The 56,743-nt window shown below is 72.3% G+C and carries 48 protein-coding genes and 5 pseudogenes (2 of these 53 only partly in view); 28 read left to right on the top strand and 25 right to left on the bottom strand.

Features of this window, described 5'->3' with window-relative positions; all coding sequences use genetic code 11:
• Positions 1-394, top strand: the end of a protein-coding gene (locus E4N62_RS24645) for an acyl-CoA synthetase (RefSeq protein WP_230217796.1). 1,106 nt of this gene lie to the left of the window's left edge; only the last 394 of its 1,500 coding nucleotides appear in the window; the start codon falls outside the window, past its left edge; its stop codon occupies positions 392-394.
• A gap of 24 nt (positions 395-418) precedes the next feature.
• On the opposite strand, the gene E4N62_RS24640 is transcribed toward E4N62_RS24645, so the two are convergent.
• Positions 419-2,038 carry an acyl-CoA synthetase gene (locus E4N62_RS24640; protein ID WP_230217793.1) on the bottom strand — a complete coding sequence of 540 codons (1,620 nt, stop codon included), beginning with the start codon at positions 2,036-2,038 and terminating at the stop codon, positions 419-421.
• A 168-nt stretch (positions 2,039-2,206) separates the two neighbouring features.
• On the opposite strand from E4N62_RS24640, the gene E4N62_RS24635 reads away from it, so the two are divergent.
• The 5 genes from E4N62_RS24635 to E4N62_RS24615 all read left to right on the top strand — a co-directional run bounded on the left by E4N62_RS24635 (position 2,207) and on the right by E4N62_RS24615 (position 6,618).
• On the top strand, positions 2,207-3,007 hold the full coding sequence (locus E4N62_RS24635; RefSeq protein WP_230217791.1) for a crotonase/enoyl-CoA hydratase family protein: 801 nt from the start codon (positions 2,207-2,209) through the stop codon (positions 3,005-3,007).
• A gap of 111 nt (positions 3,008-3,118) precedes the next feature.
• A complete protein-coding gene (locus E4N62_RS24630; protein ID WP_230217789.1) occupies positions 3,119-4,060 on the top strand; it encodes a Zn-ribbon domain-containing OB-fold protein in 942 nt (313 codons plus the stop codon).
• Complete coding sequence (locus E4N62_RS24625; protein WP_230217786.1) at positions 4,057-5,127, top strand: thiolase domain-containing protein; 1,071 nt, start codon at positions 4,057-4,059, stop codon at positions 5,125-5,127. The genes E4N62_RS24630 and E4N62_RS24625 overlap by 4 nt, the downstream gene beginning before the upstream one ends.
• Complete coding sequence (locus tag E4N62_RS24620; RefSeq protein WP_230217784.1) at positions 5,124-6,290, top strand: thiolase domain-containing protein; 1,167 nt, start codon at positions 5,124-5,126, stop codon at positions 6,288-6,290. The genes E4N62_RS24625 and E4N62_RS24620 overlap by 4 nt, the downstream gene beginning before the upstream one ends.
• Before the next feature lie 82 nt (positions 6,291-6,372).
• Entirely contained in the window at positions 6,373-6,618 is a 246-nt protein-coding gene (locus E4N62_RS24615) for a DUF397 domain-containing protein (RefSeq protein WP_033526253.1), read from the top strand.
• Positions 6,619-6,671: 53 nt separating this feature from the next.
• Here E4N62_RS24615 and E4N62_RS24610 read toward each other — a convergent pair whose 3' ends face one another.
• A complete protein-coding gene (locus E4N62_RS24610) occupies positions 6,672-7,592 on the bottom strand; it encodes a transglutaminase-like domain-containing protein (protein ID WP_230217782.1) in 921 nt (306 codons plus the stop codon).
• A 211-nt stretch (positions 7,593-7,803) separates the two neighbouring features.
• Between E4N62_RS24610 and E4N62_RS24605 the strand changes: the two genes are divergently transcribed.
• Both E4N62_RS24605 and E4N62_RS24600 read left to right on the top strand, forming a co-directional pair.
• Complete coding sequence (locus E4N62_RS24605) at positions 7,804-8,406, top strand: ABATE domain-containing protein (RefSeq protein ID WP_230217780.1); 603 nt, start codon at positions 7,804-7,806, stop codon at positions 8,404-8,406.
• Positions 8,407-8,475: 69 nt separating this feature from the next.
• Positions 8,476-8,973 (top strand): hypothetical protein, encoded by a 498-nt coding sequence (locus E4N62_RS24600; protein ID WP_215452222.1) that lies wholly within the window; start codon positions 8,476-8,478, stop codon positions 8,971-8,973.
• A 112-nt stretch (positions 8,974-9,085) separates the two neighbouring features.
• Here the strand turns inward: E4N62_RS24600 and E4N62_RS24595 are convergent, their stop codons facing one another.
• Both E4N62_RS24595 and E4N62_RS24590 read right to left on the bottom strand, forming a co-directional pair.
• Complete coding sequence (locus E4N62_RS24595; protein ID WP_230217778.1) at positions 9,086-11,056, bottom strand: N-acetylmuramoyl-L-alanine amidase; 1,971 nt, start codon at positions 11,054-11,056, stop codon at positions 9,086-9,088.
• 235 nt (positions 11,057-11,291) lie between these two features.
• Positions 11,292-12,431, bottom strand: coding sequence for an aminoglycoside phosphotransferase family protein (locus tag E4N62_RS24590; RefSeq protein WP_230217776.1), 1,140 nt, complete (start codon positions 12,429-12,431; stop codon positions 11,292-11,294).
• 235 nt (positions 12,432-12,666) lie between these two features.
• On the opposite strand from E4N62_RS24590, the gene E4N62_RS24585 reads away from it, so the two are divergent.
• A complete protein-coding gene (locus tag E4N62_RS24585) occupies positions 12,667-14,178 on the top strand; it encodes a hypothetical protein (protein WP_230217774.1) in 1,512 nt (503 codons plus the stop codon).
• Positions 14,179-14,234: 56 nt separating this feature from the next.
• Here E4N62_RS24585 and E4N62_RS24580 read toward each other — a convergent pair.
• Positions 14,235-15,661 (bottom strand): annotated as a pseudogene (locus tag E4N62_RS24580) (PP2C family protein-serine/threonine phosphatase).
• A gap of 376 nt (positions 15,662-16,037) precedes the next feature.
• Between E4N62_RS24580 and E4N62_RS24575 the strand changes: the two are divergent.
• Positions 16,038-16,451: an SsgA family sporulation/cell division regulator gene (locus tag E4N62_RS24575; RefSeq protein WP_230217772.1), complete on the top strand. Its 414-nt coding sequence runs from the start codon at positions 16,038-16,040 to the stop codon at positions 16,449-16,451.
• A 39-nt stretch (positions 16,452-16,490) separates the two neighbouring features.
• Here the strand turns inward: E4N62_RS24575 and E4N62_RS24570 are convergent, their stop codons facing one another.
• From E4N62_RS24570 to E4N62_RS24560, 3 genes and pseudogenes are all read right to left on the bottom strand, one after another.
• Positions 16,491-17,597 (bottom strand): chemotaxis protein, encoded by a 1,107-nt coding sequence (locus E4N62_RS24570; RefSeq protein WP_230217769.1) that lies wholly within the window; start codon positions 17,595-17,597, stop codon positions 16,491-16,493.
• A gap of 70 nt (positions 17,598-17,667) precedes the next feature.
• Complete coding sequence (locus tag E4N62_RS24565; protein ID WP_230217767.1) at positions 17,668-18,198, bottom strand: DUF4232 domain-containing protein; 531 nt, start codon at positions 18,196-18,198, stop codon at positions 17,668-17,670.
• Between the two features lie 124 nt (positions 18,199-18,322).
• Positions 18,323-19,985, bottom strand: a pseudogene (locus E4N62_RS24560) (alpha/beta hydrolase).
• Positions 19,986-20,320: 335 nt separating this feature from the next.
• On the opposite strand from E4N62_RS24560, the gene E4N62_RS24555 reads away from it, so the two are divergent.
• Complete coding sequence (locus tag E4N62_RS24555; protein WP_230217765.1) at positions 20,321-21,169, top strand: GNAT family N-acetyltransferase; 849 nt, start codon at positions 20,321-20,323, stop codon at positions 21,167-21,169.
• On the opposite strand, the gene E4N62_RS24550 is transcribed toward E4N62_RS24555, so the two are convergent.
• Entirely contained in the window at positions 21,147-22,322 is a 1,176-nt protein-coding gene (locus tag E4N62_RS24550; protein WP_230217763.1) for an acyltransferase family protein, read from the bottom strand. The genes E4N62_RS24555 and E4N62_RS24550 overlap by 23 nt on opposite strands.
• 230 nt (positions 22,323-22,552) lie before the next feature.
• Here E4N62_RS24550 and E4N62_RS24545 point away from each other — a divergent pair, with 230 nt between their 5' ends.
• Positions 22,553-23,347 carry a GNAT family N-acetyltransferase gene (locus E4N62_RS24545; protein ID WP_230217761.1) on the top strand — a complete coding sequence of 265 codons (795 nt, stop codon included), beginning with the start codon at positions 22,553-22,555 and terminating at the stop codon, positions 23,345-23,347.
• Positions 23,348-23,354: 7 nt separating this feature from the next.
• On the opposite strand, the gene E4N62_RS24540 is transcribed toward E4N62_RS24545, so the two are convergent.
• The 4 genes from E4N62_RS24540 to E4N62_RS24525 form a co-directional block, all read right to left on the bottom strand.
• Complete coding sequence (locus E4N62_RS24540) at positions 23,355-24,233, bottom strand: GNAT family N-acetyltransferase (RefSeq protein WP_230217759.1); 879 nt, start codon at positions 24,231-24,233, stop codon at positions 23,355-23,357.
• Positions 24,234-24,352: 119 nt separating this feature from the next.
• Positions 24,353-24,616, bottom strand: a complete 264-nt coding sequence (locus tag E4N62_RS24535) for a GlsB/YeaQ/YmgE family stress response membrane protein (protein ID WP_230217757.1) — start codon at positions 24,614-24,616, stop codon at positions 24,353-24,355.
• 87 nt (positions 24,617-24,703) lie between these two features.
• A complete protein-coding gene (locus E4N62_RS24530; protein WP_230217755.1) occupies positions 24,704-25,243 on the bottom strand; it encodes a hypothetical protein in 540 nt (179 codons plus the stop codon).
• Entirely contained in the window at positions 25,244-26,473 is a 1,230-nt protein-coding gene (locus E4N62_RS24525) for an aminoglycoside phosphotransferase family protein (protein WP_230217753.1), read from the bottom strand.
• Between the two features lie 88 nt (positions 26,474-26,561).
• Here E4N62_RS24525 and E4N62_RS24520 point away from each other — a divergent pair, with 88 nt between their 5' ends.
• Positions 26,562-27,332, top strand: coding sequence for a metalloregulator ArsR/SmtB family transcription factor (locus E4N62_RS24520; RefSeq protein ID WP_230217852.1), 771 nt, complete (start codon positions 26,562-26,564; stop codon positions 27,330-27,332).
• A 112-nt stretch (positions 27,333-27,444) separates the two neighbouring features.
• Here E4N62_RS24520 and E4N62_RS24515 read toward each other — a convergent pair whose 3' ends face one another.
• Positions 27,445-27,894, bottom strand: coding sequence for an SPW repeat protein (locus E4N62_RS24515; RefSeq protein ID WP_230217751.1), 450 nt, complete (start codon positions 27,892-27,894; stop codon positions 27,445-27,447).
• Positions 27,895-28,221: 327 nt separating this feature from the next.
• On the opposite strand from E4N62_RS24515, the gene E4N62_RS24510 reads away from it, so the two are divergent.
• Complete coding sequence (locus E4N62_RS24510) at positions 28,222-29,385, top strand: cobalamin B12-binding domain-containing protein (RefSeq protein WP_230217749.1); 1,164 nt, start codon at positions 28,222-28,224, stop codon at positions 29,383-29,385.
• Here the strand turns inward: E4N62_RS24510 and E4N62_RS24505 are convergent.
• Entirely contained in the window at positions 29,319-30,680 is a 1,362-nt protein-coding gene (locus E4N62_RS24505; protein WP_230217747.1) for a deoxyribodipyrimidine photo-lyase, read from the bottom strand. The genes E4N62_RS24510 and E4N62_RS24505 overlap by 67 nt on opposite strands.
• A gap of 306 nt (positions 30,681-30,986) precedes the next feature.
• On the opposite strand from E4N62_RS24505, the gene E4N62_RS24500 reads away from it, so the two are divergent.
• Positions 30,987-31,490: a MarR family winged helix-turn-helix transcriptional regulator gene (locus E4N62_RS24500; protein WP_230217850.1), complete on the top strand. Its 504-nt coding sequence runs from the start codon at positions 30,987-30,989 to the stop codon at positions 31,488-31,490.
• A gap of 158 nt (positions 31,491-31,648) precedes the next feature.
• Entirely contained in the window at positions 31,649-33,826 is a 2,178-nt protein-coding gene (locus tag E4N62_RS24495) for an MMPL family transporter (protein ID WP_230217745.1), read from the top strand.
• A gap of 196 nt (positions 33,827-34,022) precedes the next feature.
• Here the strand turns inward: E4N62_RS24495 and E4N62_RS24485 are convergent, their stop codons facing one another.
• Positions 34,023-35,066: an acyl-CoA dehydrogenase family protein gene (locus E4N62_RS24485; RefSeq protein WP_230217743.1), complete on the bottom strand. Its 1,044-nt coding sequence runs from the start codon at positions 35,064-35,066 to the stop codon at positions 34,023-34,025.
• A gap of 417 nt (positions 35,067-35,483) precedes the next feature.
• Here E4N62_RS24485 and E4N62_RS24480 point away from each other — a divergent pair, with 417 nt between their 5' ends.
• From E4N62_RS24480 to E4N62_RS24465, 4 genes are all read left to right on the top strand, one after another.
• On the top strand, positions 35,484-36,371 hold the full coding sequence (locus tag E4N62_RS24480; RefSeq protein WP_230217741.1) for a glycoside hydrolase family 19 protein: 888 nt from the start codon (positions 35,484-35,486) through the stop codon (positions 36,369-36,371).
• A 149-nt stretch (positions 36,372-36,520) separates the two neighbouring features.
• Complete coding sequence (locus E4N62_RS24475; RefSeq protein ID WP_230217739.1) at positions 36,521-37,801, top strand: hypothetical protein; 1,281 nt, start codon at positions 36,521-36,523, stop codon at positions 37,799-37,801.
• 158 nt (positions 37,802-37,959) lie between these two features.
• Positions 37,960-38,355: a VOC family protein gene (locus E4N62_RS24470; protein ID WP_230217737.1), complete on the top strand. Its 396-nt coding sequence runs from the start codon at positions 37,960-37,962 to the stop codon at positions 38,353-38,355.
• Between the two features lie 56 nt (positions 38,356-38,411).
• Positions 38,412-39,488, top strand: a complete 1,077-nt coding sequence (locus E4N62_RS24465; protein ID WP_230217735.1) for an adenosine deaminase — start codon at positions 38,412-38,414, stop codon at positions 39,486-39,488.
• Here the strand turns inward: E4N62_RS24465 and E4N62_RS24460 are convergent.
• From E4N62_RS24460 to E4N62_RS24450, 3 genes are all read right to left on the bottom strand, one after another.
• The gene (locus E4N62_RS24460; RefSeq protein WP_230217733.1) at positions 39,464-39,985 is read right to left on the bottom strand and encodes a DinB family protein; all 522 of its coding nucleotides are present in this window, start codon (positions 39,983-39,985) and stop codon (positions 39,464-39,466) included. The two genes, E4N62_RS24465 and E4N62_RS24460, sit on opposite strands and share 25 nt — an antisense overlap.
• Before the next feature lie 85 nt (positions 39,986-40,070).
• Positions 40,071-40,325 carry a hypothetical protein gene (locus tag E4N62_RS24455; RefSeq protein ID WP_374117053.1) on the bottom strand — a complete coding sequence of 85 codons (255 nt, stop codon included), beginning with the start codon at positions 40,323-40,325 and terminating at the stop codon, positions 40,071-40,073.
• Between the two features lie 56 nt (positions 40,326-40,381).
• Entirely contained in the window at positions 40,382-41,002 is a 621-nt protein-coding gene (locus tag E4N62_RS24450; protein WP_230217731.1) for a hypothetical protein, read from the bottom strand.
• A gap of 39 nt (positions 41,003-41,041) precedes the next feature.
• Between E4N62_RS24450 and E4N62_RS49610 the strand changes: the two are divergent.
• A pseudogene (locus E4N62_RS49610) lies at positions 41,042-41,401 on the top strand (helix-turn-helix domain-containing protein); the annotation flags it as partial.
• A gap of 109 nt (positions 41,402-41,510) precedes the next feature.
• Entirely contained in the window at positions 41,511-42,770 is a 1,260-nt protein-coding gene (locus E4N62_RS24445) for a transcriptional regulator (RefSeq protein WP_374117052.1), read from the top strand.
• On the opposite strand, the gene E4N62_RS24440 is transcribed toward E4N62_RS24445, so the two are convergent.
• Positions 42,760-43,665, bottom strand: coding sequence for a LysR substrate-binding domain-containing protein (locus E4N62_RS24440; RefSeq protein WP_230217729.1), 906 nt, complete (start codon positions 43,663-43,665; stop codon positions 42,760-42,762). The two genes, E4N62_RS24445 and E4N62_RS24440, sit on opposite strands and share 11 nt — an antisense overlap.
• Before the next feature lie 127 nt (positions 43,666-43,792).
• Between E4N62_RS24440 and mgrA the strand changes: the two genes are divergently transcribed.
• Positions 43,793-44,791, top strand: coding sequence for an L-glyceraldehyde 3-phosphate reductase (mgrA, locus tag E4N62_RS24435; RefSeq protein ID WP_268269785.1), 999 nt, complete (start codon positions 43,793-43,795; stop codon positions 44,789-44,791).
• A gap of 57 nt (positions 44,792-44,848) precedes the next feature.
• Here the strand turns inward: mgrA and E4N62_RS24430 are convergent, their stop codons facing one another.
• A complete protein-coding gene (locus E4N62_RS24430) occupies positions 44,849-45,127 on the bottom strand; it encodes a DUF1905 domain-containing protein (RefSeq protein WP_230217727.1) in 279 nt (92 codons plus the stop codon).
• A 418-nt stretch (positions 45,128-45,545) separates the two neighbouring features.
• Here E4N62_RS24430 and E4N62_RS24425 point away from each other — a divergent pair, with 418 nt between their 5' ends.
• The 4 genes and pseudogenes from E4N62_RS24425 (at position 45,546) to E4N62_RS24410 (ending at position 50,128) form a co-directional block, all read left to right on the top strand.
• Positions 45,546-45,956: a hypothetical protein gene (locus E4N62_RS24425; RefSeq protein ID WP_217179003.1), complete on the top strand. Its 411-nt coding sequence runs from the start codon at positions 45,546-45,548 to the stop codon at positions 45,954-45,956.
• A gap of 80 nt (positions 45,957-46,036) precedes the next feature.
• Positions 46,037-48,359: pseudogene (locus E4N62_RS24420) on the top strand (FHA domain-containing protein).
• Between the two features lie 5 nt (positions 48,360-48,364).
• Positions 48,365-49,117 carry a hypothetical protein gene (locus tag E4N62_RS49605; RefSeq protein WP_374117051.1) on the top strand — a complete coding sequence of 251 codons (753 nt, stop codon included), beginning with the start codon at positions 48,365-48,367 and terminating at the stop codon, positions 49,115-49,117.
• Between the two features lie 6 nt (positions 49,118-49,123).
• Positions 49,124-50,128, top strand: coding sequence for a serine/threonine-protein kinase (locus tag E4N62_RS24410; protein WP_230217725.1), 1,005 nt, complete (start codon positions 49,124-49,126; stop codon positions 50,126-50,128).
• Here E4N62_RS24410 and E4N62_RS24405 read toward each other — a convergent pair.
• Positions 50,100-50,564, bottom strand: a complete 465-nt coding sequence (locus tag E4N62_RS24405; RefSeq protein WP_230217723.1) for an RpiB/LacA/LacB family sugar-phosphate isomerase — start codon at positions 50,562-50,564, stop codon at positions 50,100-50,102. The genes E4N62_RS24410 and E4N62_RS24405 overlap by 29 nt on opposite strands.
• Before the next feature lie 669 nt (positions 50,565-51,233).
• Between E4N62_RS24405 and E4N62_RS24400 the strand changes: the two genes are divergently transcribed.
• Positions 51,234-53,681: a SpoIIE family protein phosphatase gene (locus E4N62_RS24400; RefSeq protein WP_230217846.1), complete on the top strand. Its 2,448-nt coding sequence runs from the start codon at positions 51,234-51,236 to the stop codon at positions 53,679-53,681.
• Between the two features lie 49 nt (positions 53,682-53,730).
• Here the strand turns inward: E4N62_RS24400 and E4N62_RS24395 are convergent.
• The 3 genes and pseudogenes from E4N62_RS24395 to E4N62_RS24385 form a co-directional block, all read right to left on the bottom strand.
• A pseudogene (locus E4N62_RS24395) lies at positions 53,731-54,028 on the bottom strand (two-component sensor histidine kinase); the annotation flags it as partial.
• A 180-nt stretch (positions 54,029-54,208) separates the two neighbouring features.
• Entirely contained in the window at positions 54,209-54,889 is a 681-nt protein-coding gene (locus tag E4N62_RS24390; protein ID WP_230217720.1) for a hypothetical protein, read from the bottom strand.
• Between the two features lie 290 nt (positions 54,890-55,179).
• Positions 55,180-56,743: the 3' portion of an amidohydrolase gene (locus tag E4N62_RS24385; RefSeq protein WP_230217718.1), read on the bottom strand. The gene runs 29 nt beyond the window's last position; 1,564 of the gene's 1,593 nt are visible here — the last part of the coding sequence; its start codon lies beyond the right edge, outside the window — the gene reads right to left on this strand; its stop codon occupies positions 55,180-55,182.

Here is a 56,743-nt window from a genome sequence, read left to right as displayed (position 1 = left end):
CGCCGAGGCGTTCCGTGACGGCTGGTTCCACTCCGGGGACCTCGCGGTGCGCGACGCCCACGGGTTCTTCACGGTCGTCGACCGGGTGAAGGACGTCATCAACTCCGGTGGCGTCCTGATCGCCTCCCGCCAGGTCGAGGACGCGCTCTACACCCACGACCGGGTGGCCGAGGTCGCGGTGATCGGCCTGCCCGACGACCACTGGATCGAGGCCGTCGCGGCGGTCGTCGTCCCCCGGGGCGAGGCGACCGAGGAGGAACTGATCTCCCACGCCCGCGAGAAGCTCCCCCACTTCAAGGCACCGAAGCGGGTCTTCTTCGTGGACGAACTACCGCGCAACGCCAGCGGAAAGATCCTCAAGCGCGAGCTCCGCGACCGTTTCACGCGCCCCTGACCGGACGCGACCCCGGTGGCCGGCTCACGCGTCCGCCGCCACCGCCACCGAGCGCGCCCAGCGGTAGTCCGCCTTGCCGCTGGGGGAGCGCTGGATGGCGTCGGTGAGGACCAGCTGGCGGGGGATCTTGTAGCCGGCGAGGCGGGTGCGGCAGTGGGTCTGGATGTCCTCCAGCGACGGCCGGGCGGCCCCCTCGCGCAGCTGCACCACGGCGGCCACGTGGTTGCCCCACCGGACGTCCGGCACCCCGGCGACCAGCGCGTCGTAGACGTCGGGATGGGCCTTGAGCGCCTGCTCGACCTCCTCCGGATACACCTTCTCGCCACCGGTGTTGATGCACTGCGACCCCCGGCCGAGGACCGTGACGACGCCCTCCTCGTCGACGGTCGCCATGTCGCCGAGAAGCACCCAGCGCTCGCCGTCCCGCTCGAAGAAGGTCTCTGCGGTCTTCCGAGGGTCGTTGTAGTAGCCGAGGGGGACATGGCCCCGCTGCGCCACCCGGCCGGGCACACCGACCGGGACCGGCTCGTACGTCGCCGGGTCCACGACCTGCGTACGGGAGTGCACGCGGATGCGGAAACCGTCGCCCGCGCCCGCGTCCTGCGTGGCCGTTCCGTTGAAACCTGACTCCGACGAGCCGAAGTTGTTCAGCAGCATCGCGTTCGGCACCAGGGCCTGGAACTGCCGCCGGACCGTCTCGGACATGATCGCCCCAGAGGTCGACACACTGAACAGCGACGAGCAGTCGGTGCCCTTCAGGGGCCCGCCGAGCGCGTCGATCAGCGGCCGCAGCATCGCGTCGCCGACCAGGGACACACTGGTGACCTTCTCCCGCTCGATGGTGCGCAGGACCTCCTCGGGCACGAACTTGCGGTGGATCACGACCCGTTGGCCGAAGTTGAACCCGATGAACGCGGTGAGAGTGGACGTCCCGTGCATCAGCGGGGCCGTGGGGAAGAACGTGATCCCCTCGCCCCCGGCAGCCACCCGCTCGGCCAGCTCCTCCGGGGACTTCACCGGCTCCCCGGTCGGCGCGCCGCCGCCCAACCCCGAGAAGAACAGGTCCTCCTGACGCCACATCACCCCCTTGGGCATGCCCGTGGTGCCGCCGGTGTAGATGATGAACTGGTCGTCGCCCGAGCGCGCCGGAAAGCCCCGGCCGTCCGACGCGGCGGCCTCCGCCTCGACGAAGGCGACGGCGTCGAGGGCGGGCGCGTCCGGCGCGGGGGTCCCCACCCGCACCAGGTGCCGCAGCTTCTCCGTCCGCGGCAGCGCAGCCGCCACCCGCCCCGTGAACTCCGCCTCGAAGACCAGCCCGGCCAGGTCCGCGTCGCGGTAGAGGTAGACCAACTCCTCTGCCACATAGCGGTAGTTGACATTGACCGGCACGATCCTCGCCTTGAGGCAGCCGAGCGCGGTCTGCAGGTACTCGACGCCGTTGTAGAGATGCAGGCCGACATGCTCGCCGGGCCGTATCCCGCCGTCGAGCAGATGGTGGCCGATCCGGTTCGCCGCCGCGTCCAGTTCGGCGTAGGTCAGCCGGCGTTCCGCGCGCGTACCGGGGATGTCGAGGTACGCGAGCGCCGCCCGGTCGGGAACCACGTCGACGACCGACTCGAACAGGTCGGCAAGGTTGTACTCCACCGCACTCCTCCTGACCCCGCTGCCCCTCGGTTGCCGGTCATCAGAGCAAAGGGCGGCACAACTGTGAAGAGTCCACGCACAGAAATCTGACTGTCTGTCAGAAAACCCTTGAAGTGCCGACCCGGCTCCTGCAACCTGTTCTCGTTTCCTGTGGACGGAGGACACCGGATGGGCGGCACCGAACACCTCACCGTGCGACGCGAAGGCGCCACACTGGTGCTCACGCTCAACAGGCCCGAGGCCAAGAACGCGCTCTCGCTGCCGATGCTGGTCGGCCTGTACGACGGCTGGGTCCAGGCCGACGAGGACGAGGAGGTCCGCTCGATCGTCCTCACGGGAGCCGGCGGTGCCTTCTGCGCCGGGATGGACCTGAAGGCCCTCGCGGGCAAGGGCATGGAGGGCCGGCAGTACCGGGACCGGCTCAAGGCCGACCCCGACCTGCACTGGAAGGCGATGCTGCGTCACCACCGGCCGCGCAAACCGGTCATCGCCGCGGTCGAGGGGCACTGTGTCGCCGGCGGCACGGAGATCCTCCAGGGCACGGACATCCGCGTCGCGGGGGAGTCGGCGACGTTCGGCCTCTTCGAGGTCCGGCGCGGGCTCTTCCCGATCGGCGGTTCCACGGTCCGCCTCCAGCGGCAGATCCCGCGTACGCACGCGTTGGAGATGCTGCTCACCGGCCGGCCCTACAGCGCGCACGAGGCCGCCGGGATCGGTCTCGTCGGGCACGTCGTGGCCGACGGCACAGCCCTGCCCAAGGCCCTGGAGATCGCCGAACAGATCAACGCGTGCGGGCCGCTGGCCGTGGAGGCGGTGAAGGCGTCCGTGTACGAGACGGCCGAGATGACCGAGGCGGAGGGGCTGGCCGCCGAGTTGAAGCGGGGGTGGCCGGTCTTCGACACGGCCGACGCGAAGGAGGGGGCTCGTGCCTTCGCCGAGAAGAGGCCCCCCGTTTACAGGCGGGCGTAGACGTACTGCTCAGGTCGTGTGTCGGCCGCGGGTCCGTCGTGGCTGGTCGCGCAGTTCCCCGCGCCCTCGGGGGCGCTCCTGCCGCCCCCCTTTCGAAGGAGGCAAGCCCCGATGTCCGCGATCCTCAAGGCCCCCCTCACCGTCGAGTTTCCGTTCACCCGGTCCGTCGGCCCCGTGCAGAGCGCCTTTCTCACCGGGCTGCGGGAGCGGGTTGTCCTCGGTGTACGCACGGGTGACGGCAAGGTGCTGGTGCCGCCCGTCGAGTACGACCCCGTCACCGCCGAGGAGATCCGGGACCTCGTCGAGGTCGCCCCCACCGGAACCGTCACCACCTGGGCCTGGAACCACGAGCCCCGTCGCGGCCAGCCCCTCGACACCCCCTTCGCCTGGGTGCTGGTGAAACTCGACGGCGCCGACACGGCCCTGCTGCACGCCCTCGACGCGCCCGGCCCCGACACCGTCCGCACCGGTATGCGGGTCCGGGTGCGGTGGGCCGAGGAGCGGTCCGGTGCCATCACGGACATCGCCTGCTTCGAACCGTACGACGGCGGACCGGTGGAACCGGCGGGCCGCAGCGGAGAGTTCCAGGAGGCGATCACCGGCATCGTCGCCGCCGCCCGCCTCGACTACACGTACTCGCCGGGACGCGCCCAGACCGGCTACATCGAGGCCCTCGGCGACCGGCGCATCGTCGGCGAACGATGCCCGTCCTGCCGCAAGGTGTACGTCCCGCCCCGCGGCGCCTGCCCGACCTGCGGGGTCGCCACACGGGAGCGCGTCGAGGTCGGTCCGGGCGGCACGGTCACCACTTTCTGCATCGTCAACATCAAGGCGAAGAACCTGGACATCGAAGTCCCTTACGTCTACGCCCACATCGCCCTCGACGGTGCCGGGCTCGCCCTGCACGGCCGGATCGCCGGCATCCCCTACGACCAGGTGCGCATGGGGCTGCGCGTGGAGCCGGTGTGGACGCAAGGGGCCCGCTACCCCGACCACTACCGGCCCACCGGCGAACCCGACGCGGACTACGACATGTACAAGGAGCTGCTGTGACGCGCGAAGAAGCCCCGGGAGCCCGTGACATCGCCGTCGTGGCCTTCGCCCAGACCGACCACCGGCGCACCAGCGACGAGGTCTCCGAGGTGGAGATGCTCATGCCGGTGCTCCACCAGGTCCTGGAGCGGACCGGGTTGAAGACCGCCGACATCGGCTTCACCTGCTCCGGCTCCAGCGACTACCTCGCCGGCCGCGCCTTCTCCTTCACCCTCGCCCTCGACGGCGTGGGCGCCTGGCCGCCGATCTCCGAGTCGCACGTCGAGATGGACGGGGCGTGGGCGCTCTACGAGGCCTGGGTGAAACTCCGCACGGGGGACGCCGACACCGCGCTCGTCTACTCCTACGGCAAGTCCTCGCCGGGCTCCGTACGGGACGTCCTCACCCGGCAGCTCGACCCGTACTACCTGGCCCCGCTGTGGCCCGACTCCGTCGCCCTGGCCGCCCTCCAGGCCCAGGCCCTCATCGACGCGGGCGCCACGGACGAACCGGCCCTGGCGGCGGTCGGGGTGCGCAGCCGCGCGGACGCGAACGCCAACTCCCATGCCCAGCTGCGGGGTTCGGTGCCCCAGTGCGACTACCTCGTACGGCCGCTGCGCACCGGGGACTGCCCGCCCATCGGCGACGGGGCCGCCGCCGTCATCCTCGCCGCGGGGGAGCGGGCCAGGGAACTGTGCGAGCGGCCCGCCTGGATCCGGGGCATCGACCACCGCATCGAGGCACACGGCCTCGGCGTGCGCGACCTGACCGACTCACCGTCCGCCCGGCTCGCCGCCGAGCGGGCCGGGGCCTACGAACGGCCCGTCGACACCGCCGAGTTGCACGCGCCGTTCAGCTCCCAGGAGATCGTCCTGCGCAGGGCCCTCGGGCTCGACGAGACCGTGCGCGTCAACCCGTCGGGCGGGGCCCTGGCCGCCAACCCGATCATGGCCGCCGGGCTCATCCGGATCGGCGAGGCCGCCGCCCGCATCCACCGGGGCGAGTCCGACCGGGCGCTCGCGCACGCCACCTCCGGCCCGTGTCTCCAACAGAACCTGGTCGCCGTACTCGAAGGGGGTCCCCGATGAGCAAGGAGCCCGTGGCCGTCGTAGGGGTCGGCCAGACCAAGCACGTGGCGGCGCGCCGGGACGTGTCGATCGCCGGACTCGTCCGCGAGGCCGCCCGACGGGCCCTGGACGACGCCGAGTTGGGCTGGGCCGACATCGAGGCCGTCGTCATCGGCAAGGCGCCCGACTTCTTCGAGGGCGTCATGATGCCCGAGCTGTACCTCGCGGACGCGCTCGGCGCGGTGGGCAAGCCCATGATGCGGGTGCACACGGCCGGCTCGGTCGGCGGCTCGACCGCACTGGTCGCCGCCAGCCTGGTCGCGGCCCGAGTCCACGGCACGGTGCTCACCCTCGCCTTCGAGAAACAGTCCGAATCCAACGCCATGTGGGGGCTGTCCCTGCCGATCCCGTTCCAGCAGCCGCTGCTCGCGGGCGCGGGCGGTTTCTTCGCCCCGCACGTGCGCGCGTACATGCGCCGCAGCGGTGCCCCCGAGACCGTCGGTTCCCTGGTCGCGTACAAGAACCGCCGCAACGCGCTGAAGAACCCGTACGCCCATCTCCACGAGCACGACATCACGTTGGAGAAGGTGCAGGCCTCGCCCATGCTGTGGGACCCGATCCGCTACTCGGAGACCTGCCCGTCCTCCGACGGGGCCGTGGCGATGGTCCTCACCGACCGGGCGGGCGCGGCGCGCGCGCCCCGGCCCGCCGCGTGGATGCACGGCGGCGCGATGCGCAGCGAACCCACCCTGTTCGCGGGCAAGGACAGCGTGTCGCCGCGCGCGGGGCGGGACTGTGCGGCGGACGTGTACCGGCAGGCGGGTATCGCCGATCCGCGCCGCGAGATCGACGCGGTGGAGATGTATGTGCCGTTCTCCTGGTACGAGCCGATGTGGCTGGAGAACCTGGGTTTCGCCGCCGAGGGGGAGGGCTGGAAGCTCACGGAGTCCGGGGTCACCGAGCTGGACGGGGACCTTCCGGTCGACATGTCCGGCGGTGTCCTCTCCACCAACCCCATCGGTGCCTCCGGCATGATCCGGTTCGCCGAGGCCGCGCTCCAGGTGCGGGGTCTCGCCGGAGAACACCAGGTCGACGGCGCCCGGCGGGTCCTGGGGCACGCCTACGGCGGTGGTTCGCAGTTCTTCTCGATGTGGCTCGTGGGCGCCGAGCCGCCCGCCTCCTGAACCTTCCGCTCGCACGGCCTGTGCGCGGTGGGGGCCGATCGCTAGTCTGACGGGCGGACGACGAACCGGGAGGAGCACGGACGTGGCCGAGACCACCATGCAGCAGCGATCCCTCGATGGCTGGCACAAGCCGGCGGAACTGGACCTGAGCAACGCGGACTGGCGGTCGAGCAGCCAGGGGCGGGGAGATGTCCAGATCGCCTTTGTCGAGGGTTTCATCGCCATGCGCAACAGCGGCAGCCCCGAGAGCCCCTCGCTGATCTTCACCCCCGCGGAATGGGGCGCCTTCGTGTCGGGGGCCCGTGAGGGCGAGTTCGACCTGACCTGAGCGGCCGTACGTGCCGTGGAGTGGGCGGTCAGGCCGCCCACCCCACGGCGGGGTCAGCGCAGGGTGACCTCGCGCGGGCCGTTGTAGGGCGCCAGCGACAGCACGGTCCGCGGTGTCCGCAGCCCCTCGCGTTCCGCGAACAGCTCGCGCGCCGTGGCGAAGCGCACCTCGTCGCCCACCACCGCGGCGACCTCGTCGTACAGTTCGCGGACCGGGGCGACGAGCTCTTGCCCGGCCTCCGTCTCGGTGCCCCAGATGTCCCACAGCAGCGTCTCGACCTTGTTCAGCGCCGCGAGATCGAGCCGGACGTTCCCGGCCACGAACCACTCCCCGTTCAGCGGCCCGTCCTCCGGCGGGTGCAGGCCGAACGTCCGGGCGTCCGCCTCACCCGCCCGGACGGCCCGCCACGCCTTGCCCGCCACCAGGAAGCGGTCGCGCGGTACGTCCATCGGGTCGAAGTCGATCCCCCACTCGTCGGCGACCAGCGGCTCGGCCAGCTGTGCGTCGGCCAGCAGCCAGCCCCGCGCCGGGTCCCAGTACTCGGTGACCACATGGTCGCAGTGGAATCCGTTCTCCCCGAAGTACGTGGCGAAGCCCGAGCGCAGCCGGGCCGGCACGCCGAAGTGCCGCAGGAGCGAGCAGTGCAGCAGCGAGAAGTCGCGGCACACACCGACGAACCGGTCCCCGGGCTCACGGCGGTGCGACAGGGGCGCGTCGTTCCGTTCGACGATGAGCCGCAGGATGTCGTCGAGGTAGCGCGTCTCGGCGTCGTCGTGCAGCCGCTCCCGCGCCACGGTGTGGCCGAACGTCCCGCCCTCGCCCCGATGGATCATCAGATCCCGTGCCACGCGGGCGAGTCGGGCCGGATCCCGCGGGAGGTCGGCGTACAGCGAGGCGAGGTCGCCGGGGTCGGTGAACGCGCTCTGCTCGGTGTAGAAGGCGGCGACGTCCGGTGCGAGCCGTACGGGTGGCATGAGCGAACCCCCAGAATGAATCGGCCACGTGTTCGATTTACGGGCCGCTCCGCCCCACCGTGCCAAAATTCACCCGCAATTGTCCATAATTCACGCAGAAACACGGGGGAATGCGGGTGCCCGGAATTCTCCGCATGCTCCGCACGCGCGTCACTCGACGAGAATTAATGGATGTGAATTAATGGATGCGGGCTCCCCTATCATTAGCCGCATGGAGTACTCGATCAGCGGGGACGCGCGGCTCGCCCTGGACCTCGCCCTCACCGTCCGCCACGACGGCAGCGGCGGGGTCGCCGACGACCTGACCGATGTCATGGGACTCGCCACCTGGATCCGCGCCCACACGGACGACCTCCCGGCCGCCTTCGGCCGGGACCTCGACGAGGCCATGCTCACCTCCGTACGCGACCTCCGCGCCGCCGTCCGCGCCCTCTTCGCCCGCGCCGTCGCCCCCGGCGAGCCCAGCCCAGCCGACGCCACGCGTCTGCTGCCCGTCCCCGAGGCCCTGGCGCGTCTCAACGAGGCCGCAGCCCTCACCCCGACCGTCCCGGTCCTCACCTGGGGCCCCGGTGCCGACCCCGTCGTGCACCACCGGCCCGCCACCGGCGAGGACCCGCTCACCGCCGCCCTGGCCCGCGCCGCGCTCGCCTTCCTCGCGAGCCCCGAACGACAGCGGCTGCGCGCCTGTCACGCACCGCGCTGCGTGCGCTACTTCCTCAAGGAGCACCCCCGCCAGGAGTGGTGCAAACCCGCCTGCGGCAACCGGGCCCGGGTGGCCCGCCACCACGACCGCCACAGGAAGACCTCGGCCTGACCAGCCGGGACCGTCCTCCCCGGCGCTCCCTCGGCTCCACCGTGGGACGACACGCCGTACCATTGCGGCATGTCCTTCCTCCGCCGCCGCAGCGCCACTCCCGCCGGGCCCGATTTCGACGTACTGGCCATGGATCCGGGCGACTGGCCGGGCAATCTCGGTGCCGGTCTGCTGCCCGCCCCCGACGGCAGCTGCCAGGGCGTCTTCCTGCGCTACGACCTCTACGGCGGCCGCGGCCCCGCGATGATCATCGGCAACCTCCCGGAGGGCTCCCCGGCGCGCGAGGTCGCCGACGGCGAGATCCCCTTCGAGGTCGCCCAGCTGCTGGTCGCCCTGGAGAACGAGGAGGACATCACCGTCGTCGGTTCCGAGGACATCCCGGTCATGCAGGGCGACAACCTGCTGATCGTCCGCCGCCTCAAGCTCTCCGAGTCCCGGATCTCCTGCGTCCAGTTCGACCGCAGCGACAACGTCCTGGTGACCATCGCCGCCTGGGACCGCCCCATCACCGACGACCTGTACGCGCTGCTCAAGCCGCTCCCGGCGGAGCTGTTCCAGCAGGGCTGAGAGCGCGCACGACGTACGACGCCCGACCGGGGCGCGACCCGGTGAGGACGAGGACGAGAAAGGGCCGGGTACGCACCCGGCCCTTCTTCGTGCCCTACGGGCGTCCCCCCGCTCACCCGGCCGGCAGTACCCGCACATCCGCCGCCTTGACGAACGCCACCCGGTGGCCGAACTGGATCTCGTAGTAGAGGTCCTTGCCGACCACGACCCGGTGTCCGCTCGTGTCGAAGGTGACGGCGTAGTAGTACTCGCCGGGCACTAGGCCCCCGGTGACGTACTTCTGCCCCTTGAGGAGCTTGTACGGCCACGGGGACACCGCCTGCGCGGGCACCCCCGCCGGGTAGGCGGACGCCTCCGGGTAGGCGCGGCCGTACACCGGGATGTCCGCCAGGCCGTCCCGGGGCGTCACGACCAGCCCGGTGGCGCCGACCGCCGTCGGCTTGCCCGGCGGGTTCTGGAACCATGCCTTCTGCCCCAGGAACCAGATCGCCGTCCAGTCGCCCTGCCGTTCCGCCACCGCGTACTGCTGCCCGGTGGAGACCCGGGACCCGAGGTCGTTCACGTTGGTCGTCGAACCGCTGCCGTCCGGCCGCAGCCCGATGTCCTTGATCAGGGGTGAGGTCACGTCGGGGCGGCTGTAGAGGCGTACGGCGCTGGAGCCGTGCACCGCGCACGTCGCGCCGCCGGACCCGCAGCCGGTGAACACGGGCCGGTTGGCGGCGTAGTCCGGGAGGATCGTGACCATCGTGCTGTCGGCGCCGGACGTCGCTCCGAGCGGCTTGCCCAGCAGCTCGAAGTAGTGCCGCCAGTCCCAGTACGGACCCGGGTCGGTGTGCATCCCCGGGATCGTCGCCGTCGTCGGACCGGGCACGGTGTCATGGCCCAGGATGTGCTGCCGGTCCAACGGGATGCCGTACCTGTCGGCCAGGTACCTCACCAGCCGCGCCGACGACCGGTACATCGCCTCCGTGTACCAGGCGTCCGGCGAGGCGAGGAACCCCTCGTGCTCCAGACCGATCGAGCCCGCGTTGACGTACCAGTTGCCGGCGTGCCAGGCCACGTCCTTGTGCTTGATGTGCTGCGCGATGTGCCCGTCCGTGGAGCGCAGCGAGTACTGCCACGACACGTACGTCGGATCCTGGACCAGTTCGAGGGTGGTGTCCCAGTAGCCCTCGGTGTCGTGGACGACGATGTACCGGATGGGCTGCGCGTTCGGCCGGTCGGCCAGGTCGTGGTTGCCGTAGTCGTTGTCGCCGAACTCCTGGTACGGCGCCGGGATCCACTCACAGGCCACCGTGGTCGGGCACTCCGCCCCGGCGACCGCCGCGCGCAGTCCGGACCGGGGCAGCTGCCCGCTGTCGGCCGCGAGGTCCGGGTCGGCCGCCAGGGCCACCCGCTGACCGGCGTCCGTGACGCGCTCCGCGCCGGCACGGATGACCGCGAACACCTCGTTCGCGTACGCCGCCGCAGTGGCCCGGTCGTCGGCACCCGAGAAGCGCGCCACCGCCCCGTACCAGTCCGCGGGATCGGCGCTCGGTTCCGCGCCGAGCTGCCGCTGGGCGGCGGCGAGCAGCGCTGCACCGCCCGCCACGTTCGCCCCGGCGTCCGTGCGCAGCTCCCGCGCGGGCAGGCCGGTCAGCTCGGCCGCCCTCGTCAACGTCCGCAGTCGGGCCGGGAGTTCGGCGGGCTCCGGCAGTTTCGCCTCCGGCACGATCAGCGGGCGCGACTCGTCGCCGCGCGCGTCCTCCGTGCCCTCGCTGTGGTGCGGGGCCTCGGCCAGGGCCGTGCGCGCGTCGGTGAGATGCATGGGCCCGTAGCCGCCGGTCACGCTGGGCGCGCCGCCGTGCTCGTCCCAACGGGACTGGAGGTACGAGACGCCGAGCAGGACGCTGCGCGGTACGCCGTACCTCTCGGCCGCGGCGGTGAACGCGCCCTGCAGACCGCCGGAGGCCGAGGAACCGCTCTCCGGTGGGGCCGCGCCCAGCAGGGGCAGCAGCAGGACGGCGGGAGCCGCGGCGAGCCCCGCTCGGCGGACACGTCTGGGACGGGGGGTGGGCCTGCGGTCGGTGAGGGATCCTCGCAAGGCGGCCTCCTCTAGCGGTGGGGCGTTGGCGGAGTGGCAGACCAAAGGCTCCTCCCGCGGGCGAGGCCCGCGTGCGGAGGAGCGCTTCCGTGCTATCGGTCGGCCGACGATCCGTCAATCATGCCCTCAGAAGGCCGCTTCCCCGGTGATTGCCGGGCGCCCGACCACCCCCGGGTCATGACGAAGGCCCGCGGTGCGGCCCTTGCGCAGGCATACCGCGGACCTTCGTATCCCCTCAGCGAGTGCCGACCGCCGCCCGTACGGCCTTGCGGGCCAGCTGGCAGTCGTCGTGCAGCCGCCTGAGCAGCAGCCGCTGTTCCTCGCCGGACGGCGCAGCAGCCGGGTGGGCCTGACCCGGTGCCGCCGGGGTCGAGTCGTGCATCGAACGCTGCACGGCTGTCTCGTAGGTACGGATCTCACGGGTCAGTACGAGCATCAGGTTCACCAGGAACGCGTCCCGGGAGGCCGGGCCCGCCGACTGCGCCAGCTGGCTGATCTGCCGCCGTGCCACCGGTGCGTCCCCGAGCACCGCCCACAGCGTCGCCAGGTCGTACCCCGGCAGGTACCAGCCCGCGTGCTCCCAGTCCACCAGCACTGGACCGGCCGGTGAGAGCAGGATGTTCGACAGGAGGGCATCGCCGTGACAGAACTGCCCCATGCCCTGACGGCCGGACGCGTGCGCGATGCCGTGCAGCAGCTTCTGCAGATCGCCCATGTCCCGGTCGGTGAGCAGGCCCAGCTCATGGAAACGGGAGATCCGCTCCGCGTAGTCCAGCGGGGTGTCGAACATCCCCACCGGCGGCCGCCACGCGTTCAGCCGGCAGATCGCGCCGAGCGACGCCCGGATGTCGGCGCGCGGCGGCGCCTCCACCGGGTGCCGCTGCAGGGCCGCCACCCGGCCCGGCATCCGCTCGATGACCAGGGTGCAGTTGTCCGGGTCCGCCGCGATCAGCCTCGGCGCCCGCACCGGGGGGCGGTGCCGGACGAACGAGCGGTATGCGGCTATCTCGTGCCGGAGTCGGTCCTCCCAGATGGAGGAATGATCCAGTAAACACTTGGCGACGGCCGTACTTCGCCCGGTGGTACCGACGAGCAGCACCGAGCGGCCGCTGCGGCGCAGCACCTGGACCGGAGTGAACTCCGGACAGATGCGGTGCACCGAGGCGATCGCCGTGCGCAGCTGCGCGCCCTGAGGGCCGGACAAGTCGAGTCTCCCGCTGAGCGGTTGGGGGCCGAGCCCCGGCACGCGCCGCGCCCGGCCGCCGAGCACCGGGGCCGCCGTACGCGTGGGGTCGAGGTAGGGGCCGCCGCTGCCCGGCTGACGGGGGTGCAGCGACCGGGGAGGAGCGGACACGGAGGACGATGCTGCGTACATGGGGGAGGACAGATCCCTTCGTGTGCCGGCAGGTCACGTGCCACCCGCCCCGGCCGTACCGGGGGCACCCTGGGGAGTGCCCGTCGGGGCGACCGGGTCGGGGTGGCGCATTCCTACCTGACACCGGATGGGCCCTGGCACACCATGTAGCGCACCCTGGCGAAGCCTGGCGAATAGTCCCCGAGCAACTGACAGCGGGCTACATTCAACTCAGCCGAGAACCTGGGGGCTTGACGTGAGCGGACAACCCAACACCCGACTCGCAGACCTGTTCGGCCTGGCCGGCTGGTCGAAGGGAGAGCTCGCGAGGCTGGTCAACCGGCAGGCGGCGGCCATGGGCCACCCCCAGCTGGCGACCGACACCTCACGGGTTCGGCGGTGGATCGACATGGGAGAGATCCCGCGCGATCCCGTGCCACGGGTGCTGGCGGCGCTGTTCACCGAGCGTCTCGGCCGTGTCGTGACCATCGAGGACCTCGGTCTGGTCCGGCACGGGCGTACGGGGAAACGGCAGGGCGGCGGGAATGTGGAACATCCCGACGGCGTGCCGTGGGCGCCCGAACGGACTGCCGCGGTCCTCACCGAATTCACGGGAATGGACCTCATGCTCAACCGACGCGGCTTGGTGGGTGCGGGCGTCGCGCTCACCGCGGGATCCGCACTCAGCAGCGCCATGCACGACTGGCTGCACACCGATCCGGCCCTCGCGGCCGACGCCCCCGACCTCGACAACCCCCTGCACGCCGACCCCGCTGGGTTCGACCGTTACGAGGCCGCCCCCATCGGGTCGCAGGAGATCGAGGAACTGGAGCGCTCGGTCGAGGTGTTCCGGGCCTGGGACGCGGCCCGCGGCGGCGGGCTGCAACGCAAGGCTGTCGTGGGACAGCTCAACGAGGTGGGAGGCATGCTCTCCTACCGTCACCCCGAACACCTCCAGCGGCGCCTGTGGGGCGTCGCCGCCAACCTCGCCGTCCTCGCCGGCTGGATGTCGCACGACATCGGCCTCGAACCCACCGCCCAGAAGTACTTCATCATCGCTGCCCACGCCGCGAGGGAGGGCGGTGACCGGCCCCGCGCCGGCGAGGCCCTCTCCCGGGCGGCCCGACAACTGGTGCACCTCGGGAAACCCGACGAGGCACTGGACCTCATGAAACTCGCCCAGTCCGGGTCCGGTGACCAGGTCCTGCCCCGCACCAAGGCCATGCTCCACACCGTCGAGGCCTGGGCGCAGGCATCGCTGGGGAAGGGCCAGGCCATGCGCCGCACCCTGGGCCAGGCCGAGGACCTGTTCGTCTCCGACCGTGGGGACGTGCCGCCGCCGAGCTGGATGCAGATGTTCAACGAGGCCGATCTGTACGGCATGCAGGCCCTGGCCTACCGCACCCTCGCGGAGCACGAACCGGCAGCGGCGCAGCACGCCCGGCACTACGCGGAGAAGGCGTTGGACCTCAGGACGAACGCCCAGGGGAGGTCGCAGATCTTCGACTACCTGTCGATGGCCTCGGCCTGCTTCATCGGCGACGACCCGGAGCAGGCGAGCGGGTACGCGCGTCTGGCGCTGGCGTCGATGGGGTCCAACTCCTCGCACCGCACCTGGGACCGGCTGCGTGAGATGTACCGGCTCACCGGTCAGTACGCCGGCTATCCGAAGATCCAGGATCTGCGGGAGGAGATCCAGCTCTCCCTGCCCAAGCCCCAGCCGAGGGCCTCACTGCCGAAGAACAGGGGCGACATCGCCCCGGCGTGAGGCATCACCTCCCGGTGCGAGGGTGAGGGACGGCGTGCGGGTGAGTGGCCCGTTCCTCAGGAGCTGACCCGGGCGACGAGCACGCACGCGTCGTCCGTACGCTCCCTCTCGCCGAACTCCTCCACCACCGTCCGGACACATTCCTGGGCCGTACGTGCCTCGCCGAACCGGGGGGCCAGGTCCAACAGCCGCTGGACGGCTGCCTCTCCGTCCCGCCGGGGGACCAGTCCATCGGTGTGCAGGAGCAGCAGATCGCCCTGTTCGAGCGTGACTTCGGCCTGCCCGTAGACGGCTCCGGAGGTCGCTCCGAGCAGGACTCCGTCCGGCGGGGGCAGCACGTGCCCCGTCCCGTCGCGGAACAGCAGCGGGGCGGGGTGCCCGGCCTGCGCCCAGACGAGGGTGCGGGTCGCCGGCCGGTAGCGGCAGCAGACCGCGCTGCCGAGCGCCGGCTGCACGGTGGCGTCCAGTAACTGGTTGAGGCAGGCCATCAGCCGGCCCGGCTCGGTTCCCGACATCGCCATGCCGCGGAGCGCGCCGATCAGCATCGCCATGCCCGAGGTCACGGTGACACCGTGACCGGTGAGGTCGCCGACGCTCAACAGGCTGTCGCCGCCCGGCAGTTCGAGGGCGTCGTACCAGTCGCCGCCGATCAGCGCGCTCGTCGAGCAGGGCAGGTAGTGGGCGGCCAGGTCCAGTCTCTCGGGGCCCCGCTGCGGGAGCCGCAGGGGGCCGCGCCACGGCGGCAGCACGGCCTCCTGCAGCTCGACCGCGAGCCGGTGCTCGGTCTGCGCGATGTGCCGCTCGCGGTGCAGCGAGTCACGGGTCTCGCTCACCGCCCGCTGGCTGCGCCGCAGTTCGCTGACGTCCCGCAGGACGGCCCACATGGAGGCCGTACCGCCGTCGTCGTCGAGCACGGGCTCGCCCATCATGTGCACGGTGCGCACCCCGCCGTCGGGGAGCACGATCCGGAACTCCCCGTCGATGCGTTTGGCGTCGATGAGGCAGTCCGTGACCATCGCCGTCAGCCGGGGACGGTCCTCGTCGTGGACCAGCGACGGCAGTTCGTCCAGGGTGAGCGGCGGGGCGGTCGGGTCGCGGCCGAGGATCTGGAACAGCTCACCGGACCAGCTCGCCTCGTCCGTCAGGAGGTTCCACTCGGCGCTGCCGACGCGGCTGAGCAGCGACTTACGCCGGGGCCGGGGCGGCGCGACCGGGAGGCCTACCGTGGCCGCGGGGGCGGGCGGCGGGCCGGGCCGTCCCGCAGCTGCGCCAAGTGGTCGTCGAGATCGCTCAGTTGATGCAGGGCCAGCTCGTAGAGCGCCCGCTGCCAGCGGATCTCGGGATCGGCTTCGTCGGCGGCCGCGTCGCGTCGTACGGCGTCCACGTCGCCCCGCAGCCGCCGCGTCTGCGAGATGAGCGCGTCGACCGTGCCGCGTCGGGGCGGCTGGGCGGCGGGACGATCCGCAGAGAGAGGGGACGGCATCACGTACTCCGATGGGGGACGGTACGACCAACGCTGACGTAAGGGCCGATTACGACTGTTGCACAGGCCCGGACGCGCTGTAAGGGATTTGGCAAGACACGATACGGTGGTGCTTCCGGCATATGCCACCGTCCTCGCGGTCGGGGGTGCCCACTGCGGTTCGATGAGCGTCCCGAGGGCCCAAGTCGTAGGAATCGTACGTGACTTGACGGGTCGTCGACCGCACTCACCTGTCTTTCATTCCCCTGTTCGAGGGGCATATGTGCGAGTGCTTCCCCGGGCCCGCGAGTGACATGGGTCACAGGGATGAATCCAGGGCGTCGCGTCCTGCGAAACCTCTCGGCAGGAAGAGCTTCATCCGAAACGGAGACCGTTCATGACCGTCACGCTGGAACAGCCCGCCCGCGCGCTTCTCGTCACCGAGGAGGACCGGGAGATCCCGGTGCCCGCGAGCCTGCGCTATTCCTCCGACGATCCGCTGGCCGTGCACCTCGACTTCCCGGCCGACATCGCGCTGAACGGCTCCATGGTGACCTGGACGTTCTCCCGCGGACTGCTGGAGGAGGGCGTACGCGCCCCCGCGGGCGCCGGCGATGTGCACATCCGTCCCAACGGCAGGTTCCGCACGGTGGTGGAGCTGCACTCCCCGTACGGCATGGCGCTGCTCCGGTTCGAGAAGGCGGCACTGCAGCGCTTCCTGCTGCGCAGTTACACCGTCGTCGCGGCCGGAAGCGAGGAGGTGGGCCCCGCGCTCGACCGGGGACTGACGTCCCTCCTGCGGGGTGTCTGACATCCCTCCCGGTGGCGCTGCGGTGGACGGGGGCGTGGCTCAGTAGCGCAGGACGCCCGCGATGCCCCGGGCGTCGCCGAGCATGCCGTCGGGGACGAAGCGGACCTCGGCGCCGGTGTCCAGACAGCGCTCGACGATCTCGTCCACGATGTCCTCGCGGACGTCGAGGTCGCCGCTCTCGGCCGGCACGAGATGCCCGTCGGCGCTGCCGCCGTCCGCGCGCACGGCCGCCCGGAAGTTCTCCTCGACGGCCAGGAGCTGGATCCGGCCCTGCCGGGAGTTCTGACGGACCTCGTCGACGCCGGCGGCGAACGTCTTGTGACCGCGCGCCGCTTCGAGCCGCCGCGCCACGGTGTCGACGCTCCTGCGGTCCTCGGCGGCGACCACGGGGCCCACCGCCTGCCACACGGCCTCCGGGGTGCCGTGCGCGAGACCGCCGTGGGGGACGTGGGTGGCGTCCCTGGTGACCGTGCCGATCTCGTCGAGCAGGGACAGCGCCGCCGTCTCGCCGGTGACGTAGAGGGGGCGCTGCCGGGTGCGCAGCACCCGGGCGAGCGCGGTGTCGGCGTCGCGGAGGAAGTGCCGGGTGTCCTCGTCGCGGTAGGCGGACGGCTGGTCGCCGATCCGTTCCTGCCGCTCGGCGTCGAAGTTGTCGCGGTCCCTGGTCATCGGGAACCCGCCGACGTGCGCCTCGGTGACACGGTCGCCGCCGCCGTTCCACAGGGTGACCCGGTCGGCGGAGACCGCGAGCACCCAGAACGGCCGCTCGGCGGCCTGCGCCGCCACCAGGTTGCGGGTGAGGAAGGTGTCCGAGAGCACCACACGCTCCGGCACCGGGCGGGTGAGCGACCAGACCTGGTGCTCACCGGGGGCGGCGAAGATCACCAGACCGTCCTCGGCGTGCGTCAGGTCCACCTCGGCCAGCGCCCGGTCCAGCTGCTCGACGACGTCGTGGCGCCGCTCCCGGGTGACGGCCGGATCGTGCTCCAGTCTCTTCTTGGCCTCGGCCACGACATTGCGCAGCCGGACCGGGTCCTGGGCGTTCTCGGGCTCTCGGCGGTGCGTCGGCGTCAGTACCGAGACCGCCGGGTAGGGCCGCGGACGGCGCAGTTCGATGAGGGTCGCGGGGCTGAGGGCATGCTCCATCCCTTCACGATAGGACTGATTCGCGTATCGGGCATTTGGGGTGGCGGAGCCCCCGGTCGGACCTCGCGGGTCAGCCCACTTCCTTCTTCAGCGCCTTGTCGGCGGCGGCCTTGGACGGCTTCCACCAGGTCGTCACCGGCTCCCAGACCTTCACCTTCTTGGTGGCGCCCAGCTGCTTCAGGGTGAACGTGCGGCCGTAGAGGTTGGGGTTGGCCGACACGGTGATCGTGCCGACGCGACGCGCCTCGGGGTCCTTGAGGTCGGCGATCGTGCGGACCGCGGCGTACACCGTCTTCCCCGCGCCGACCTTGTACGGGCCGCTCTCGCCGGACGGCACCGGCTGGGCCGCCCCGTCGAGGTCGCCGAAGGTGACGACGGGAAGGCGGTCGATCGTGCAGGTGCGGGTGCCGGTGTTCTTGACGCTGATGTGCACGATCCGCGTGTCCTTCGCCTGCTTGGCCCTCAGCTTGAGGACCTTCGACTTGCAGACCGGGGTCTTGGCGGCGGGCTGGGCGGCGAGCCCCTGAGGGGCGGCGGTGAGCAGGAGCGCGGCGCCGGCGGTGGCCACGGTGGAGACGGTGAGCAAGGAGCGGGTACGCATCGGTGGATTCCCCCAGGTTCAGTCACATACGGGTACGGCACGCGCAAACGTGACGTCTGCCCAGTGTGACGAGCGAGATGCGCCGGGGGTTGTACCGATTGCGCCCGTGTTGCGCGCCCGATGCTCAGTCGTCGACTCCGCAGGAACTTCCGTCGTCGGGCAGCGTCCCGAACAGCAGGAAGTCGTCGACCTTCGCGTGTACGCACTTCGAGGACCCGTAGCCGGTGTGCCCCTTGCCCTTGTTGTCCAGGACGACCGCCGAGGGGCCGAGCCGCTTCGCCGTCTCCACGGTCCAGCGGTACGGAGTGGCCGGATCGCCCCGGGTGCCCACGAGCAGCATCTTCGGGGTGTCGACGTCCCGCACCTCCTCGCGGATGAAGTCGCTGCCCGCGGGGCGGCCGTAGCACATCAGCACCTGGGTGAGCCGGTACCGGCCGAACACGGGGGAGGCGTCCTCGTAGGCGGCGCGCAGGTCCCGCAGCTTGTCGGTGATCTTCCTGGCGGAGGGCCGGTCGGGGTCGTCGGCGCAGTTGATCGCCATGAGCGCGGCGGGGAGGTTGTCCAGCGGGATCTCCTCGATGTCGACCAGCCCGTCGTGCGGGGTCGCGGGGTGGACGGAGTGGGATCGGGGGTTCGTGCGGGCGGCCCGGCGCCGCGACGCGGTACAGGGCGGTCGGCGGGGCCACGCGGTACGGGGTGGTCGGCGGGGCGAAGCCACCGCCGGTGAGCGCCATGACGCCGCGCGTGTCGCCGTCGTGGACGAGCATGTTCAGCGCCTGGGTGAGCATGGGCCACAGCTGTTCGCCGTAGAGGGCGTGGCCGATGGCGCCCACCAGATCCTGGCCCGTGAAGTCCGGCCCGAAGTCCGACGGCAGGGGGTGCTCGTCCAGCGAGTCGACCAGCGCCACGACCTGCTCACGGGCCGAGCGGGCGTCCTGCCCGAACGGGCACGTCAGCTCCTCGGCGCAGGCGTCGAGGTAGTCCTCCAGCGCCTTCTGCTGGCCCTGGGCGCCCACCAGACCCTGCTCGGTCAGCGGCTCGCTCAGGGTGTCCACCCCGTCGAGCGCCATCCGGCCCACCCGCTGGGGGAACTGCGCGGCGTACACGGCGCCCAGCCGGGTGCCGTAGGAGAAACCGAGGTAGTTGAGCTTCTTGTCGCCGAGGGCGGCGCGCATCACGTCGAGGTCGCGGGCGGCGTTGCGGGTGCCTATGTGCGGCAGCACCGGCCCGGAGTTCTCGCGGCACTCGGCGGCGGCCCGCCGCAGCCTCGCGAGCGCGGTCCCCGGGTCGTCGGCGTCCTCACCGCCGTCGGTGGCCTCCAGGGCCTCGTCGGTGCCGTCGCCGCAGCTGACCGGGGAGGAGCGGCCGACACCGCGCGGGTCGAAGGTCACGACGTCGTAGCCCTTGGTGAGGTCCATGAAGTCATCGCCGCTGTAGGCGAGTTCGGGGACCCCCGGGCCGCCGGGGCCGCCGAAGTTCAGCAGCAGCGAGCCGCGTGCGTCGCCCGTGGCCCGGTAGCGGGCCATCGCCAGGTCGAGGGTGCCCGCCTGGGGCCGGGTGTAGTCGAGCGGCACGGTGACCTTGCCGCAGCGCAGATCCCGGGGCATCTCCACGCCCTCGCACTTGGACCACTTGATTTTCTGGTCGTAGAAGCGGCTCAGGTCGGGCCGGGCGTCGTCCTTGTCGCCGTCGGCGCCCGCCGTCAGGGCGGGCAGCCCGGCGCCCAGCAGGGCGAGCACCGCGACCGCGGCTCCGGTGAGAGGGCGCCGTCTGTGCGTGGACCGCATGCGTGCCTCCAGGGAAGCCCGGCCGGGGCGGCCGGGGACAACCCCCGGATCACCATAGGCGGCCCCCCGGGGCCACGCCTCCCGGCGGGCGGGCTGCCCGGGAGTGCCGTACGCTGCGCCGCGCCAGGACGCCCCACCGGCGGTGCGCGGGTCGCTCGTATGCGTGAAACGGGGCGCCGGGCCGCAGGGCCGACCAAGGCGCGGCGCGAGGTCGGCCGCTTCCGGCGTCACGGGCGTGATCGGGCTTCGGCGAGGATGCTGCGGGGCACGGCCGACCACCGTCGCCCGCGGTCGCACGGCGGCCGCACTCGCGACCTCAGCGAAGGAGCGCAGAGATGACCTCTCCGGGCCATCAGGACCTCGTCGTCACCCGGGCCGGCGTCGACGACTGGGCGGTGGTCGTCCGATGGGCGGGGGACGAGGGCTGGAACCCGGGCCTGTCGGACCCGGCGTGCTTCTTCGCGCAGGACCCCGAGGGCTTCTTCATCGGCCGGCTCGACGGGGAACCGGTCTCCGCCGTCTCCGTCGTCACCTACGGCGACGACTACGCCTTCCTCGGCTTCTACCTGGTCCGCCCGGACCTACGCGGCCGGGGCCACGGCCTCACCACCTGGAAGACCGCGCTCGCCCACGCGGGCGACCGCACCGTGGGCCTCGACGGCGTGGTGGCGCAGCAGGACAACTACCGCCAGTCCGGCTTCGAGCCCGCCCACCGCACCTTCCGGTACTCCGGCGTGGTGCCGCGGACCGCCGTACCGGCCGATGTACGGCCCGTCGACGACGCCCGGCTCCTCGCGGCGTACGACAGTGCCTGTCACCCGGCCGACCGCCCCCGCTTCCTGGAGCGCTGGCTGACCGCCGACGGACACTGGGCCCTCGCGCGGATCGTCGACGGGCGGCTCACCGGCTACGGCGTCATCCGGCCCGGCCGGGACGCCCTGCGCATCGGCCCCCTGTTCGCCGACACCGCCGCGGACGCCCGCGCGCTGTTCGCCGGGCTCGCCGCCGAGGCCGCCGGCCGTGAGCTGGCCGTCGACGTGCCGGAGCCGAACAGGGCCGCCGTGGCGCTCGTCGAGGAGTACGGGCTGACGCCGTCCTTCGAGACGGCCCGTATGCACACCGGCCCGATCCGGCCGTACGCGGCGGAGCGGGTCTTCGGGGTCACGACCCTGGAGCTCGGCTAGGGGCCTCCCGCCGGGCCTCCGCGGAAGCCTCGCGCCGGGCCTCCGCGGAGGCGGGAGCGGCATCGCCCGGCGGGGCGGCATCGCTCTTCCTGAAGGCCCACTCCATGCGCGGCTCGACGACACAGCGGAGCACGGCCCGTACGGGGGAGGTGCACAGCAGCGTGATGCCGCCGACCGCCACCGCCGTGACCGCGAGTTCCCCGAGCGGGGTGTGCAGCCACTCGACGGCGTACCAGTCCCGGAAACGCGCCCACTTGATCACGAAGCCGTGCAGCAGATAGCCGTACATCGTGCCCGCGCCCAGCGCCGTGAACCACAGGTGCCGACCCGGCACCCAGGCCAGGAAGCAGGCCGTCAGCAGCACCGCCAGAGCGAACAGGGCGGGCGTGGTCAGCAGGCCGGCCCAGCGGGTGACGCCCTGGCCGGTGACGCTGCCCCGGTGGTAGAACCAGCCCGCGTCGAACCACGGGGCCACCCAGTACGCCACCACGAGCGCCCCCAGACCGACCGGGAGCAGCGACAGCCGTACCCGGCGCGTGCGCAGCCGTTCGAAATGCGAGGGCCGCAGGGTCAGGCCCAGCACGAAGAACGGCAGGAAACCCAGCACCCGCTGGATGGAGACGTCGCCGCCGAGATCGGGTGAGACCGCCGCCAGCGTCGCCAGGCCCAGCGCGACCGGCAGTGGATGACGCAGCATCAGCCACAGCGGTGTCGTCAGCCGCCAGATGAACAGCGCGACCAGGAACCACATCACGTACCAGGGGTCCAGCAGGCTCAGCGGATAGCCCGGGTCGTCCTGCGCCCACCGGTAGAAGAGCGTGTACGCCGTCTCGAACACGACGTACGGCAGGGCCACGCCCGTCAGCAGCCGTTTCAGCCGGCCGGGCGCCATGTCGAAACTCCGCGAGAAGTACCCGGAGATCAGGGCGAAGGCCGGCATGTGGAACGCGTAGACCGTCAGGTAGGCGGCCGTGGCCGCCCGGCTGCCGTACGTCAGCGGCTCCCACGCGTGCCCGCAGGCCACCAGGACGATGGTGAGGTACTTCGCGTTGTCGAAGTACGGGTCCCGCGAGGTCCGCCCCGCCCGGGGCGCCTTCCCCTCGGGTGGGGCGGCGGGAGAGGGGCGGGTGTGCTGCACCACGTCTTCGGGCATCGCTGAGAGGTCTCCGGACGAAACGACGACTGAACCCGGACCGCCTGCCCCGTCCCGCCGGTCCCAGTCGTCCTCGACCACATGACCGACGGTTTTGGCGTGGAACCGCCGGTGGGTTCCCATCCGCCCGACCGACTTGGGCACCGGGGCCCGCCCGTAGCACCACCGAGTGGTGAGAAAGCGGATGAATTCCGTTGCCAGGGCGAACGACTGGTGATGGAGTGAGCACCATGGATCACGCTGCGGTGCTGGCACTGTTCGACCGGGACATGCGAGAGGGCGCCCGCCCCGACGGGCCCGGGGCCCGGATCGAGCGCGTGGGCGGGGTGGTGCGCCAGGTGGGTTCCGAGCAGGGCTGGAGCGGTGTCGTCTGGTCCGACCTGGACGAGGCGGGCGCCGACGCGGCGATCACCGAGCAGATCCGGTACTTCTCCGGGCTCGGACGCGACTTCGAATGGAAGCTGTACGGCCACGATCTCCCCGTCGACCTGGGAAGACGCCTGCGCGCGGCCGGTTTCACGCCCGCTCCGGAGGAGACGCTGATGGTCGCCGAGGTCGCCGACCTGACCCTCGACGTCGAGCCGCCCGAGGGCGTGCGGATCCTGCCGGTCACCGACCGCGCGGGCGTGGACCTGGTGGCCGACGTCCATGAGAAGGCCTTCGGTACGGACAGCTCCCGGATGCGCCACCAGTTGCTGGCCCAACTCACCGGCGACACCGAGACGGTCGTGGCCGTCGTGGCCCTCGCCGGGGACGTACCGGTGAGCGCCGCCCGGATGGAGTTGCTGCCCCACACCCGTTTCGCCGGGCTGTGGGGCGGTGGCACCGTCGAGGGCTGGCGCGGCCGGGGCGTCTACCGGGCCCTGGTCGCCCACCGCGCCCGCGTCGCGGCCGACCGCGGCTACCGCTACGTCCAGGTCGACGCGCTGGCCCGCAGCCGCCCGATCCTGGCCCGTCTGGGTTTCGAGCCGCTCACGACCACCACGCCGTACGAGTACGCGGTGGGCAGCGCGGCCGCTGCCTGAGCGCCGGTCACAGGTCGAGCTGGTACTCGGTCGCCGTGTGCGTCGGCCGGTAGCCGAGCGCGTCGTTGACCTGGCGCATGGGGAGGTTCTCCTCGGCTGTGTCGGTGAGCAGGGCCAGGTCCGGGGCCAGGGCGTGGGCGTGGCGGATCGCCTCCGCCTTCATCCGCAGCCCGAGGCCGTGGCCCCGGTGCTCGGGCAGCACCGCCGTGCCGTAGTGCTGCCCCTCGCCCTTTCCGTCACCCGGCAGGACCAGCTCGGAGAAGCCGACGATCGTGCCGCTCGACGTGTGCACGGCGGCCACCGTGTACAGCGTGTCGCCGCGCCGCGCGATCGCCTCGGCGGCCGCCACGACCCGCTCGACGTCCCAGCCGACCTTGCCGTAGTCGGTGTCGCCCATCGGCATGTCGTCCATCGCGCGGCGCGAGGCGGCGTAGGTGCGGGCGAGCGACGTCGGTACGACGCCCGTCCACCGGGTCAAGTGGTAGCCCGGGCAGGGCTGCTGGAGGATCCGGGTGATGCGGTCCGGGTCGATCCCGGAGAGTTCGAGCCGGGCGTACGTCAGGGTCAGCACCCGGCGGAGACCACGCGCCGCGAGGAACGCGTCGCCGGGGGAGCCCCGGTCGGCCTGGGCGATGACGGCGCGGCGCCGGTCGTCCCGGGCCGAGATGATCGCCGCGTCGAGCAGCGCCGTACCGACACCCCGCCGCCGCTCGGCCGGGTGCACGGAGACCTCCAGCTCCGCGAGATGGGTCTGCCCCTCCTTGGTGTACAGCCGCAGGAAGGCCGTCCCGAGGGGGGTGCCGTCCTCGCCGGTCGCCAGCCAGACGAGCCGACGGCTCGACGGGGTGACGGCGGGGTCGGTGAGATAGGTGATGCGTGGGGACAACGGCCCTCCGGGAAGGTCGACGGGCGAACGGCGGCGCCCGGCGACGCTAGCCGCCGGGCGCGATCACCCGCAACGAGATTCCGGACGTGCGCAGGCGCCCGTCGTCGCTCCCGGGCCGCTCAGCGGCGAGCCCGGCCGCGGTCCAGTGCCACGATTCCCAGGGCCGCCAGGGCGATCTGGATCAGCCACTCGATCCAGTCGACGCCGCCGGTGTCGGCCACACCGATCCCCGCCGCGATCGCACTGCCGATCAGCGCGGCGACGATGCCCACAAGGATCGTCAGCAGGATGCCGATGCGCTGCCGACCCGGTATGACGAGCCGGCCGAGCACACCTATGACAATGCCGATGACGATGGCGCTGATGATGCCGTCGATCTCCATCTGAACTCCGCCCCTTGTCGTCGGGATACCCGCAACCGAGCGAGTGCCCTTCGGACGCGAGTGCAGTCCGTTTCGGTTTCACGTTCTTCACGGGCCCGGCACCCATCCCGTGACGGCGAGCGCCTCCGCCGCGATGTCCATGACGGGGCGCCCGTCCGTCGGGACACGGACGGTGTCCGCCGGCGCCCGTTCGTCCAGCAGTCGTGCCTTGCGCGCGCTGCCGGTCAGCTCCCGCTCCAACTCGGAGCCGATCTCCCGTCCCCGGAGCCGTCGCTCGGTCGTCTCGTCCGAGGCGGTCAGGAGCACCCGCACGATCCGGACGTCGGCGCCCATGGCCCGCCGGAAGGTGTCGGCCGTCCCGGAGAGCACGCTCAGGGTGTTCGTGTAGATGAGCCGACGGTGACCGAGGGCAGCGTAGTCGCCCCACACGGCGGTGAGGTTGCGCTCCACGAGCGCGGCGCGCTGCGGATCGTCCGCGGGCGCCGGGTGGACCTGCCCCATGAAGTCGCCCTCGATGAGGGCGTGCGGGACCTCGGCGACCCGCAGCCGGTCGGAGATCTCCCAGCCCACGGTCGACTTGCCGACTCCGGCCCGGCCGCCGATGAGCAGCACCTCGGCACGATCCATCTAGTCCACCATCTCCGTGAAACCGAGGCCGGGATGCCTCTGGCAGTGCAGGGCCCTGCGGATCACCGCCGCCGGGTCGCCCTCGTGGTACGGCCGTTCCGAGGGCTCGATGCCGTCGAGGAACTCCTGGTAGCGCACGGCGTACGTGAGGTGTGCCAGCGGCTCGGCCAGGGCCAGTGCGCGGGCCGGGTCGCTCCGCGGGGTGTGCGTCCTCCAGGCGTCGACCCAGACCCGGACGGCCGTGCCGCGTACCGCCTCGGGGAGGAAGTCGTACAGGCGCAGACAGTCCAGTACGGGGTTGCCCCAGTGGGCGTCGGCGAAGTCCATGACGACCGGTGACCGGCCGTCGCCGCGCCAGTTGCCCGGGTGGAAGTCGGCGTGCACCAGGGTGTCGGGGAGGCCGCACTCGGCGAGCCGCTCCCAGCGGCCCGTCAACTCGCGTGCCCTGTCCCGTTCCTGTGCGGTGAGGTCCGGTGCGGCCGGTCCGTCGAGCAGGTCACGCACCAGCCCGGTCAGGACCGGGTCCCGTCGGTCCCGGAGACGTGGCGGCTCGCGGCCGGCCAGGGCGGCCTGCGCGGCGACCGTACGGCGTACTCCCGCCTCGACCGTCGCGGCGTCGGCCGCCCAGCAGTCCTCGCCCGGGACGTGCTCCAGCAGCATCCGGCGCTCGTCGGAGGCGAGGACCGTCGGGACGAGTCCCGCGTCGACGCGGGCGAACGCGGCGATGACGGCGGCCTCGTCGGATGCGAAGCGCGGTGTCGCCTTGAGCCAGACCGGCCCCTGCCCGGTGGGCAGCCTGAAGAGACCCGCCAGGTTCCAGGTCCGCCGCTGCCGGACCGGTCCGGTCACCGGCCGCCCCAGCGCGGCCAGGGTCCGCGAGGCCCAGCCGAGCAGGTCACGCAGCCCGTCCGCGCGTGCCCACGGGGAGCGGAGGGCGTTGTCCGGCTCCAGCAGCGCGCGCGTCCCCCGATCCGCGGGGCGGAGCGCCGGGCTGCCAGGGGCGGGAAGCTCCAACGCCTCGACGTGGTACGTCACATGCCCGTCGCGCCCGCCCTCACCGCCGTCGACACGCAGCAGCCGCACCACGTACACGGCCACCCCGAGCGCGCGTTCCAGCCGCTCCACGACGGGCTCTACCTCGGCCCACCACGGGACGTCGACGGGGAAGGGGCCGGTGACGCCCAGGAGGTCCGCACCCGAGGTCACCAGGGCGCTGAAGGTTCGGCTCACGGCGACAGTGTGCGGTGCACCGTCGACGATTGACATGCAGGTAATTACCTGCATAACGTGGGGTGTGCGATCAGAGAGCGATCCCGGCATGGACAAGGTCTTCAAGGCGCTGGCCGACGAGACCCGCAGAAGGCTGCTGGACCGGCTGCACGAACACAACGGGCAGACCCTGGGCGAGCTGTGCGCGCGGATCGACATGGCGCGGCAGTCGGTGACGCAGCACCTGGGTGTCCTGGAGGCCGCCAACCTGGTCAGCACGGTGCGGCGGGGGCGGGAGAAACTGCACTACCTCAATCCGGTCCCGCTCCACGAGATGCAGGAGCGGTGGATCGACAAGTTCGAGCGCCCCCGGCTGAGAGCGCTCGGTGCCGTGAAACGACGAGCCGAGGAAGCCATGACCGACAAGCCCACATTCGTGTACGTCACCTACATCGCGAGCACGCCCGAGAAGGTCTGGGAGGCGCTGACCAGCGCCGATCTGACCGCCGACTACTGGGGGCACCGCAACGAGTCGGACTGGCGGCAGGGTTCGCGCTGGGCCCATGTCCGCGCCGACGGCTCCGGTGTCGAGGATGTCGTCGGCACGGTCGTGGTGAGCGAGCCCCCGACCCGGCTGGTCACCACCTGGGCCTCCCCGGAGAACGAGGGCAAGGGAGAGACCTACTCGCGGGTCACCTTCGACATCGTGCCGCACGCCGACATCGTGCGGCTCACCGTGACCCACGAGGATCTGCAGGACGAGGGCGCGCTCGCCGAGGTGTCCTTCGGCTGGCCGGCGGTGCTGTCCAACCTCAAGTCGCTGCTGGAGACCGGCCGGGTCCTGCCGCAGGAGCCGTGGAAGGTGCCGGCCCGAGGGTGAGCGGCGGATCGTCCGACCGGGAACGGCGGCGGTCGCCCGAGGACGAACGGCGACGGCCGGTCCGCCTGAGCGGATCGGCCGCCGTTACCCCTCGCGGGCGTTCTGGTCACCCCTACGGGGTGCGGCCCCCTCGGGTGCCGCCCTTGGCTGCGACGCCGGCGCACATCAGCCCCAGCAGCAGGGCCAGGCAGCCGATGACGATGTTGTTGACCACGACACCGGCGTCCGGGCTCTCGCCCACGATCCATGGCGAGATGATCATCCAGACACCCAGTGCGCCCATGGCCCAGCTCAGGCCGTACATCCTCTCCGGCGCGGCGGTGAAGCCGAGGGCCAGCAGTCCGATCGCGATGCCCACGATGAGGTTGTGGGGCACCAGCGCGGGCTGGCTCGTGGTGAAGTGGAGTATCCACGGGGACACGGCGCAGTACAGACCGAGCAGGAACACCGGTCCGTCCACGAGCGCCACGTCGCGACCGCCGAGCATGCGGGCGTACCGAGCCTGCATTTCGGGTGCGTCGGGGTGACTGGAGATGTCACTCCTGTGTGAGACGTTGGCCATGAGTCGACTCCTTTGAACTCCGCAGGCCTGACCGCGTCTGGTGGGGTATGCGGTAAGCGCCGCGTACGTTCATTCTGCGCTTATTTTGCCTTTATGTGTAGTGGTCGGGTCGGAGCGGACCATGGGATGACGGCCGTCCCCGAGGGGCGCCGACCGCACCTCGGGGACGGGCCTGGACGGGGTCGCGCCCTCGACCGGCAGTGGCCCGGTCGTTCGGCCCCGCCCGTTCGCCACTTCCGTGGGAACCAGCCCTTCGGATGCGCAGGGCGGCGATCTCGCCGGATCGGACTCCGGTTCGCACCGCTTGTGCATCGTATAGTCGCCCGCATGGGTACATGCGGGGAGGAAAACCCTGCCGATCCGGGACTCACCAGCGGAGCTCTGGCCCGCAGGCTGGGCGTGTCGCCGACCACCTTGCGTTCCTGGGACCGCCGCTACGGCATCGGGCCCGCGGTCCGCGCCGACGGCCGGCACCGGCGCTGGACCCCGCGGGACGTGACGGTCGTCGAGGCGATGTGCCGGCTCACCGCGGCGGGGGTGCCGCCGGCGGAGGCGGCCCGCGCGGCGAAGGCGGGGGCCGGAGGCCGCAGTGCGGAGGAGGACCCCGGACGTGCCCGCCCGCCGGACGGCGGGCGGCCCCGGCCGTCCGGCACCGCCGGCCCGCCCGCCCCGGGGGACCTCCGCAGGGAGTGCCGGGGCCTCGCCCGTGCCGCCGTACGCCTCGACGCCCCGGCGGTGGAGGAGCAGCTGGCCGAGGCCGTCGAACGGTACGGCCTGACGGTCGCCTGGCAGGAGGTGATGGTGCCGACCCTGCACGCGGTGGGCCGGAAATGGGCCTCCTCCGGGGACCGCTACGTCGAGGTCGAGCATCTGCTGTCCTGGCACGTCTCCACCACTCTGCGCCGCCACGCCCGGCCGCCCGCACCCCGGCCCGACACCACCGCGCCCGGACCGGTCGTGCTCGCGTGTGTGCCGGGCGAGCAGCACACCCTCCCGCTGGAGGCCCTCAACGCCGCCCTCGGCGAACTCGGCCTGCCCACCAGGATGTTCGGCGCGGCCGTCCCCGCCGAGGCGCTCACCTCGGCGGTCGACCGGCTCGGCCCCGTGGCGGTCGTCCTGTGGGCCCAGGCCCGCTCCACGGCGAGCCTGCCCCTCGCCCGTCATGTCGCCGCCGCGCGCTGGGGTGTGAAGGGTGCCCGCAGGCAGCCGCTCGTCGTGCTGGGCGGCCCCGGCTGGCACGGGCACCCCGCGCCCGGCACCGTCCGGCCGTCCTCGCTGGGCGACGCGGTGGAGGTGCTGTCGGCGCTGCGGGGACAGGTGGACCGGCCGGAACGGTCGCAACGGCCGTCTTCCGGCGTCGGAGCGGACGATCCGGCGCGTCGGGCGCCGGAGCCGCGGGAGCCGGCGCCTCGGGATCCGGAGCGTCAGGATGCGCGTCCCCGGAGGAACCGTTCCCGTCCCTCGGCCAACTCCACGATCGGCTCCGGATAGTCCAGCGCCGCACGGTCCAACCCGAGCAGCTTCCACGGCTCATGGACTGCCGGCCCCGCGACGTCCGCCAGCTCCGGTACCCAGCGCCGTACGTACTCCCCCTCCGGGTCGTACCGCTTCGCCTGGATGACCGGGTTGAGGATCCGGTTGGGGCGGGTGTCCGTGCCGGTCCCCGCGACCCACTGCCAGTTGAGCTGGTTGTTGGCCACGTCGCCGTCGACGAGGAGATCCAGGAAGTGCCGGGCACCCACGCGCCAGTCGACGTACAGCGTCTTGGTCAGGAAGCTCGCCGTCAGCAGACGGCCGCGGTTGTGCATCCAGCCCTCGTGGCGCAGCTGGCGCATGGCCGCGTCGACCACCGGATAGCCGGTGCGGCCCTCCCGCCACGCCTCGACCTCGTCCGGTGCGGATCGCCAACGGTCGTGCCTGGCCCGGTAGTCCACGGACGCGGCCGCCGGCCGCACGGCCAGCACCTGGCGGTTGAAGTCCCGCCACGCGAGCTGCCGTACGAACGCCTCGGCACCCGGGCCGCCCGCCCCGCGCGCCCGGTGGACCAGTTCGACGGGGGAGAGGGTGCCGAAGTGCAGATGCGGTGAGAGCCGCGAGGTGGCGTCGCCCGCCAGGTCGTCGTGCCGGTCCTCGTACGCCGCGATGCCGGACCGCAGCCACGAGGTGAACCGTGCGCGGCCCTCCGTCTCACCGCCGACCGCCAGCTCCGGCGACAGGCCGGACAGCTCCGCCCGCGAGGGCGGTTGCTCCGAGCCGATCTCTTCCGGCACCCGTACCGTCCGCGGCGCGGCCAGCGGGTCGCGCAGCCGCTGCCGGGACCAGTGGCGGAAGTACGGCGTGAACACCGAGAAGTGGTCCGACGAGGCCGGTGTCACCGCCCCGGGATCCACAGCGGTCGTCACCGTCTCGTGCACGTGCAGGCGTACGCCCTCGGCCTCCAGGGCGCGCCGCAGCCGCTCCTCGCGCCGCTGGGCGTACGCGCCGGCGTCGGCCGCCAGATGCACCTCGTCGGCGTCCGCCTCGGCGGCCACCTTGCACACCTCCTCGACCACGTCTCCTGAACGCACCACCAGTCGGCCACCCCGCTCACGCAGTCCCGCGTCGAGGTCACGCAGACAGTCGGCGAGGAACGCGAGCCGGTTGGGCACGGCGAACCCGGCCGCGGCCACGGCCCTGTCGCGCACGAACAGCGGGACCACCTGCCGGGATCCGTCGAGCGCCGCGCGCAGCGGCGGATGGTCGTGCAGCCGCAGATCGGAGGTGAACAGGACGACCGAGACGTTCATGGACGGGCTCCGGGGATGGGGAAGCGGAAGCGGAAGGGGAGGGAAGGGGATCGAGCGGGGGGCGGATCGGACGGGTTGGGCGGATCGGACGGATCTGATGGATACGGATCGGGCGCTCACGGGCGGGCCGCCGCGCACGGCGGGGTCGCGGGGCCACGGCCCGCCGGAACGCGGTCGCGCGCCCCGCGTCCGGTGTCGCGGCCCTCGACATCACTTCCTCCGTGACAGCGGTCACGGATGCGCCCGGGGAGAATCGCCGCGCGTTCGGGTGATCGGTACGGCGACTACGCTGACCGCGTGGCCACAGTGAACGATCCCGCTCGGCAGCCGGGGAACGACGGGGGTGCCGTCTCCGGGGCGCCGACCGACCTGCACGCCTTCGCCGTGGCGCTGCGCCGGATGAACGGCGAGATCAACCGGCTGGTGCACGCCTTCGCGGGCGACCACGGACTGCACGCGACGGACGTCCAGGCGCTCGCGGCGATCCTGGACGCGGAGGCGCCCATGACGCCGAAGCGGCTGCGTGAACGCCTCGGGCTGACCTCCGGCGCGGTCACCGCGTGCGTGGACCGGCTGGAGCGCGCCGGGCACGTCCGCCGGGTCCGGGAGAGCGCCGACCGCCGGGTGGTGCACCTGTACTACGCGGCGGACGCGCGCGTCACGGCCCGTACCTACTTCCGGCCCCTCGCGGCGGCGACCGAGGCTGCGCGTTCCCGGTTCACCGCCGAGGAGCTGGCCGTCGTCCTGCGCTTCCTCGCGGCGATGAACGAGGAGTTGGGCGCGGGCGCCGACGCCGAGCACGCCCGCTGAACCGGCCCCAGCCGGGTCGACCAACTCCCTGCTGACACGGGCGAGGGTCGGGCCTCTAGGATCAGACCGCGAAGTAACTCAATCATTGAGATTGTTTTTCGTTGAGTCATCTGTTTGGGTCACTCGTCGATGCAACTCCGCCCGGACTCTGGAGCACCATGTCCCCCACCCCGCGACGCGCCCGCCGGCTCGTCCCCCTCCTGCTGATCGCCGTCTGGCTCGTCGTCGGTGGAGTCCTCGGCCCGTACGCCGGGCGTCTCGGCGAGGTCGCCACCAACGACCAGGCCTCGTTCCTGCCGCGCAGCGCCGAATCCACCGAAGTCGTCTCCGCCCAGCGGGCCTTCCGGCAGGACGAGACGCTGCCGGCGATCGTCGTGTGGACGGGCGACGGTCTCGCGGAGCGGCGCGTCTCGGCCGACCGCGTCCTCGCCTCCCTCGCCGACACCCCCGGGGTCACGGGAGAGGTCTCGCCCGCACTCCTCTCGCGGGACGGCGAGGCGCTGCGGGCAGTGGTCCCGCTCAGGCCCGACCTCGGCGACAGGTTGCCCGAGACCCTCGACCGGATCCGTGCCGCCGTCGAACGCCTGCCCGCCACCACCGTCCACCTGGCCGGGCCCGCCGCGAGCCAGGCGGACCTGTCCGACGCCTTCGCCGGCATCGACGGCCTGCTGCTCGCCGTGGCTCTCCTGACCGTGCTGGTGATCCTGCTGCTCGTCTACCGCAGCGTGCTGCTCCCCCTGGTGATCATCCTCGGCGCGGTGTTCGCCCTGAGCCTCGCCTGCGCGGTCGTGTACGCCCTCGCCGACCGGGGCGTCGTCCGCGTCGACGGGCAGGTCCAGGGCATCCTGTCCATCCTCGTCATCGGCGCCGCCACCGACTACGCCCTGCTCCTCACTGCCCGCTTCCGTGAGGAACTCGCCGACCGCGCCGACCGGTTCACGGCCATGCGGGCCGCGCTGCGGCAGTCCTGGGGCGCGATCGTGGCCAGTGCCGCGACCGTCGCGCTCGGCCTGCTCGCCCTGCTGCTCAGCGACCTCACCAACAACCGGGCGCTCGGACCGGTCGGTGCCATCGGCATCGGCTGCGCCGTCCTCGCCACGCTCACCTTCCTGCCCGCCGTCCTGGTCGCCCTCGGTCACGCCGCCTACTGGCCCGCCCGGCCGGGCGCCCGCACGGCCGCCGCGCGGCGCGGCGAGGGGGTATGGCCGCGGGTCGCGGACCTCGTCGACCGCGAGCCGCGCCGGGTGTGGGCCGTGACCCTGGTCGTCCTCCTCGCCGGCGCCGTCTTCGCCCCGACCCTGACCTCCAAGGGCGTCCCCCTCGACGAGACCTTCGTGGGCGGCGCCCCCTCCGTCGCCGCCCAGAAGACCCTCGGCGAACACTTCCCCGCGGGCTCCGGCAACCCCGCCGTGGTCGTCGCGGACGCGGACCGGCTGGAGCCGGTGCTCGTCGCCGCCCGCTCCACCGACGGAGTCGCCTCGGCGGCCGTCGGCGAGTCCGGCCGCCCCGGGGCCGAGTCGCTGGTCGTCGACGGACGGGTACGGGTGGACGTCACCTTCGACGCCGCCGCGGACAGCGACGCCGCGAAGCGGACGGTGGCCCGGCTGCGGACCGCTCTGCACGCCGTGCCCGGCGCGGACGCCCTCGTCGGCGGCTACACCGCACAGCAGTACGACACCCTGCGCACCGCCGAACGCGACCGCACGCTCATCGTCCCGGTCGTCCTCGCCGTCATCCTTCTCATCCTGATCGGCCTGCTGCGCTCGCTGCTGCTGCCGGTGCTGCTGGTCGCCACGGTGGCCCTGAACTTCCTCGCCACGCTGGGCGTCTCCGCCCTCGTCTTCAAGCACCTGTTCGGCTTCACCGGGACCGACCCGTCCGTCCCGCTCTACGGGTTCGTGTTCCTGGTGGCGCTGGGCGTCGACTACAACATCTTCCTCATGTCCCGGGTCCGCGAGGAGTCACTGCGGCACGGCGTACGCCAGGGCGTGCTGCGCGGGCTGGTCAGCACGGGCGGGGTCATCACCTCCGCGGGCGTGGTCCTGGCGGCGACCTTCGCCGCGCTGGGCGTGATCCCGCTGGCCTTCCTCGCCCAGATCGCCTTCATCGTGGCCTTCGGCGTCCTCCTGGACACCCTCGTGGTGCGCTCGCTGCTGGTGCCGGCACTGGTGCGGGACCTCGGGGAGCGCGCCTGGTGGCCGGGGAAGGTGGGCTCCGGCGATGCGGCCGACGGCGGCGGGACGGCCGACGGCGGCGGGACGGCTGAGGACGGCGGGTCGGCTGAGGACGGCGAGGCCGCGGACCGCGACGAGGCGGGTCGCCACGCCGGTCGGTGAGACGTGATCGCGCCCGGGGCGGGTCATGAGCCTGCCTCGGGCCGGGGCATGAGCTCGCCCGGCGCCCAGCGTCCGCGCCCCCCGGACGAACGCCTCGTGCAGATCCCGGGCCCCCTGCGGTACGGAATCCGCCCTGCGGCGCTGGAGCGTCAGCAGCACCCGCGTCGTGTCGACGCGCCGCGCGGACCCGGCCGGTTCAGTACGCCGCCGACAGCGAGGCGAGGTGGGCGCGGCGAACCTCGGGGGTCTGGCCCTGCACCAGGAGGAACATCGCCTCACGGGCCAGGCGCTGCGCGCGGTTGTCCAGGTCGATGGCGCGTCCGCCACCGGCGACGACCGCCGCGGTCGTCGCCGTGCGCATCAGGTCGAACGCCTTCGTCTTGAGGGCCAGCCGCTCCTCCATGTGCTCGTGCGGCGCCGGATGGTCGGCGAGGGCGTACGCCTGCCGCCGCACCTTGTCGAGCCGCAGCCGGAGCGCCTTGGTCGCGGGGTCGTCCTGGTCGAGCAGGCCGAGGGCCGACTCGGCGACCCCGAACACCGCCGGCGAGGCGTTCGTCGGCTTGGGGCGGTCGCTCGCGGCCCATGACTCGTACGGCGCGTGCAGGGCCACGGCGTCGTCGGGGACCCACAACCCGTCGAGTTGGAGCGAGACCGTACGGGCGGCGGTGAGCGCCGCGAGCCGCATGGGCGCCGAGGCCCGCAGCCCGGTCTGCGGACGGGCCTCCGTGAACGCGAACACCACCTCGTCCGCGTCCGTGACGCCGGCCAGCAGCATCACGTCGTTGAGGCCCCAGCCGGTGTACCAGGGCACCGTGCCGTGGAACCGCCAGCCGCCACGCCGGGGCACCGCCCGAACAGGGACCTGCGGATAGCGCCGCAGATGCGCGTACGCGACGCCGGACAGCAGCTCGCCGGTGGCCAGCTTCCCCAACAGGTTCTCCCGGGCCGGGAGTTCGCTCTTCGCGAGGGTCAGGACGGGTGTGTGGTGCTGGGTCTGCACGAACCAGGTGGAGCAGCACGCCCCCGCCAGGATCTCGGCGGTCTCCCGCGCCACCGAGCCGGGCGCGCCCGCCCCGCCGTACGCCACCGGCGCGCTCACCCCGAGCAGCCCGGACCGCTTGATCGCCTGGATGGTGCTCGCGGGCACGCCCTCCTGGTCGACGCGCTCCGCCTGGGGCGCGAGGACCTCGGCGGCGAGTCCGCGCGCCTGGACGACGAGAGGGTGTGGTGACGTGGTCATGGGGTGATTCTCCCCGGCCCGGGTCCCAAAGATCACATCTTCGGGACCGGAAGATCACACGTTCTCCATTCGCCTCGCATGGCGTGTGACCTGCGCCACGTCGGCCTGTTGTCGGGTCGTCGGGCGCAGGCGGTCAGGGGGCTGCGTTCGCATGTGCTCGTCGTGCCCGCGCCCCGGAGGGGGCGTCAAGCCCGTCCGGGGCGCCGAGGTCCTCGACCGCCCACGGCGCGATCGGGAGTTGACTGGTCTACACCCTTGACTGGTACAGACCAACGCGCTTGAGTGTGCCCCACACCCCCACCACGGCCGCCCCCACGCCGTGGCCGGCACCGCCGGCACGTGCGCGCGAGGTGCCTCCCAGCCATGCCTCCGGGCCCTCGCCCGGGTGCGGCCGTGCTCCACGAAGGAGTTGGTCACGTGTCGAGGCGCCGCATATCCGCCCTGCTGACCGTGCTGGTCATCGGCGGTTCCACCCCCCTGCTGCTGCCCGCCCAGAGCGCGTCCGCGGCTCCCTGTTCGAGCTATGCGAGCTGGGTGGCCGGCCGGTCCTACGTCACCGGCGACATCGTGCGCTACACCGACGGCAGGGCGTACATCGCCGAGCACGACAACCCGGGGTACGACCCCACCATCAGCACCTGGTACTGGGAGCCGTACGCCTGCGAGAACGGCCCCACCAACCCCTCCGGGTTCGTGGTGAGCGAGGCGCAGTTCAACCAGATGTTCCCGAACCGGAATTCGTTCTACACGTACAGCGGTCTGCGGGCCGCCATGAGCGCCTACCCCGCCTTCGCCACCACGGGCAGCGACACCGTCAAGAAGCAGGAGGCGGCGGCGTTCCTCGCCAACGTCAACCACGAGACCGGCGGCCTCGTCCACATCGTCGAGCAGAACACCGCCAACTACCCCACCTACTGCGACTGGGGTCGGCCCTACGGCTGCCCGGCCGGACAGGCGGCGTACTACGGACGCGGCCCCATCCAACTGAGCTGGAACTTCAACTACAAGGCGGCCGGCGACGCGCTCGGCCTGAACCTGCTGGGCAACCCCTGGCTGGTCCAGAACGACGCGGCCGTCGCCTGGAAGACCGCCCTGTGGTACTGGAACACCCAGACCGGTCCCGGCACCATGACCGGCCACAACGCCATGGTCAGCGGCGCCGGCTTCGGACACACCATCCGCAGCATCAACGGCTCGCTGGAGTGCGACGGCAAGAACCCCGCGCAGGTGCAGAGCCGGGTCAGCGCGTACCAGCGGTTCGTCCGGATCCTCGGCACGTCGGCGGGCGGCAACCTGTACTGCTGAGGGGACCCGGTCGTGTACGCCCGGCTGCGTGGGAGACTGCGGCAGTCGGGCCACGACCGGGGCGGGCGTCCAGGCAAAGCGGCATCAACGGGTTCATATAGGCTGCCAGTTCTGTCCCTGCCGTTCGTCACCACCCGGGAGAGTCACCCGTGAGCGTAGCCACCGCCCACTCCGCATCGGCCGTACCACCCGGCGACGAGACACCCGCGACCGGCGCGGCGCCGACCGGGGACGAGGGCTTCTGGGTCGAGCCCGGAGCGGCCGAGACGCCGACCCCCGAGGCCGCACCCGCGCCCGAGGTGCCCGCACAGCCCTCCGGGGGAACGGCTCCCGCGCGGCCGACGTCCGACGAGGCTGCGCCGTCCGGCCTCGACGTCCCCGCCGAAGAGGCCGTCGACGGCGCCGCCGAGGAGACCGTCGACGACTCCCCGGTCGACGTCGTGGACGAGCAAGTCACGCGCGACGCACGGGAGTTCGGGGTGTACGCGCGCACCGGTGGCTGGGCCTTCGCGCTGAAGGTGGCGCGGAGTGTGCGGCCCGGCGGGGAGCTGGCGGGCGAGACGCCGAAGGTGTCGGCGAAGCACTTCGCCGAGCTGGCGGGATGCTCGCCGGAGCGGGTCATGCGGTACTACAAAGCCTGGGACAGGGCGGCCGACGACGGCATGGTCCCGCACTTCGAGGCACTGGCCCCCGGCGAGGAGGTCGACCTCCCGGACGCGGACGTGTGGCTGTCGTACTACAGCTCACGGTCCAGCGCGACCTCCGACCGGGGCACCGCGATCACGGCGGCGGCCGAGGCCGAGGGCATCCGCCCGACCAAGGCGCTGGAGGTCGCCGAGAACCCCACCGCGCTGCGCGCCGCGATCCTCGCCGACCCCTCCACCGCCCAGGCGGCGCGCACCGCGCTGCTGGACCGCCTCAAGGAGGACCCTGCCCTTCAGGCCGAGCTGGCCCGTGACATCGCCCGCACCGACGAGCTGAAGAAGGCCGTCGCCAGCGAGACCCAGGCGGCCAGCCGGATCGGTTACGTCCGGCAGATCGTGGAGAACGGGCAGGTCAAGACCCCGGCCGGGCAGGTGATCGACGCCACCGCCGAACTGCGCGCCGAGGCCGAGCGGCACCTGTCCCTCATCGACGAGCTCGACGACGACGAGGACACCGGCGAGTGGGCGACGGAGGCCTACGACACCGTCAAGGAACTCGTCGTCCAGGCCGTGGAGTCCGACCCCGAACTGCGGGTCCAGGAGCGGCGGACCAAGTTCTACAGCAGCCTCCAGAAGGCGACGAAGGTCTTCGAGGAGCTGACCCTCGACGACGCCGTCGACCTCGACGCGATCTACGAGGACGACATGCTGGAGCGCCTGGAGGAACTGCAGCAGGCGCTGAGCACGTGCATCGCCGCCCTGCGCAAGGCGTCGCCCGGCGAGTGAGCGCGGGCCGTCGCCCTCCCGCGCCCCGAGACCCCCTGCATCGCGGGGGGTCTCGGTCGTGCCGGGGGCCGCCCGGAGGTACGGGAAGAATGCCACTTGCCGTCCGGTGCGTGTTACGTATAACCTCCCGGGAACCCCGAGCGACCCGAGAGGCCCCGATGAGACGCATAGCCCTGGTCACCCTCGTGGTCGACGACTACGACGAGGCCATCCGCTTCTACACCGAGGCGCTCGGCTTCCGGCTCGTGGAGGACGAACCGCGGCCCGACGGCGCCCGCTGGGTCGTCGTCGAGCCCGGGAGCGAGGGGCAGGGCGGCGGACTGCTGCTGGCGCGCGCCAAGGACGAGGCGCAGCGCGGCCGGATCGGCGACCAGACCGGCGGACGCGTGGGGTTCTTCCTGCACACCGACGACTTCGCCCGCGACCACGCCCGGATGCGGGCCGCGGGCGTCAGTTTCCTGGAGGAGCCGCGCCACGAGCCCTACGGCTCGGTCGCCGTCTTCGAGGACCTGTACGGCAACCGCTGGGACCTCCTCCAGCCCGCCGCCGACTGATCCGTCCCCACCTCTCGACCCCACTCCACCGCACCACCTGCCGAGGAACGAACGCCATGTCTGCTACGCGCATAGACACCGAAGTGATCCGCCGCCTGCCCAAGGCCGTCCTGCACGACCACCTCGACGGCGGCCTGCGTCCCGCCACCCTCGTGGAGCTCGCGGCGGAGGTCGGCCACACCCTCCCGGAGACCGACCCGGAGGGCCTCGCCACCTGGTTCTACGAGGCGGCCAACTCGGGTGACCTGGTGCGTTACATAGCCACGTTCGAGCACACCCTCGCGGTGCTGCAGACCCGCGAGGGCCTGCTGCGCGCGACCGAGGAGTACGTCCTGGACCTGGCCGCCGACGGTGTCGTCTACGGCGAGGTCCGCTACGCCCCCGAGCTGAACACGCGGGGCGCGCTCACGATGAGCGAGGTCGTGGAGACCGTGCAGGAGGGCCTGGCCGCCGGTATGGCGAAGGCCGCAGCCGCGGGCACCCCGGTCCGGGTCGGCACCCTGCTGTGCGGGATGCGGATGTTCGACCGGGTCCGGGAGGCCGCCGACCTGGCCGTGGCCTTCCGGGACGCCGGTGTCGTCGGCTTCGACATCGCGGGCGCCGAGGACGGCTTCCCGCCCGCCGACCACCTGGCCGCCTTCGAGCACCTGCGCCGCGAGAGCGTGCCCTTCACCATCCACGCCGGCGAGGCCCACGGGCTGCCCAGCATCCACCAGGCCCTCCAGGTGTGCGGCGCCCAGCGCATCGGCCATGGCGTGCGCCTGACCGAGGACATCGTCGACGGCAAGCTCGGCCGCCTCGCCGCGTGGGTGCGCGACCGCAGGATCGCCCTGGAGATGTGCCCCACCTCCAACCTCCAGACCGGCGCGGCGACCTCCATCGCCGAGCACCCGATCACGGGCCTGCGGGACCTCGGCTTCCGCGTCACCCTCAACACCGACAACCGCCTGGTCTCGGGCACCACCATGACCCGCGAGATGTCCCTGCTCGTCGAGGAGGCCGACTGGACCCTCGACGACCTGCGCACGGTCACCGTCAACGCACTCAAGAGCGCCTTCATCCCGTTCGACGAGCGCAACGACCTCATCGAGAACGTGGTGCTGCCCGGCTACGCCTCGGCGTCGTCCCGCTGAAGCAGTCCTCGTACGTACGCCGCCTGGCCGACGTGCTGGAGATCGTCGGCCAGGACACTGACCAGGCGCACGCCGAGAGTGACGGGCGGGGTCCACCGCTCGTCCACGACACGGTCCAGGTCGGCGGGCCCGAGCCCGCGCACGTACTCCACCGTCCGGGCGTGCACGGCGTCGAGGTAGCCGGTCAGCAGGTCACCGGAGTCCACCCGGACCTCGGCGACCTGCGCCGGACCGTGCCCGTAGCCCGTGTCCCGGGCCGGCAGCGCGAGTCCGAGGCGTTTCTCCCAGCCCTGGGACAGCCAGACCTGGTCGAGACCGGCGGCGTCGGCCACATGGTCGTCCTGGATCCGGGTGAGATGCCAGACCAGCCAGGCGACGGAGTTGGCCTCGGGGGCGGGGCGGGCGCGGAGTTCCGCCGGGGACAGTCCGTCCACGGCGGCGTGGACCTCCTCCTTGATCCGGCCGTACGCGTCGATGAGAACGTCCTTCACATCCATACGTCCACCATCGAGCATCGCGGCCGTGCCCGCACCGCCCCGCCCAGCGGCGCCGGTCCCCTGATGTGGCGCCGCGCGGTCCCCGTCAGCTGCCCGCGGCACCCTTCGTGCCGATGTGGAAGATCCTCAGGTCGCGGGTCATGTCGACGACCAGCTTGGTCGTCCTGCCGTTGCCCCAGGTGAAGGTGATACCGGCCTCGGCGTGGTTCGCGGTGCCGTTGTCGGTCACCTTCCACCGCACCGGGGTGTTCTGGGCGCGCAGCACACCGTCGGCGTTGTTCTTCTTCTCCCAGGCCTTGAGTTCCTTGCGCAGGGCGGGTGTCAGGTAGAACTTCCGCAACTCCTCGGCGAGCTGCCCGCCGCCAGGGCCGTACGGCGGGTGGCCTCAGTCGCCGGTCAGTGGAGCTTGTTGACGGCGGTGGTCGTGGTCTTCTTGAAGGCCTTCACCGGTGCGTCCTTGAAGCCGCCCATCTGCCCCCAGTCCACGACCGTGACGGTCCGGCCGTCCCGGCCGACCGACAGGAGGCTGATGTCCATGGCTCCCCAGGACGTGACCGTGGCCACGCCGTGGACGCGGGCGCCCTCCTCGACGGCCAGCGTCCCGAGGTCGCGGTACTCGGCCTCGACGTCCGGGTCGGAGGACTCGCTCACACAGTTCTTGAAGTCCTTGTTCAGCCGCGCGGCGAGGGCCTTGGCCTTGCCGGCGCTGCCCGTGACGACGACGACCTGCCGGGCGCTGGTCTCCAGGTCCGTCCGGTAGGAGCGGTGGTTGATGTCGTACGCCAGGAACGCGTCGCCGAGGCAGTACTGCAGCTCCTCGGGGAGACCGTCCTCGATCCTGCCGGCCGTCCAGGAGGACGAGGGGTGCGGCGGGAGCTCGGAGGCCGACAGGTACTTCGGCGCGCCGCTCGCCTTCGCGGCGGCGGCCGGAGCGGCGCCGACGGCGAGCGCGGAGCCCGCGGTGACAGCCGCCAGGGCGAGTGCGGTGAGCGTGCGAGGCAGGGTGTGCTTGGGCATGGAGGTCCCCCGTGAACGAGTACTGAGTGCGGACATGGAATGAATGGGCCGCTTCGCCGACGACGCCGGATGGTCCGTCCGGCCGTGGTCGGTGCGACACCAAGAGCATCGGCCGTCACGGGGCGTGAGCGCAACGGACTACCTCCGATCCCCGGCCATGGAACCATCCCAGCCCCTCTGACGTGCATGTATGGGGAGTCCCTGGGATGCCGTCCCGGGGCGGGGAGGATGTGGAGAACAGTGTCGGCAGCACCGGACGACGTGCGGGAGTTCGCGGAAGCGCTCACGCGTCTCAAGGAACGCACGGACCGCAGTTACGGGCAGCTGGCCCGGCGCCTGGGCATGAACACCTCGACGCTGCACCGCTACTGCGCGGGTGACACCGTCCCGCTCGACTTCGCGCCCGTCGAACGTTTCGCCGCGCTCTGCGGCGCGACCGGCGCGGAGCGGCTCGAACTGCACCGGCTGTGGCAGCCGGCGGTGGCGGCGCGGCAGCGAGCGCGGACGGGTGGGGAGGGCGGCCGCCGAGCCGACACCGGAGCCGGCCGAGTCGGCCGAGCGGGTCGGTCCTGCCGAGGCGGCCCAACGCATCGATGCCCCTGGCCCCGTCGGGTCGGACGAGCCCGCAAAGCCCTTCGAGTCCGCCGAGCCGCCCGTGAAGTCGGCAGAGTCCGTGGAGTCTGCTCCGGCCGCCGGTTCGGCCGAGCCCACGGAGTCCTCGGACCCCACAGAGCCCATCGGGTCCACTGATCCGGTCGGTCCGGTCGAGTCCGTCGGTCCGGTCGAGTCGGTCGACGCGCTCGCGTCGGTGCCTCCGTCCCGGCGGCCCTGGCACCGCCGTCGGCGCACCCTCGTCAGCGCGGCCGTCGCCGCGGTGCTCGTCTCGACGCTGGGCAGCCTCACCGTGCTCCCGTCCGGGAGGTCATCGGGTGACGGCACAGCGCCGGGCGGCGAGCCGACCTCCTCCCGTACGAGCTCGGCGGCCCAGCGCCCGTCGGCCGCGCCCATGAGCCCGTCCCCAACGCCCTCGGACACCGGCAGCACCAAGAGCCCGTCGGGAACCCCCTCGCCGTCGCCCACGCCCACCGAGACCGAGGCCCGTCCCACCGAGGACGACGACAGCGCGGAGGAGCAGGCGCCGGCCACCGGGGTGCCGCTCAGCTGGACCATGAAGTCCCAGATCTGGGACCTCGGCTGCGGTCATGACTACGTTGTCGCCAAACCGCCGAAGGATGTGCCCCCGCCGCCGGCGCCGCAGGACGCGGAGGTCTGGGCCGCGACGCAGCGTGCGGTGCACGGCGGGAACATGATCGTGGAGGTCACGGTCCAGGGACGGAAGTCCACGGACGTCCTCCTGACCGCGCTGCGGGTCCGCGTCGTCGAGCGCGCGGCTCCGGTCAAGGGCTACTCCTACCTCATGGGTGGGGGCTGCGGGGGACGGGTCACGCCCCGGTACTTCGACGTGGACCTGGACCAGGACCGGCCGGTCGCCCGCTCGGTGGACGGCGCGGACCTGGACGTACGGATCCCGGCCGTGCGCTTTCCGTACCGTGTGTCGGCCGAGGACCCGGAGATGTTGAAGGTCTCCGCCAAGACCGTGACCTGTGACTGCAGCTGGTACCTGGAGCTGGAGTGGTCCTCCGAGGGCCGAACCGGCACGGTCCGGATCGACGACGAAGGCCGTCCGTTCCGCACGACCGGGATCGAGGGACTGCCGCGCTACGAGTACGACACCCTGAACCGCCGGTGGACCCCCTTCACCGGCTGACCTCGGGACACCCCGCCGGGGTGTCGAGGAGTTCCATCAGGGCGCGCGCCGCGGGGCTCATGGCCTGCGGCGGCGGCAGCAGTGCGACCGTCTCGTACACGGTCTCGCCGGTGCCCTTGACGGCGAGCGCGACGAGCGAGTCGCGCTTGTGCCGGAAATGGCGCGGGACGACGGCGACACAGAGGTTCTCCTCGACGAGCTCCAGCAGGCTGTGCACGTCGTTGACCTCCAGGGCGACCGTGCGGCGGACCCCGGCGGCGGCGAACACCGCGTCGGTGGTCCGACGCGGGCCCCAGTCCGGGTGGAAGTCGACGAAGACCTCGCCACCTAGTTCCTCCGGCGCCACCGCGGCGCCGGCGGTGGCGAGGGGATGGCTCGGGTGGCACAGGACGGTCATCGGCTCGCCGGACAGGGGGACGACCCGCAGCTGGTCGGTGTCCCTCTGCGCCGCCCGCACGGCGAACGCCAGATCGAGGCGGCCGCTCGCGACCTCCTCGGCCAGCGCGCCCGAGCCCGCCTGGCGCAGACAGATCTCCACATCCGGATGGCGGCGCCGGAACGAGGCCAGCAGCCCCGCCACGTTCAGCCCGGCCACACACTGCTCGGACCCCACCGCCAGCATGCCCCGCAGCACGCCCTGCACGGCGGCCACCGCCTCCCGCGCCGACCGCACCTGCGCGAGGATCCGCTCCGCCTCGCCCAGCAGCGCCCGCCCGGCGGGTGTGAGCATCACCCGGCGGGTCGTCCGCACGAACAGCGGCGTCTGCAGCTCGCGCTCCAGGGCCCGGACGGAGGCCGACAGACCCGACTGGGAGACCAGCAGCCGTTCGGCGGCCCGGGTGAAGTGCTCCTCCTCGGCGACCGCGACGAAGTGCTGGAGATGACGGAGTTCCATGACTGAGAAGCGTAGGCGCTGAATCCCATCGGATTCTTCTGTTGGACCAATGCCTCCAGGTCGCGACAGAGTGGGCACCGGTCCTCAGGGACTCCGGTCCCCTCGTGCCCACCTCTCTGGAGTCGCGTTGTACACCGCACACCCCGACCGCTACGCGGACATGCCCTACCGGCGCACCGGACGCAGCGGCCTGAAACTGCCCGCACTCTCGCTCGGCCTGTGGCACAACTTCGGCCCCGACCGCTCCGTCGAGACGCAGCGCGCGATCCTGCGCCGCGCCTTCGACCTGGGCGTCACCCACTTCGACCTGGCCAACAACTACGGCCCGCCGCCCGGCTCCGCCGAGTCCGCCCTCGGCGAGGCCCTCAGGACCGACCTCGCCCCGTACCGCGACGAGCTGGTCATCTCCACCAAGGCCGGCTATCTGATGTGGCCCGGTCCGTACGGCGAGTGGGGCTCGCGCAAGTACGTGCTCTCCTCGCTCGACCAGAGCCTGAAGCGGATGGGCCTGGACTACGTCGACATCTTCTACTCGCACCGCCCCGACCCGGAGACTCCGCTGGAGGAGACGATGGGCGCGCTGCACTCGGCGGTCCAGCAGGGCAAGGCGCTGTACGTGGGTGTCTCCAACTACTCGGCCGAGCAGACCCGTGAGGCCGCCCGGATCCTGGGCGAGCTGGGCACCCCCCTCCTCATCCACCAGCCGCGCTACTCCATGCTCGACCGGCGCCCCGAGAGCGAGGGCCTGCTCGACGCCCTCGACGAGCTGCAGGTCGGTTCCATCGTCTTCTCCCCGCTGGAGCAGGGCCTGCTGACCTCCCGCTACCTCGACGGCATCCCGGAGGGCTCCCGCGCGGCGAGCGGCAGCCCGTTCCTGAACTCGGAGGCCGTCACCGAGGACCTGGTGGGCAGGCTGCGCGCGCTGGACGAGCTCGCCAAGTCCCGTGGCCAGACCCTCGCGCAGCTCGCCCTGGCCTGGACGCTGCGCGGCGGCCGGGTCACCTCGGCACTCGTCGGCGCGAGCAGCGCCCGCCAGATCGAGGACAGCGTCGGCGCCATCGCCCAGCTCGACTTCGACCCGGAGGAGCTGGCCCGCATCGACGCCATCATCGAGGGCAAGGGCTAGCCTCCGCCCCCGAACACCTCGGCCGGTCCGTACACCCCGGACCGGCCCCGGGGCCGACTAGCTTTCGATCCGCTCCTCCAGGCGGACGGTCACCGACTGCCCCGCCTCCTTCCCGATCGCCCCGCGCAGCTCGGCCCTGACAGGCAGCTTGTGCGTACCGTCGCCCAGGGCCATGAAGGAGCCGCGGAAGGGGTGGCCGTCGATCGTGCCGCGGACCTTGACCAGGCCGCGGGTGCCGAAGAATTCGGCGGACCCGGGCCACACCAGGTAGGTCCAGCCGCCCTTGGCCGGGCTCTTCCGCAGCTCCGCCGTGAAGTGCTCGTCGAGCGTACTCATGATGTCTCCTCCGCTTCCGGTGGTGCGCCACGAACGGGAGACCCGCCGGAGCGGAGGAACTCATCGCACCGGGGACATCGCCGCCGTATTCGGTGAACGCCTTGCCGTCGGCATACGTATGGAGGAAAGCCGAAGCCCCCGGTCGGAGGCCCCTTCGCAGCGTTTCGGCCAATCGCGCCCTCGCATATGCCAGGAGACTGGCTGAATTGGCATGGTGACAGAGGGTCAGGAGTGGCGATACTCGACTGACAGGGCGATTGAGTCATGAACGAACGCGCACTGCCGCGCGCTCTTCACGTCACTGTGCGTGACGTTCTCGTCGCCGGAAACGCACGACCAGCAAGTCTGCGAGGCGAGAGCAAGCCCGCGCGGCGAGTGGGGCCGGGCGGGTCCGGCGGTGCGATCGGGGGAGCGAAGCGTGCACGACGAATTCCTGTGCCATGTCACCGCGTACGGCTGGTGCGGCGGTCAGCGCGTCGGCGTGCCCCTCGGTACCTACCGCGCCCCCACCCTGGCGCTCGCCCTGTGGTGGATGCGCGACCGTGCGTTATGGATCGCCGAACGCCTCGACCCACGTCCCGAGAACCCGAACTTCCCTCCCCGCGCGGTCGTCCCGGTCGCCGACACCGTACCCGACGTACCCAGCCAGCTGCGCGCCTGGTCCGCCGACGACGTACAACAGGATCTCGTCGCCGAGGAGTTGGCCGCCGGGAACCTGGTCCGGATCGCCACCAATGACGACACCACGGAGTACGAACTGCTCGCGGAGTCCGTCGACGCCGTCCGCATGCAGCGCATCGCCCAGCGCATCGCCGCACCCGCCGCCTGACGCCGGGCTCGAACCGGTCCCGGATCCGCGCCGCACCTCGCCGAGCGCGCATATGGGGACCCATCGGTAGAATTTTCGACATGGCAGAGCGGTCGATCCCCTCGACTGCGCCCGCACTCGTGCTGGAGACCGAGTCGGGCTCGACCGTGCTGGCCCCGTCCCACTACTACCACGTGGGGCGCGACCCGCTCAGCGACGTCGTCCTCGACGACGACCGGGTCTCGTGGCACCACGCGGTGCTGCGGGCCGAGGCCGGCCACTGGACCATCGAGGACGAGAACAGCACCAACGGCACGTACGCCGACGGCCACCGGATCCACGAGTGGGACGTCGGCCCCGGCACGGTCATCCACTTCGGGAGCCTGCCCGACGGCCCCGCGCGGTGCTCACCGGCCTCGCCCCCGAACGCCCCTCCGGCATCCACCGCCCCGCCACCACCGGCACCTTCCGACAGCCCACCAGCGTCCACCCGCTGCCGAGCGGACCGTCCGCATCGGCCGCGCAGCCGACAACGACCTGGTCATCGACGACCTCGTCGTCTCCCGCCGGCACGCCGAGCTGCGGGCGCGGCCGGAGGGCACGTACGAGATCGTCGACCTCGGCAGCCACAACGGCACCTACCTCAACGGCACCCCCGTCGACCGGGCGCCGGTCACTCCCGGTGACATCGTCGGCATCGGTCACTCCGCGTTCTGCCTGGTCGGCGACACACTCCAGGAGTACGTCGACACCGGTGAGGTCTCCCTCGACGTCCAGGAGCTCACGGTCGCCGTCGACCGCGGCCGGAAGACGTTGCTCGACGCAGTGTCGTTTCCGGTCGGCGAGAAATGCCTCCTCGCCGTCGTCGGCCCGAGCGGCGCCGGCAAGTCCACCCTCCTGAACGCCCTCACCGGCCAGCGCCCCGCCGACACCGGCACCGTCCTCTACGACGGCCGCGACCTGTACCGCGACTACGCGGAGCTGCGCCAGCGCATCGGCCTGGTCCCGCAGGACGACATCCTGCACGCCCAGCTGACCGTCCGCAGAGCCCTCTCCTACGCCGCCCAACTCCGCTTCCCCCAGGACACCGCGAAGGCCGAGCGACAGGCGCGGGCCGACGAGGTGATCCGCGAACTCGGCCTGGAACAGCGCGCCGGCCAGCCCATCCACAGCCTCTCCGGCGGCCAGCGCAAACGGGTCAGCGTCGCCCTGGAACTCCTGACCAAACCCTCCCTGCTCTTCCTGGACGAACCGACCTCCGGGCTCGACCCCGGCATGGACCGCTCGGTGATGCACATGCTGCGCGGCCTCGCCGACGACGGCCGCACCGTCATCGTCGTCACCCACAGCGTCCTCAGCCTCGACGTCTGCGACCGCCTCCTCGTCCTCGCGCCCGGCGGCAAGGTCGCCTACTACGGCCCGCCGGAGGACACCCTCGCCTTCTTCGGCTTCCAGCAGTGGCCGGAGGCGTTCGAGGCCTTCGAACGGGACCGGGAGCGGGACTGGGCGGGGGAGTACCGCGACTCGCCCTTCCGGAGCCGGTACGTCACCGCCGCCATGGACCGGCCCTACCAGGCCGAATCGGAACCGGTCGCCGTGGCGCCGCCGCCCAAGCCGCAGAGCTGGGGCGCCCAACTGGGAACACTGGTCCGCCGGTACACGGCCGCGCTCAGCGCCGACCGCACCTTCCTCGCCATCATGATCGCGCTGCCGTTCGTGATGGGGGCGATGGCCAGGGCACTCGCGGGCGGCACCCTGGACCGTGAGACCGCCATGAACGCCCTGCTCATCCTCTGCGTGGGCGGCGTCCTGACGGGCGCCGCGAACGCCGTGCGCGAACTGGTCAAGGAGCGGGTCATCTACCGGCGCGAGAGAGCCGTGGGCCTGTCCAGATCCGCGTACCTGATGTCCAAGGTCGTCGTCCTCGGCACGGTCACCGTCCTCCAGGCCGTCGTCCTCACCCTGGTCGCGCTGCTCGGCGTCGACCTCAACGCCCCCGGCGGCGAAGGGGTGCTGCTGCCACCCCTGGTCGAGATCACGATCGCCGTGGCACTGCTCGCGTTCACCGCGATGATGCTCGGCCTGGTCGTCTCCGCGCTGGTCCGCAAGGAGGAGGTCACCATGCCGCTGCTGGTGCTCCTCGCGATCGTCCAGGTCGTGTTCTGCGGCGCCCTGCTGGACGTGCGGGGCACGATCGTCCTCGAACAGCTGGCGTGGCTGGTGCCGTCGCGGTGGGCTTTCGCCGCGATGGCCGGCACGATCGACCTGGAACGGATCGTCCCCGACACCTCTGACCCGCTGTTCGCGCACTCGGCGGGCGTCTGGCTGCTCGACCTCGGGATGCTCGTCGTCCTCTCGCTGCTCTGCGGCTGGGCCGTCGCCCGGCTGCTGCGCCGCCGTGAGCCCGCGGTGATGCGGAAGTAGCCGCCATGACGACCCCCGGCTTCCTGCCCACCCATGTCGTCCCGCCGGACGGCCTGCCCGCCTGGGAGAGCCCGGACCCGGCCCACCCGACCGTGGCCCTCGACGCGCTGCTGCCGGTCCAGCTGCTGGAGCGGCGCGGTGACTGGGGCCGGGTCCTGTGCGCCAACGGCTGGTCCGCCTGGGTCGACGGCCGCCTCCTCGTCGCCGTACCGCAGGACCCGCCCGCCGCCGGTGCCGCTCCTGCCCGCACGGCCGACCCACGCCCGCTGCTGGCCCGCGCCGAGGATGCCCTGACGCGCTACCGCACCGAGGCGGAGGCGCTGGCCGCCGGGCACCGCGACGGCGAGTCCTTCCGCGAGCGCACGAAGGGGCTGCGGATCGGGGTGGTCGTCGACGGCGAGTCGCTGTGGCTGTTCGACGCGGCGCACGAGCGGTGGGTGTACTGCGACGGGACACGGCTGAGCACGTTCGCCGCGGTGGACGAACCGCGCGAGACCCCTGCCGCCCCCGCTTCACACCGGCCCCGGCCCCGGAACCGACACCGGCCCCGGCCCCGGCCCCGGCCCCGGAACCGACACCGACACGGGCTCCGGCTCGGGCAACGTCCCCGGAACCTACGAGGGTCGTGGGGGAGCCGGTGCGCGAACCGACGGACCGGCGAGCGGCCGACCCCTCACCCGCCGGGCCTCGGCCCGCCACCAGGCCGGCCGACCGGGGGCCGAGCGACGGCGAGCCCACGCGCCTGGTCCCGCCGGTGACCCGTGATGAGTGAGACGCAGCCGTACGTCGGGCGTCCCTCCGAACTGGTCGGGCGGCAGATCGCCGGTTACCGCGTCGAACGCGAGATCGGCCGGGGCGGGATGGCCGTCGTCTACCAGGCGCGGGACCTCCGGCTGGAGCGGACGGTCGCCCTGAAGCTGCTCGCCCCGGAACTGGCCCGCAACGACACCTTCCGGCGCCGCTTCACCCACGAGTCACGGGTGGCCGCCGCGATCGACCACCCCCACATCGTGCCGGTCTTCGAGGCGGGCGAGACGGACGGCGTCCTCTACATCGCGATGCGGTACGTCGCCGGCAGCGATCTGCGGCACCTGCTGGACCGGGAGGGGCCGCTGCCGGTCACGACCGCCACCCGCATCGCCGCCCAGGTCGCCTCCGCGCTCGACGCGGCGCACGACCACGGCCTGGTCCACCGGGACGTCAAGCCCGGCAACATCCTGGTCGCGCGGGGCACCGACAGCGACCACCCCGAGCACGTCTACCTCACCGACTTCGGCCTGACGAAGAAGTCGCTGTCCCTGACGGGCTTCACCACCGTCGGCCAGTTCGTGGGGACCCTCGACTACGTGGCGCCGGAGCAGATCTCGGGCAAGCCGGTCGACGGCCGCTGCGACGTCTACAGCCTCGCCTGTGTCGTCCACGAGACACTCGCCGGCCGGCCGCCGTTCCAACGGGACGACGACATGGCCCTGTTGTGGGCCCACCAGTACGACCAGCCGCCGCCGCTGACCGGCGTGCGCCCCGATCTGCCGCGCGCGGTGGACGACGTCATGGCGACCGCGCTGGCCAAGTCCCCGGACGACCGGTACGACTCCTGCCTCTCCTTCGTGGCGGCGCTCCGGGCCGCCGGCACCGCACGCGGCTTCCCGTCGGGGCACGCGCCGACCCGGGCGGTCGCACCGGCCGGGTCCGGACCGCACGACGCCCCGCCCGAGCCGCCCCGGTGGGCCGCACCCGTGTTCATCCGGTCCGACCGGCACCCCGACTGACGTCGAGCCGCTCGATGTGCGCCACGTTCTCCCGGTCGTCGGCGTCCGAGCCGGCCTCGGCGGCGAACCAGGCGTCCAGGATCTCCTTGAGCAGTGGCTCGGAGGTCAGCCGCAACCCAATCGCCAGCACATTGGCGTCGTTCCACCGGCGGGCGCCGTCGGCCGTGTAGGCGTCCGTGCACAGGGCCGCTCGTACACCGGGCACCTTGTTCGCGGCGATCGACGCGCCCGTGCCGGTCCAGCAGCACACGACGGCCTGGTCGGACGCGCCGGAGGCGACCTCGCGCGCCGCAGCCTCGGAGCAGACGGCCCACCGTGGGTCGTCGCCGGCGCGCAGCGCACCGTGCGTCACGACGTCGTGGCCCCGGCCGCGCAACTCCGCGACGAGGAGACGCGCGAGAGGTTCGTCCATGTCGGAGGAGACGGAGATCCGCATGCCCCCGAGGCTACCCGGCCCCTGATGAGTGTGGTGTGCCCGGATGTGGATGGTCCCCAGCGGTGCCGCACCAAGCCGACCGCGCAGGAGTGTCCCCGAGGCCGCGGGGATGGTCCCTCCAGCCCGGCCTGGACGCTCTCCGTCACGCAGTGCTCCCCGCGCCCGCGGAGATGATCCGCTGTCCACGCGGAACGCCGTCGAGCGCCGGCGGCGATCCCCCTCGCTCTGCGTGACCCGCTGCGGGGGATCCCGGCCACCATGGCCGGCGGTGCCGTCACCGGCGTCCTGACCATGCACTTCGGCTCCGGCATGGCCGTCCCCTACGGCGGTTTCCTCGCCGCCGACCATCTCGGCAAGCCGCTGATGCTCGCCGTCGCCATCGCCGCCGGAACCCTGGTGACCGCGGCCGTGGCCATCGGCCTCAAGAGCCTGCGCCGCACGGCACCGGCCACGGCTCCGAAGGACACCGCAGGAGTCCGGCAGGCCGTACCCGTGTCGGCTGACCGATCACTCCGCTCGCAGGGCCCGGCCGACCTCATGCCGTCGCGGCAGTCGGCCGGGCCCTCGGTTGAGCGGGACGCCCGGCGGCGGGATGCTGGAGGCAGCGCCCCCGGTGGGCGCGCAGCGCCGTGCTGGAAAGCGGCAGGAACGACGTCGGGGTGCACACCCATGGACAACGAGCCCGACACGACCACAGGAGCAGAGGGAACCACCGCCCCCGACGACTTCGCGGTCGTCGTCGACGACCGCGGAGTCGTCCTGGTGTGGAGCGCCGGGGCCGGGCGGCTGCTCGGGTACGAGCCCGAGAACGTGGTGGGCCGACCGGCCGCCCATCTGCGCGCCGCGAGGCTGCCCAGCGCGCTGCGACGTCACCTGGCCGCCGGCGAGCCCTGGGTGAGTGAACTCGCCCTGCGGAGGCGGGACGGCGACCGGGTCACCGTGCGGCTCAGGGGCACGCCCCTGCTGGACGCGCGCGGCAGGATCCACTGGGTGGTCAGTCCGGCGGCGGTGACCTACTCCGCCGGGCCGACGGACGCGGGATCCGCCCAGCTGTGGGACCTCACGCTCGCACAGCTTCCGCTGCCCGTGGCCATTTACGACAGCGAGGCCCGGTTCGTCACCTGCAACCAGGTCATGAGCCAGGCCATGGGGCTGAACCCGGACGAGATGCGGGGGCAGACGCTGTGGGAGATCTACCCCACCCCGCCCCTGGACGAGATCGACCGGCTCCAGCACCAGGTCGTACGCACCGGCGAGATGATCTTCCGCGAGGAGCAGCCCTTCCGCGCCTCCGGCGAGGTCCGCGACCACGCGTGGTCGCTGTTCCTGTCCCCGGTGAAGGACAGGGCGGGCGCCGTGCTCGGACTGTCGGCCCTGGTCATCGACATCACCGAGCAGTACTGGGCCCGTCGGCGCCTGGCCGTGCTGAACGACGCCAGCGTGCGTATCGGCAGCACCCTCGACGTGACCCGGACCGCCGAGGAACTGGCCGAGGTGGCGGTGACGGGGTTCGCCGACTTCGCCACCGTCGACCTGCTGGAGTCGGTCGTCCAGGGCCACGAGCCGCAGCCGGTGCCCCCGGACACGTCGGTCGTCTGCCGCCGCACCGCACAGCGGTCGGTGCTGCGTGGATGCCCGGAATCGGTGGTCGCGACCGGCGACACCGACATCCACCCGCCGGGCTCTCCACCGGCCCAGGCACTGATCACCGGCCGGGGCAGCCACCACAGCGCGGGCGACCCGCTGCTGCGTGCGTGGACGGCGGCCGTGCCGGGCCGCGCCGAGAACATACGGCGATTCAAGATCCACTCGGTGTTGATGGTGCCGCTCCGGGCCCGGGGTGTCACCCTGGGCGTGATGCAGCTGATGCGCCACCGCACCGAGGACGCCTTCAGCCAGGACGATCTGGTGCTCGCCGAGGAGATCGCCGCGAGAGCCGCCGTGAGCATCGACAACGCCCGCCGCTACACCCGTGAGCGCCGGACCGCGCTCGCCCTCCAGCGGAGTCTGCTGCCGGAGCGGCTGCCCGAGGTGGAGGCCGTGGACCTCGCCTACCGCTATCTGCCGGCCGGCCCGGGGGACGAGATCGGAGGGGACTGGTTCGATGTGATCTCCCTGTCCGGGGGACGGGTGGCGCTGGTGGTGGGCGACGTGGTGGGCCACGGTGTGCACGCCTCGGCCACGATGGGGCGGCTGCGCTCCGCGGTACGGACCCTCGCCGACGCCGACTTCACGCCCGACGAGCTGCTCACCCGCCTGGACGACCTGGTCATCCGCCTCGACCGGGAGGAGGGCCCGGACGCGCGACGCGCGTCGGAGGAAGCCTCGGGCGAGGTCGGGGCCACCTGCCTCTACGCCGTCTACGACCCCGTCGCCGGTGTGTGCGACCTGGCGCGGGCCGGCCATCCACCCCCCGTTCTGCTGCGCCCCGACGGCACGGCGGAGATCCTGGACCTGCCCCCCGGGCCACCGCTCGGCCTGGGCGGACTGCCCTTCGAGGCAGCCCGCGTCGACATGAGCGAGGGCAGCATGCTCGCCCTCTACACCGACGGCCTCGTCGAGGCTCCCGGTCGCGATGTCGACGTCGGACTCGACCTGCTCACCGAGGCGCTGCGCTGCCCGGCCAGCGACCTGGAGGGTACCTGCGACGAGGTACTGCGCAAGGTGCAGCCCGACCCCCCGGCCGACGACATCGTCCTGCTCCTGGCCCGGACCGCCACGCTCGGCGCCGACCGGGTACGCACCTGGGAGCTGCCCATGGACCCCGCGGCCGTCGCGGGGGCACGCCGGGAGACCGGCGAGCAACTCGACGCCTGGGGACTGGCCGAGCTCGACTTCTCCACCGAACTGATCGTCAGCGAGCTGGTCACCAACGCGATGCGCTACGGCAACGCCCCCATCCGGCTGCGACTCATCCGCGCCGACGCCCTCGTCTGCGAGGTCTCCGACGGCGGCAGCGCCGCCCCGCACCTGCGACGTGCCCGCGTCTTCGACGAGGGTGGACGCGGACTGCTGCTCGTCGCCCAGATCGCCGAGCGCTGGGGCAGCCGCCAGACCTCCGTCGGCAAGACGATCTGGGCCGAGCAGCCCCTGCCGGGCACCGAGACCCCCATCTGACGGACGGCCGGTGGGGCTTCCGGTCCTGAAGGTCGTCAGACGGCGCTGAGGGGACCTGTAGTCGTACGCGGTAGCCGCCTTCGGTGGTGGGGCCTGCGTTGAGGGTGCGGTGGAGGATGTCGGCTCGTTCTCGTAGTCCGACGAACCCTTGTCGTGATCCGGGGAGGGAGAGGGGCGGGTGGGCGGGGTGTTGGTGAGGGCTTCTTGGACGGTGCGGTAGAGGGCGCGTTGGGGGGCGAGTTCGGTGGTGTTGCCGCCGGAGGCGCGGAGCAGGGTGACCATGGTGCGGAGTTCGTCGAGGGTGGTGACGCTCGGGGAGCCATGGTGCGGGCGGCGTTCTTGGTGTCCGGGTACCCTCCGGGCAACCCTACCGAAGTAAAAGAGGGTGATCCGCTTGTGTGATCGGGGGCGGTGGTCGGCCCGGACGCGTCGGCGGTTCCACCGGGGCGGGCGGTGGCGCGGTCGGGTTCGGGGTCGGGTGGTCGGCATCGGGCGGTGGCCAGGAGCAGGTTCGGGCGCCGGTGCCGTCAGGGCGAGGCGGGCGGATCCAGGTGCCGGACGACGATCGACCACGGTCCGTCGGAGCGGGCGTACAGGAGACAGGGGCCGGTGAGCGCGGCTTCGCCCTGCCAGGGACCCACGCGGTTGGCCAACTCGTCGAGGAAGCCGGTGCCGTCCGGTTCGAAGGTGTCGACGAGGAAGTACCCGCCGTCGTCGGAGCGCGGATCGCCCTCGTACCGCAGCGTCGCGATCCCGGGCCCGCCGGTGTGGCGCAGCACGTCCGAGGCGGGACGCCGCGTGTGGCCCGCACAGGGCAGCGCGCTCGACAGCGGGCTCACGTCGACCGTCCACGGTCCGTCCGCCTGGACGCGGAACGCCCGCACCGGCCGGTCGTCGGCGTTCACCAGGGCGCGGCACGAGAAGGGGCCGTCGGTGTAGACGAGTTGACTCTGCGAGTGCAGTCTGCCGTCCAGGGTGTCCACGACGAAATGCCCGTTCCCCGAGTGGGTGATGTCGAGGATGACCGGACCCGTCCCGGTGGTGAGCCGGGCGACCGTGTCGCCGTCACCATCGATCCGCTGGAGCGCCGGATCGCCGGCGGTCAGCAGCGGGGGCGCCTGCCGGGGCGGCTCGTCGCTCCTGCCGACCTCGGAGGGCGGCACCACGGGGGCCTGTCGCCGCGCACGGTCGTGTCGGAACCACTTCATGGAGCCCCCCGGTGACGTCTGCGCACAAAGTATTGGGCGTCCGACTCTCCACGTATACAAAAAGGACCGCACTTCACCAACCGGCTTCCTGGCGTGGGGGATTGTGGCGTTCATCATCGGGGTGACCGCGCCGCGCGGTTGCCGCATCGGCCCCGACGGCTCCGGAACCATGTGCTTCGTGCCCTCGGCGGACTTCCTGCGCAGCATCCCGGCCCGGCGCCCGCCGATCCGACCCGTCGCCCACCGATCTGACCCGGCGTCCGCCGGTCCGACCGGCGCTCACCGAGCCGTCAGTACGCGTCCTCGCCCTCGACGAACGTCCGCACCACCTCGATGTCCCCGATCCGGGACACGTCCACCCGGCGCGGATCGTCTCCCAGCACGACGAGGTCGGCCCGCCTGCCGGGGGTGATGCTGCCCGCGTCGCCGTCCCAGTGGCAGGCGCGGGCGGCCTCGACGGTGTACGCGCGCAGCGCCTCCTCGACCGTGATCGCCTCGCCGGGGCCGATGAGGCGGCCGGACTCCGAGGCCCGCTCCACCATGAACTGGATCGCCCGCAGCGGGGCGCCGTTCGCGACCGGGCGGTCGGAGCTGCCGGCGACCCGGACACCGTGGTCGAGGAAGCCCCGGCCCCGGTACAGCCAGCCGGCCCGGTCCTCGCCCATGACCGTCGCGTAGTCGTCGCCGTAGTCGTCGCCGTAGTAGCGCAGGAAGCACGGCTGGATGACGACGGTGACCCCCAGCGCGGCCAGCCGGGGCAGCTGGTCGGGGCGGACCAGTCCGGCGTGCTCGACGCGATGGCGCGCCTCCGGGCGGGGGCTCAGCTTCCGGGCCTTCTCCAGCGCGTCCAGGGCGACGTCGAGCGCCCGGTCGCCGATCGCGTGCACGGCGAGCTGCCAGCCCGCGAGGTGTCCCTCGACGATCGTGCTCCCCAGGACCTCGGGCTCGTGCATGAGCTGACCGGAGCCACCGAAGCCACCGGAGCCTTCGGGGGTCAGGTACGGGCTGGTCAGGGCCGCCGTACGAGCCATCATGCCGCCGTCGGTGAAGATCTTGAGCGAGCCGAGGGAGAGGGCGCCCTCGCCGAAGCCCGTGCGCAGGCCGAGGTCGATCGCCCGGCTCGTGGTGTCCTCGGCGTCCGCGCGCACCGGGCGCAGCGCGTCGGCGGCCACCATCAGCCGTACCCGCAGCGGCAGTCGGCCCGACTCGTGGGCGAGCTGGTACGCGGCGCCCTCGATGGGGCTGTGCCCGAACAGTCGTGCCCCGACGCCCGCTTCGGCGCACCCCGTGATGCCCTCGGAACGGCAGACGCGGGCGGCGTGCTCGATCGCCGTCGCCAGTTCGGCGAGCGAGTGCGGCGGCCGGGAGCGCAGCGCGGCCCCCATGGCGCCCTCCGCGAGGAAGCCGTCCGGCCGGGCCACCTCCGCCGGAAGCCCCGCGAGGACCGCCGAGTTGACGAGGCAGGCGTGCCCGGAGAGGTGACCCAGGCACACCTTGCGACCGGCGCTGACGGTGTCGAGGTCGCGCGCCGTGAGCGGGCGGTCGAGGGTGCGCTGGTCGTAGCCGCCGAAGTCCACCCAGCCGCCGGCCGGAGCGTCGGCCACCGCCTCCGCGACCACCCGGAGCACGTCGTCGGCGCGCCGACTCGGCGCGACACTGGGCGCTTTGGCCTTCAGGCCCGCCCACGCCAGGTGCACATGGGCGTCGACGAAGCCGGGGAGCACGGTGGCGCCGTCCAGGTCCAGCGTCCGCCGCGCCGGAAGGCCCGCCACGTCCTCGTCCAGACCGACGACGCGCCCCCGCCAGATCCCGAGCTCCCGGGCGGCCGGGTGGTCCGGATCCATCGTGACGATG

The sequence above is a fragment of the Streptomyces sp. MNU76 genome (assembly GCF_020982545.1).
Classification (GTDB): Bacteria; Actinomycetota; Actinomycetes; order Streptomycetales; family Streptomycetaceae; genus Streptomyces.
This window is presented reverse-complemented; position numbering and strand designations above follow the sequence as displayed.

Excerpts from the sequence above, each read along its gene's own strand:
- E4N62_RS24635 (WP_230217791.1), top strand. The coding sequence starts at position 2,207 with ATGGGCGGCACCGAACACCTCACCGTGCGACGCGAAGGCGCCACACTG.
- E4N62_RS24630 (WP_230217789.1), top strand. The coding sequence starts at position 3,119 with ATGTCCGCGATCCTCAAGGCCCCCCTCACCGTCGAGTTTCCGTTCACC.
- E4N62_RS24620 (WP_230217784.1), top strand. The coding sequence starts at position 5,124 with ATGAGCAAGGAGCCCGTGGCCGTCGTAGGGGTCGGCCAGACCAAGCAC.
- E4N62_RS24610 (WP_230217782.1), bottom strand. The coding sequence starts at position 7,592 with ATGCCACCCGTACGGCTCGCACCGGACGTCGCCGCCTTCTACACCGAG.
- E4N62_RS24605 (WP_230217780.1), top strand. The coding sequence starts at position 7,804 with ATGGAGTACTCGATCAGCGGGGACGCGCGGCTCGCCCTGGACCTCGCC.
- E4N62_RS24600 (WP_215452222.1), top strand. The coding sequence starts at position 8,476 with ATGTCCTTCCTCCGCCGCCGCAGCGCCACTCCCGCCGGGCCCGATTTC.
- E4N62_RS24590 (WP_230217776.1), bottom strand. The coding sequence starts at position 12,431 with ATGTACGCAGCATCGTCCTCCGTGTCCGCTCCTCCCCGGTCGCTGCAC.
- E4N62_RS24575 (WP_230217772.1), top strand. The coding sequence starts at position 16,038 with ATGACCGTCACGCTGGAACAGCCCGCCCGCGCGCTTCTCGTCACCGAG.
- E4N62_RS24570 (WP_230217769.1), bottom strand. The coding sequence starts at position 17,597 with ATGGAGCATGCCCTCAGCCCCGCGACCCTCATCGAACTGCGCCGTCCG.
- E4N62_RS24565 (WP_230217767.1), bottom strand. The coding sequence starts at position 18,198 with ATGCGTACCCGCTCCTTGCTCACCGTCTCCACCGTGGCCACCGCCGGC.
- E4N62_RS24555 (WP_230217765.1), top strand. The coding sequence starts at position 20,321 with ATGACCTCTCCGGGCCATCAGGACCTCGTCGTCACCCGGGCCGGCGTC.
- E4N62_RS24550 (WP_230217763.1), bottom strand. The coding sequence starts at position 22,322 with ATGCCCGAAGACGTGGTGCAGCACACCCGCCCCTCTCCCGCCGCCCCA.
- E4N62_RS24545 (WP_230217761.1), top strand. The coding sequence starts at position 22,553 with ATGGATCACGCTGCGGTGCTGGCACTGTTCGACCGGGACATGCGAGAG.
- E4N62_RS24535 (WP_230217757.1), bottom strand. The coding sequence starts at position 24,616 with ATGGAGATCGACGGCATCATCAGCGCCATCGTCATCGGCATTGTCATA.
- E4N62_RS24530 (WP_230217755.1), bottom strand. The coding sequence starts at position 25,243 with ATGGATCGTGCCGAGGTGCTGCTCATCGGCGGCCGGGCCGGAGTCGGC.
- E4N62_RS24520 (WP_230217852.1), top strand. The coding sequence starts at position 26,562 with ATGGACAAGGTCTTCAAGGCGCTGGCCGACGAGACCCGCAGAAGGCTG.
- E4N62_RS24515 (WP_230217751.1), bottom strand. The coding sequence starts at position 27,894 with ATGGCCAACGTCTCACACAGGAGTGACATCTCCAGTCACCCCGACGCA.
- E4N62_RS24510 (WP_230217749.1), top strand. The coding sequence starts at position 28,222 with ATGGGTACATGCGGGGAGGAAAACCCTGCCGATCCGGGACTCACCAGC.
- E4N62_RS24505 (WP_230217747.1), bottom strand. The coding sequence starts at position 30,680 with ATGAACGTCTCGGTCGTCCTGTTCACCTCCGATCTGCGGCTGCACGAC.
- E4N62_RS24495 (WP_230217745.1), top strand. The coding sequence starts at position 31,649 with ATGTCCCCCACCCCGCGACGCGCCCGCCGGCTCGTCCCCCTCCTGCTG.
- E4N62_RS24485 (WP_230217743.1), bottom strand. The coding sequence starts at position 35,066 with ATGACCACGTCACCACACCCTCTCGTCGTCCAGGCGCGCGGACTCGCC.
- E4N62_RS24470 (WP_230217737.1), top strand. The coding sequence starts at position 37,960 with ATGAGACGCATAGCCCTGGTCACCCTCGTGGTCGACGACTACGACGAG.
- E4N62_RS24465 (WP_230217735.1), top strand. The coding sequence starts at position 38,412 with ATGTCTGCTACGCGCATAGACACCGAAGTGATCCGCCGCCTGCCCAAG.
- E4N62_RS24460 (WP_230217733.1), bottom strand. The coding sequence starts at position 39,985 with ATGGATGTGAAGGACGTTCTCATCGACGCGTACGGCCGGATCAAGGAG.
- E4N62_RS24450 (WP_230217731.1), bottom strand. The coding sequence starts at position 41,002 with ATGCCCAAGCACACCCTGCCTCGCACGCTCACCGCACTCGCCCTGGCG.
- E4N62_RS24440 (WP_230217729.1), bottom strand. The coding sequence starts at position 43,665 with ATGGAACTCCGTCATCTCCAGCACTTCGTCGCGGTCGCCGAGGAGGAG.
- E4N62_RS24430 (WP_230217727.1), bottom strand. The coding sequence starts at position 45,127 with ATGAGTACGCTCGACGAGCACTTCACGGCGGAGCTGCGGAAGAGCCCG.
- E4N62_RS49605 (WP_374117051.1), top strand. The coding sequence starts at position 48,365 with ATGACGACCCCCGGCTTCCTGCCCACCCATGTCGTCCCGCCGGACGGC.
- E4N62_RS24410 (WP_230217725.1), top strand. The coding sequence starts at position 49,124 with ATGAGTGAGACGCAGCCGTACGTCGGGCGTCCCTCCGAACTGGTCGGG.
- E4N62_RS24405 (WP_230217723.1), bottom strand. The coding sequence starts at position 50,564 with ATGCGGATCTCCGTCTCCTCCGACATGGACGAACCTCTCGCGCGTCTC.
- E4N62_RS24400 (WP_230217846.1), top strand. The coding sequence starts at position 51,234 with ATGGACAACGAGCCCGACACGACCACAGGAGCAGAGGGAACCACCGCC.
- E4N62_RS24390 (WP_230217720.1), bottom strand. The coding sequence starts at position 54,889 with ATGAAGTGGTTCCGACACGACCGTGCGCGGCGACAGGCCCCCGTGGTG.